This window comes from Sagittula sp. S175 (assembly GCF_049800975.1).
GTDB lineage: Bacteria > Pseudomonadota > Alphaproteobacteria > Rhodobacterales > Rhodobacteraceae > Sagittula.
The window spans coordinates 1-54,794 of the sequence record NZ_JBNAGB010000013.1 but is presented as its reverse complement, the minus strand read 5'-3'; the positions used below and the strand labels follow the sequence as shown (position 1 = coordinate 54,794).

Genomic DNA, 54,794 nt, shown 5'->3' with positions numbered 1-54,794 from the left:
GGCATACTTGTCCTCGAACCCCTCGAATTTCGACGTCTCGATCGAGCGCGCCTCGGAGCCGACCTTGATCTGGGCGACGGTGGTCGGGGTCTCCATCCAGAGGTCGACCATGTTCACCAGCGCGTCGCGCCCGATGACAAAGAGATAGCGACCGGAGGCGGAAATGCGCGAGATGTGCACGGCATAGCCGGTGTCGATCACCGCGTGGATTTCATAGGTCTTGCCGTCGATCAGCGCGACCTGACCGCTGTCGCGCAGCGTCACCGACATCAGGTTGTCGATGTCGATATCGTTCATCTTCTGCGTCGGACGGTCGGCGGGGGCGACGATCAGCTTCCAGCTCTCGCGCATCTTGTCCATGCCGAATTCCGGCGGGGCGGGCGGTTCGAGCAGCAGGTAGCGGGCCATCAGGTCCACTTCGTCCTCGGACAGCTCGCCCGAGGTGCCCCAGTTCGGCATGCCCGCAGGCGAGCCATAGGTGATGAAGGCCTGAAGCGCCTCGTACCCACGGTCGCGGGTGATGTCGGTGGTCAGCGGCTTGCCTGTCGCGCCCTTGCGCAGCACACCGTGGCAGCCGGCACAGCGCTGGAAGTAGATCTCCGTGCCGTGCTGGAATTCCTCCTGCGTCATGACCGGGTCGCCGTCCTTGCGGCCCGGGATCTCGACCTGGATGTCGGCGAGGGTGGTCATCGAAGGCTGGTACTGGCCGCCCGGCGTGGTGCCGTGATCGGCGGCGGGCGTGTCTTCGGCCAGCGCGGCCCCGGCAGCCAGCGAGAGGGCCATGGCCGCGCTCGTCAGCAGGGCGCGCCGCAAGGGGATGAATCGGGAAATCATCGAACTGTCTCCGTTCCGAAGGTGAGGCAGGGCTTGTTTCGCCTTTCGCGAGAGCGCGGTCCTTGACTTCGGTTAAGGAAAGATCACCGCGCGGACTGCATTTTCAGCGGCAAGAGCCATGAAAACAGGCATTTGGGATGCGGTTTCTTCTTCTCGGGCTGATCCTGGCCCTGAGTCTGTGCAATCTTCCCGTGTGGGCCGAAGGGCCGGACGCGGCGGATGCCCGCGCGCTGCTGCACCTTGACGGGGCGGTGACGGTGGACCGCACCGACGAGGGGGTGCCGGGCTGGACCGTGTCGCAGGACGGCGTGGTGGTGGGCTATCTGGGATCGACATGGGAGGTGGCGCAGTCGGTCGGCTACTCGGGCCGCCCGCTGGAGGTCTGGCTGGGCCTGACGCCGGAGGCCCGGATCGCGGGCGCGCGGCTGGTGCGCCATTCCGAGCCGGTGCTGACGCTGGGGATCTCGGATCAGGACATCGCCGCCTATGTGGCCGGGTTCGAGGGCTACGACCTGCGCGCGCCCGTCCCCGACGGCAGCGCCCTGCCGCAGGTCATCAGCCGCGCCACCGTGTCCACCGGCGTGATCCGTGACGGGGTGCTGCGCACCGCGCGGGCGCTGGCGGCGGGGCGCGGCTTGTTCGACCTTGGCGGCGGGGTGGACCGGCTGACGTGGCAGCCTGCCGACTGGGGCGCGCTGATCGTCATCGGCGCGCTGGCCGAGCGGCGCGTCTCCATGACCGAGGCGGCTGAGGCGCTGCGCGGGGCCAAGGTGCCGGTCGAGCCGGGCGAGGGGGATTTCCTGCACCTCTGGGTTGGCCTCATCGACCCGCCGACCGTCGGGCAGAACCTGCTGGGCCAGCAGGGCTACACGGCGGCGGTCGGGTCCCTCGGGCGTGGGGAATCGGTGCTGATGATCGCCTCGCGCGGGGTGCAGTCGCATCGCGGGACCGACTGGCGGCGCTCGGGCGTCTTTGACCGGGTGACGGTGGTGCAGGGGCAAACGCGCTGGACCCCTGACGAGGCATCCTATACCCGCATCGACCGCCTGCGCATCGACGGCGCGCCGGAGGTGAAGGAGGTGAGCCTTTTTCGCCTGCCCGCCGACCTCGATCCCCTGATGCCGATGCAGGTCGAGGTCACGGCGACGCGCCCCGGTGCGCCGGAGATGGTGATCGCCGCGCCCTATACCCTGCCCGATGCCTTCCGCACCGCGCCGCCGCCGGAGCCTGAGCCGCTGTGGCGGTCGGCCTGGCGCGACGACCGGCTGGCCGTTGGCGTGACCGCGACGCTGCTGGCGGTGCTGGCGCTGGTCTTTCTCGGGCAGGAGGCCCTGACGCATCGCCCGGTGCTGTGGCGGCGGGTCCGGCTGGTTTACCTGTCGGTGACGCTGGTGGTGCTGGGCGGGGGCCTTGGCGGACAACTCAGCGTGGTGCAGGTGGTGGCCTTCCTGCATTCCCTGCTGAACGGCTTTCATTGGGAGACCTTCCTCGTCGAGCCGGTGATCTTCCTGCTCTGGGGCTTCGTCGCGCTGGGTCTGCTGTTCTGGGGGCGGGGCGTGTACTGCGGCTGGCTCTGCCCGTTCGGAGCGCTTCAGGAACTGCTGAACGCCGCTGCGGTGCGGCTGGGGGTGAAGCAGATCGCGGTGCCGCAGGCGCTGCATGAACGGCTGTGGATCATCAAGTACACGCTGTTCGTCGCCATCGTCGCGCTGTCCTTCTACTCCATGACCAACGCGCTGATCCTCGCCGAAGCCGAGCCGTTCAAGACGGCGATCACCCTGCGATTCCTGCGGGCATGGCCGTTCGTGCTGTTTGTCGTGGCCTTGCTGCTGGCGGGGCTGTTCATCGAGCGGTTCTTCTGCCGCTACCTCTGCCCGCTTGGCGCGGGGCTGGCGATCCCGGCAAAGCTGAAGATCTTCGACTGGCTGCACCGCCGTCCGCAATGCGGGCGCGAGTGTCGCCTTTGTCATACGAAATGCACGGTCGGCGCCATCGACGGCGTCGGCCGGATCAACCCGAACGAATGTGTTCTGTGCCTGCGCTGTCAGGTCATCATGAACGATTGTGCCACCTGCCCGGTGCTGAAGCGGCGGGCGCGCACGGATGGAGGTCTGTGATGTTCGAACCTGCAAAGCGGTTGGTGTCCGCCGGATACCGGGTGTTCTTTTTCCTCGCAGGGGCCTGGGCGGTGATCGCCATGACCCTGTGGGAGGTCTGGCTGGCCGGGCTGGGCGTCGAGCCCTACGCCATGGCCCCGTCGGAGTGGCACGCCCACGAGTTGATCTTTGGCTATGGGTCGGCGGCGCTGGCGGGCTTCCTGCTGACCGCAGCACCGAACTGGACCAAGGCGCGGGATGCCTCGGCGCTGTTCTTTGCCGTGGTGTCGGGGCTGTGGCTGGCGGGGCGGCTGGCGCTGTGGCTGTCGGGGTCGTTGCCGCTGTGGCTGGTGGCCGTGGTCGACCTGTCGGTGCTGCCCGTCGTGGCGGGCAAGGTGCTGGGGATGCTGCTGAGCCGTCCCAAGCCGCCGCAAATGCTGATCCTCGCGGCGATTGCCTTGGTCTGGTTGGCGGACCTGGTCATGCACCTCGACTGGATGGGCGTGCTGCCCGGCGGTGCGTGGACGGGGGCGCGTGCCGGGCTGCTGGCGCTGGCGGCGCTGATCGTGATCATCGGCGGGCGGGTGACGCCTGCGTTCACGCGCAACGCCATGATCCGCGCCGGGCGCGAGGAGCGCCTGCCGCTCAACCCGATGAAGCTCGCGGCGGCGGGAATCGCACCGGCGCTGCTGGTCCCGGTGGCCCTGTTGGCGGGGTTCGACAGCGTGGCGGCGGGGGCGGCGCTCGTGGCGGGGCTGGTGGCCCTGGTCCGGGTGGCGCTGTGGCGCGGCGGCTGGACCCTTGGGCAGCCGATCCTCTGGATCTTGCATCTGGGTTACGCGCTGACGGCGCTGGGGCTTGTCCTGTGGGGGCTGGCAGGGTTCGGCATCGGGCAGGAACTGGCCGCGCTGCACCTGCTGGCCATCGGCGGGGTCGGCGGCATGACGCTGGCCGTCATGAGCCGCGCGGCGCTGGGGCATTCGGGGCGCGCGCTGGTCGCGCCGCGGGCCGTGGCGCTGGCCTATGGGCTGGTGCCCGTGGCGGCGGGGCTGCGGATGGTCGGGGCGCTGGTGCCGGGCCTGTATCTCCCTGCCGTGCTGGCGGCGGGGGCGGTCTGGGTGCTGGCCTTCGCGCTGTATACCGGGGTGCTGATGCCGGTGTTCTGGGGGCCGAAGGTCACGGAGGCCGAGGCATGAAACGGCGTCGGTTCCTGGCCCTCAGCGTGGCCGCGCTGGCCTGTCCGGCAGAGGCCGCGCCGCAGACATGGCGGGGCAGGGCGCTTGGGGCCGAGGTGTCCCTGACGGTACAGGGGCTGGACGCGGGGCAGGGGCCGCGCCTGTGGCGGCGGGTCGCGCGGGAGATCGAGCTGGTGGAGCAGGCCGTGTCGCTCTTCCGCGCGTCCGAGCTGGTGCGGCTGAACACGAGCGGCGTTCTGGTGAACCCCGGCACGGTGCTGCGCGCCCTCTTGGACCTGTCAGACAGGGTGCATCACGTGACCGAAGGGGCCTTTGACCCCACGGTGCAGGCGCTCTGGGAGGGGCGGTCGGAGACCGGCTGGCACCGCATCGACCGGACCGGCATCCACCTGCCGCCCGGCATGGCGCTGACCTTCAACGGGGTGGCGCAGGGCTTTGCTGCGGACCGTCTGGCCGCCCTGATGCGGGCCGAAGGATTGACGGATGTGCTGATCGACGCGGGCGAGGTGCTGGCGCTCGGGCCGCATCCCGTCACCGTGGCCGCCGCCGATGGCGCCCCGCTGAAACGGCTGACCCTGCGCGACCGGGCGCTGGCGACGTCTTCGCCCATGGCCACGCGGCTGACGGACGGTCGCCCACATATCCTGCATCCGACGCGCCCCGCGCGGCACGGCACGGTCAGCGTCAGCGCCCCCTCGGCGGCGCTGGCGGATGCGCTGTCGACCGCCTTCTGCCTGATGACCGAAGGCGAGATCGCGCGCGCCTTGCAGGAATTTCCCGAGGCCTGCGTCGAAACCCTCGCGTGATTGACTTTCGTTAAGGAAGACTCACCGCCCGCGCCGCACCGTCCCCCCAGTGCAAAGAGAGAGGGAAGGATCGGCGCAATGCGCGAAGTCATGACGAAGAGCATGGCCCGCAATATCTTCTATGGCGGGTCATTGTTCTTCATCCTCATATTCATCGGGCTGACCGCCCAATCGCACCGTTACATCACCACGTCGTCCACCGATGTCGCCGCGCTGTCCGACAGCGTCGTGCACGGGAAACGCCTGTGGGAGGAAAACGGCTGCATCAACTGCCACACGATCCTGGGCGAAGGCGCGTATTTCGCCCCGGAACTGGCCAATGTCATGACCCGCTGGGGCGTCCAGGACGATCCCGATGGGGCCTTCGACATGCTCAAGGGCTGGATGGACTCGATGCCCACGGGGATCGAGGGCCGCCGCCAGATGCCGAACTTCGGCCTGTCGGACGAGGAATACCGGGCATTGTCGGACTTCCTGCTGTGGACGGATTCGATCCGCGCGCAGGACTGGCCGCCGAACGATGCCGGTTGAGGAGACACGCAGATGAAATATCAAACGCAAAAGATCGCGCTGGCCTACTTCGTCGTGGCCATGGCGCTGTTCGCCGTGCAGGTCACGGTCGGGCTGTTGATGGGCTGGGTCTACGTGGACGGGAATTTCCTGTCCGGATTGTTGCCCTTCAACATCCTGCGGATGCTGCATTCCAACAGCCTGATCGTCTGGCTGCTGCTGGGCTTCTTTGGCGCGGCTTACTATCTGGTGCCGGAGGAGTCCGAGCGCGAGATCCATTCGCCGACGCTGGCCTATTTGCAGCTGGCGATTTTTGTCCTCGGGACGCTGGGGGTCGTGCTGACCTACACGTTCAACCTGTTCGAGGGCAACTGGCTGCTCGGCAAGGAGGGGCGCGAGTTCCTTGAACAGCCGAAGTGGGTGAAGGCGGGCATCGTCGTCGCGGCGCTGATCTTCCTCTTCAACATCTCGATGACGGTGCTGAAGGGCCGCAAGACGGCGATCACCAATATCCTGCTGTTGGGGCTGTGGGGTCTGGCGCTGCTGTTCCTCTTTGCCTTCGTGAACCCGGCGAACCTGGCGCTGGACAAGATGTACTGGTGGTACGTCGTGCACCTGTGGGTGGAAGGGACATGGGAGCTGGTGATGGCCTCCATCCTCGCCTTCCTGATGCTGAAACTGACGGGCGTGGACCGGGAAGTCGTTGAGAAGTGGCTGTACGTCATCGCCGCGCTCGCCCTGTTCTCGGGCATCCTCGGGACCGGGCACCACTACTACTGGATCGGCACGCCGGGATACTGGCAGTGGATCGGGTCGGTGTTCTCCAGCCTCGAAGTCATCCCGTTCTTTGCCATGATGGCCTTCGCCTTTGTCATGGTGTGGAAGGGGCGGCGGGATCACCCGAACAAGGCGGCGCTGCTGTGGTCGCTGGGGTGCGCCACGCTGGCCTTCTTTGGCGCGGGGGTCTGGGGCTTCCTGCACACGCTGCACGGGGTGAACTACTACACCCACGGCACGCAGATCACCGCCGCGCATGGGCACCTCGCGTTCTACGGCGCATACGTGGCGCTGAACCTCGCGATCATCACCTATGCGATGCCCTCCCTGCTGGGCCGGGACGTGTTCAACCAGGTGCTGAACATGGCGAGCTTCTGGCTGATGTCGGGCGGCGTGGTCTTCATGACCTTCACGCTGACCTTTGCCGGGACCGTGCAGACGCACCTGCAACGGGTGAACGGCGAGGCCTACATGGACGTGCAGGACCAGCTGTGGATCTTCTATGTCATGCGGTTCGGCGCGGGGGTCGCGGTGGTGCTGGGCGCGGTGCTGTTCATCTACGCGGTGCTGGTGCCCCGGCGTGAGGTCATCGAACCCGGCGTCATGGGCCCGGCGGAGTGACGGCCATGAACGCATATGCACAGATGGGGGCGGCTGACGCCCCCAACGCCGCCCCGTACTACCTGCCCCAAGGGGATGAGGTTTCGGTGTTCGAGGCGGCGGCGGCAAACGACCTGCCGCTGCTGCTGAAAGGGCCGACCGGCTGCGGCAAGACGCGGTTCGTGGCGCATATGGCGGCGCGGCTGGGAAGGCCCCTCTATACCGTCGCCTGCCATGACGACCTGAGCGCGGCGGACCTGATCGGGCGGTACCTGCTGAAAGGCGGAGAGACCGTCTGGGTCGATGGGCCTTTGACAAGGGCGGTGCGTGAGGGCGCGATCTGTTACCTCGACGAGGTTGTGGAGGCGCGCAAGGACGTCACCGTCGTGCTGCACCCCTTGACCGACGACCGCCGCATCCTGCCGATCGACCGCACCGGCGAGGAGCTGGAGGCCGCCCCCGGCTTCATGCTGGTGGCCTCCTACAACCCCGGCTACCAGAACATCCTGAAAACGCTCAAACCCTCGACTCGGCAGCGGTTCCTGTCGGTGGAATTCGCCTTCCCGCGACCAGAGCATGAAATCCCCGTGGTGGTCGCCGAATCCGGCCTGTCGGAGGAGCGCGTCAAACCGCTGGTGCGGCTGGCCAACAAGCTGCGCGACCTCAAGGGGCAGGATCTGGAGGAAGGGGTGTCCACCCGCCTCGTGATCTATGCCGCCTCGCTGATCGCCGGGGGAATGCCCGTCGAGCGCGCCATCAATGCCGCGATGATCGAGCCGCTCACCGATGAGCGGGACGTGAAACTCGGGCTCCGCGACCTTGTCACCGCCATCTTCGGGTGAGGCAAAGCGATGACACGGGTCGAAATCGAGCCATGGGAACCCGAAGAAACCGTCGGGAAGCTGTGGCACGCCTATGCCAGCCGCCTGGATGCACCAAGCATCCACGATGGAGCCCGCGTCGACCTTTCCGAGGTCGGCGGGCGGCTGGCGATCCTTTTCCGCGCGCTGGGGGGTGACCCGGCGGTGGAGGTGAAGCCGGTGGCAGAGGAGACCTCGCGCCATCGGCTGTCGCTGAAGCGGATGCTGGGCACATGGGCCGAGGCTGCGCCGAGGGCGTCCTTTGACGGGGCGGCCCTGCGGTTGCCTGCCTCCTTGGCGGTCTTCCCGGCGCGCGAGGCGAATGCCGCGCTTTACGTCTGGCTCGCGGCGGTGGCGTCGCAGGCCGAGTCCGGGGATTTGCCCGACGATCCCTTGCAGGCGGACGTGCTGTCACTGCATCGGTCGTTGCGGATGGTCGCGCGGGCGCTGGAGGAGGCTCCGGGGTTCCGGGGGCTGTACCGTGATCTCTGCGCGGCCTTGTTGGCGCTGCGGCAGACGCCTGCCTTGCCCGCCGTCGAAGAGGCGGTGGAGGATGTCATTCAATGGATGTTGGGCGGCGACAGGGTCGAGTCGGAGGTCTTGCGGGCGGTGGAGACCGGCGATGTCTCGGGCCTGAAAGCGCCCCGCCGTTATCGGCCTTTCCGGCCCGTGGCGCTGTGGCCCGAGGTGCGGGCGCTGGCCCTGTCCGAAGGCTCGGCGGTGGAAAACCGCGAGACCGAAGGCGAGGCGGAGGTCACCGAGGATGGCCCCGCCCGCCGGGCGCGTCGGCGCAAGACCGACCAGGTGGAGCGCAAGGACAGCTTCATCCTGCACAAGTTCGAGGCGATCCTCAGTTTCGCCGAGTTCGTCAACCTCAACCGCCGGATCGAGGAGGATGACAATGACGACGCCAAGAAGGCCGCCGACGACCAGGAGGAAATCGGGCTTGGCCAGATCTCCAAGGCGCCGGCGACCAAGCTGAAACTGCATCTTGACTTGGCCCCCGAGGACGTGGACCGCGAGGCGATCTCGGCGGAACACACCTATCCGGAGTGGGATGTCAGGACCGGGGCTTACCTGCCGTCTCATGCCCGCGTGCTGGCCTCGCGCCTGCCCGAGGGCGAGGCGGCGTTCCAGCATGACCCGCGTGCGAAGCGGCGTATACAGGCGGTGAAACGCCAGTTCGAGGCGCTGCGTCCGGGCCGCATGTGGATGGCGGGGCATCCCGATGGCGACGAGCTGGACATGGAGCGCGCGGTGCGCGCGACGGTGGACCTGCGCGCCACGGGGCAGGGCTCGGACCGCGTCTGGATGCAGGCGCGACCGCAGCAGAGGAACCTCGCGGTGTCGCTGTTGCTGGATGTGTCGCGGTCGACCGAGGCGGCGATTCCCGGCCACGGCCATGACGGGCGGTCGGTGATCGACGTGGAGCGCGAGGCGCTGGCAGCGATGGCCTGGGGCTTGGAGGCCTGCGGCGACGATTTCGCGATCCACGCGTTTTCGTCCCTCAAACGCAACCGGGTTTACGTGCAGGAGGCGAAGGCGTTCGGCGAGCCCATGACGCGGGCGGTGGAGGCGCGGATCGCGGCGTTGAAACCGGGGTTCTACACGAGGCTCGGGGCGGCGATGCGGCATGTTTCCGTGGACCTGTCGAAGCAGGCCAAGAAGCGGCGGCTGTTGTTGGTCATCACCGATGGCAAGCCCAACGACCTCGACCATTACGAGGGCCGCCACGGCATCGAGGACAGCCGCAAGGCCGTGCTGGAGGCGCGGCGGGCGGGTCATGCGGTGTTCGGCATCACGGTGGACCGGCAGGCCAAGGCTTGGTTCCCGAGGATCTTTGGCCAAGGCGGCTTTGCCGTGGTCCCGAATGCCGACCGACTGACGCAGGCCCTGCCGGAGATCTACCGGCAGTTGGTGGCGGGATGACACAGGCGCTGCGCAACCAGCTGCCGGGCGAGCTGATGATGTGGGTGCTGATCCTGTCGGAACTGGCGGTGTTCGGCGCGGGGTTGCTGGTGCTGCGCGCCGTCTGGCTGACCGATCCCGACGGCTTTCACGCGGCGCAGGGCCAGCTGAACGCGGCGGGTGCTGCGGTGAATACCGTGGTGCTGGTGACCTCGGGCTGGATGGCGGCGCTGGCCGTGCGGGCGGAACGGCCCCGGGGGTTGCTGGCGGGGGCGGCGTCGTTGGGGCTGGTGTTCCTTGGGATCAAGGGGGCGGAGTATGCGGCCAAGGCCGAGGCGGGGATCAGTTTCGAGACCCACCCGTTTTTCCTGTTCTACTACCTGCTGACGGGTTTTCACGTCGCGCATGTGGTGGCCGGGGTGGTGATCCTGGCCTTGGTGGCGGTGCGCCCCGCGCCTGCGAGCGTCGAGGCGGGGGCGCAGTTCTGGCACATGGTGGACCTCGTCTGGGTGCTGCTGTTCCCGGTGGTGTACCTGCTATGAGCGTAACGCGGGCATGGATGGCGCTGGTGGCGCTGTCGCTGGCGAGCACGGCGATGGCGACGCTGGGGCAGGGGGGCTGGCTGGTGGTCGTCGTGCTGGGGCTGGCGTGGATGAAGGCGCGGGTGGTGCTGGACGTCTACCTTGGCTTGCAGGAGGTGCCGGGGTGGCGGCGGGGGTTTTCGTGGGGCCTTTGCGCGTTCATGGTGGCGCTGATCGGGTTGAGCGTATTGGGCTGAGAGATGGGTTGGATCGAGTTCGCCGTTGCCATGGTGGTCTTCATGGCCTCGCACCGCATTCCGGCGATGCTGGGGGTGAAGGACGCGCTGGTCGCGCGGCTAGGGACGCGTGGATACATGGCGGTGTTCAGCCTGCTGTCGCTGGGGTTGCTGTGGTGGGTGATCGCGGCGGCGGGGCGCGCGCCTTATGTCGAGTTGTGGGAACAGACGCGGGCGGCGCGTTGGGGGGTGAACGTGGTCATGCCTTTCGCCGGGCTGCTGACGGTGCTGGGCGTGGGGGCGGTGAACCCGTTTGCCTTCGAGGGGCGCGCGGAGGGTTATGACCCCGAGCAGCCCGGCATCGCGGGGGTGACGCGGCAGCCGCTGCTTTGGGCGCTGCTTCTTTGGTCGGGCGCGCATCTGTGGGCCAATGGCGATGTCGCGCATGTGCTGCTGTTCGGGGTCTTTGCGGTGTTCTCGCTGGCGGGGATGGCGATTGTCGAACGGCGGCGGCGGCGCGTGATGGGCGCGGCGGAGTGGCAGCGGCTGACGCGGCATACCTCGTCGGTGCCTTTCGTCGCGCTGATCGGTGGGCGCGGGCGATTTGGACCGCTGCCATGGGCGCGGATCGTGGGGGCGCTGGTGGCCTGGGCGGTGCTGTGGCACCTGCATGCGCCGGTGATCGGGGTCACGCCGCTGCCCTGAGGCGTAGCGCCGCCTCCGGCGCGTCCCCCTATCTCGCCCAGGCGTTGGCCGGATCGTCCTCGGCGTAGTCGCGCAGCGCTTCGAGATCGTCGATGGTGGCGTTGTTCTGCCGGATCGTGACGCCGTGATCCTTCAGCTTGGCAAAAGCACGAGAGAGGCTTTCGGGTTTCATCCCCAGACGTCCGGCGATCAGCACCTTGTCATAGGGCAGGGTGACGGTGCAGCCGCCCGCGCCGCAATCGGCCAGTTCACAGAGGAATTCCGCCACGCGCTGCGCGCCGGTGCGGGCCTTCAGCCCCTCGACCTGCGCCACCAGTGAATGCAGGTGGGTGAAGGTCGCGGACAGGATCGCCGTGGCAAGGCCGGGCGTATGTTCGATCTGCCGCAACATGCGTGCCGCTTCGATGCGGATGAGGCGGCAGGGGGTCACGGATTCCGCTGATACCGGATAGAGGTCCGAGCGGAAGGCCACCGCCTCGCCAAAGCTGCGGCCACGGGTGAAGACCCCCACCACGGCCTCGGCCCCGGAGGGCGCGATTCGGTAGAGTTTCACCCAGCCTTCCACCACGATGAAGATCGAGCGCGCCTGCTCCCCTTGAAGGAAAATCGTCGCGTTGCGGTCGAACTCCTGCGCATGGGAGCCATCCAGCAGGTTGGTCCGGATGTCTTCGGACAAGCCGGACAACAGCAGCGATTGCCCCGCGATGCGTCGGTCTTCGGGTGTCATGACTTCCCCCTTTTTTCAAGGCCTTCTAAACGGTTACCCTGACAGGGGTCGCCGTTGACCGAAGGCTCAGGATCATGTCCGCATACCGCATTTTTGCGCATGCTCCTTGTCATGGGTCAAGTCGCGGTACGGATTTCGGCATTAATGAGGTGTCGGAAAAACATCTTCGAACCGGAGGGCGCGATGAAGGATGACAGGCAGGCCGGATGCGACTGCGGGTGCGGCGGATCGAATGCGCTTTCTCTGGAGGAGGCGCGTTCGATGATCGAGTCTTTGCCGCTGCAGCAGGGTTCCGGCGAACACGTGCCGCTCAGCAAGGCGCATGGCCGGGTTCTGGCCGTCCCGTTGCGCGCGGCGCAATCGGTGCCCGCCTTCGACAACGCTGCGATGGATGGCTATGCGCTCTGGCTTGACTCCTGTGTGGGGGAAGGCCCGTGGCGGCTGTCTCTGTCCGGACGGATCGCGGCAGGGGATCTGCCTGCTGCCCCTCAGACCGGAGCGGTTCGCATCTTTACCGGCGCGCCCTTGCCACAGGGGGCCGATGCCGTGGTGATGCAGGAGCATGTCCGGCACACAGCCGGCTGGATCGAATTCTCCCGGCGTCCCGAAGCCGGAGAGAATATCCGGCGCAAAGGCGAAGAGATCGAGGCCGGCGAGACCGTCCTGCCCGCCGGGTCGCGCCTGACCTCGCGCGCTCTGGCGGTGGCCGCTTCGGTCGGTCAAGGCTCCGTTGAGGTGACCGCAAAGGTGCGGGTCGCCGTGGTCACGTCCGGCAACGAGGTGCGCCCGGCGGGGACGGTGCTTTCATCGGGGCAGGTGTCCGACGTGAATGGCCCGCTGCTGGCCGCGCTGTTGCTGCGTCCCGATGTCGAGCTGGTGTCGCATGTGCATGTGAAGGACACGCTGGCCGCGCATGTCGATGCCTTGTCAGAGGCCGCGGGGCGCGCCGATCTTGTCATAACGACGGGCGGGCTTTCGGTTGGTGAAGAGGACCACATGCGCCACGCCATTGCCGCGCTTGGTGGCGAGATCATGATTCCTGCGGTGAACCTGAAACCCGGCAAGCCGGTGTCCCTCGGCAGCTTTGGTGGCGCGTTCTGGCTGGGCCTGCCGGGCAATCCGATGGCCGCCTTCGTGACCTATACGCTGCTTGGCCTGCCCCTTCTCGACCGGCTGACAGGCGGGCAGGCGGCCCCCATGAAGCGGATACCCCTGTCGGGTCGCCTGACGCATTCCGCCGGGCGGACCGAGGCGCGTCCGGCATCGCTTGACCCTGACACGGGGCATGTCATGTTCGGCGGTCCGGTGCAGTCCGCGCGCATGTCGCCGCTTGTCGGTGCCGAGGGGCTGGCCCTGATCCCCGGCGATGTCGCTGCGTTGGACGAGGGCGATCTGGTCGACTACCTGCCGTTTTCCGATGGAGTGTGACATGAGCCGTCTGGGATATATCCTGTCGCTGCAACGGGGCAGCACGGACCCTTTGCTGAGTGGACTGGCGGTGCGGCTGGTGGCCGAGGGGCGCATCGTCGCGGGGATCGTCCAGAGCCGCGCCCCCGCCGGCAAGGATCACCCGTGCGACATGGACCTCGCCGTATTGCCGCAAGGCCCCGAGATCGCCATCGCGCAGAAGCTCGGTGCGCAGTCGCGGGGGTGCAGGCTCGATCCCTCCTCGCTGGAAGAGGCCGCCGCCTGGGTGCGGCGCGCGCTGGATCAGGGCGCCGACGCGCTTATCGTCAACAAGTTCGGCGCGCAGGAATGCCAGGGGCGTGGGCTGTGCGACGCCTTCGCCCTGGCGATGGAGCGCGGGATTCCCGTGCTGACGGCGGTGAACCAGTTGAACCACGAGGGGTTTTTGCAGTTTGCGGGCGGGCTGGCGACGCAGTTGCCCGCCGACGAGGCGGTGCTGCACGACTGGCTCACGGCGCGCGTTTCCGCGTAAGCGTCAGAGCGTCCGCACGGCGACCTTGCCCGTGGCGGGGACGTCCAGTTCGAAATGCCGCCGTTGCATGACATCGGTGACGGCGCGGGGGCGGAAACAGACCCAGTTGTCGTGGCCGGGGCGGCGGACGCTTTCGTAGCGGATGCCGTTCAGGCCAAGGGCGGGGCCGTCGTCGCGGACCCTCTGGCCCAGGGCCTGCGGCGTGGGGTAGCTGCCATCGTCGGGGTCGTGATGCTGCGGGCAGCGGCCATGGATGTCGAGATACGCGCCCTCCAGCCGGGCGGTGTATTCGCGGAAGGTCTGCGTCAGGCGCGGGCGTTCGGTCAGCGACAGTTCCTTGCGCAGCCCGTTGGCGACCTCCAGCACGGCGGTCATCAGCGCGGTGGACGCGTACCACGCACCCAGCGTGGCGGAGGAAAACCGCAAGCCGCCCGGCGAGCCATGCAGGAAGGCCGCCATGATGACAGAGGCATTCGGGCGCCCGAACACCCAGTCTTCACGCGGAAGCTGCGTCAGGCGCGGTCCGGCGAGGCGATCGTTGGTCCAGCCTTCGAGGTCCATCACGGCCTGAAGATCCTCGGCGCTGGTCACGTCGTCAAAGGCCCCGATGGGCGGATATTGCGAGGGGATCAGGCGGATGGTCTCGGTCGGGGCAGGGGTGCGCGGTTCGGTCGAGAGGTCGGCAAGGTCGGTCACAGGAAGACCACGTCGTCCTCGGTCACGGGGGTAAAGCTGCCCTCTGCCGCGCCATGGCCGATATGTCCGCCGCGCCAGCCGTCGAGGGTGCGGCGCACGGTCATCATGCCGTCCTGCGCGCCCTCGGTGATGAAGGTCAGCGGGCTGGCCCCCCGGAACACGGTGCCGCGATGCGGTCCGGTGAGCCAGGCCAGCGCCTGCGCGGGGTCGTTGAACAGGATGCTCAGCGCCTTGTGTATGCCAAGGATCGCCGAGATGCGCAGGAGCGTGTCATGCGGCAGGGTCAGCGCTTCGCCCGCGCGGGCCTTTTTCATCCAGGCGTGGTAGGTGGAGCGCGGCGGCTCGCCCAGAACGGCGATGCGCTGCGCCTCGGTCAGGCCCCAAAGGTCCGCGATGGCGCGAAAGCTGCGCAGGCCGGGACCGCTGAGCCGGGTGCGTTCGGCGCCATCGGGATGTGCAACGAAGGGGCTGTCGAGGCGGGCGGGTATCACGGGTGGACTCCGGTTTGTCTTGATCCGAATATAATGTCCAGATCTGGACAAGTCAAGGTCTGCCCCCGCGCCGCCGGTTCCGGCCGCCACGCCCCTGCGCGTGAACGGATCAGGCCGCCACGCCACCCGCGCCGTTTCAGGCCGCCACTCCTTTACGCCGGATGGCGCAGCCGATCAGCCCCGCCAGAACGCCCACCACCAGCGCGGTGCCGTATTCCAGCGGCGTGATCGCCACATGGGTCGAATGCGAGCCGCCCAACAGCAAGGGCGACAGAACGCCCACGAGGCCACCCAGCCCCGCACCCACCAGCGGGTTGCGCGAGGTCATGCCCAGCCCCACGCCGAGGATGCCCGGCAGGCCGAGAACCGCCGCGCCGATGGTGCCGAGAAGGTCGAGAATGCCCAGCATGGTGGTCTCCTTCAGTCTGTCTGCGTGGCGAGGAAGGACTTGATCCCGGCCACGTCGATGTCGCCCTTGTGTTCCTTGGCCGCGAGTTTCTGCACGACGTGGTCGTATTCCTCGAGGTAGCCGGGGGCGAGGTCATGGGCGATGCCCTGATGGCAGTCGATGCAGGTCATGCCCTCGTCGATGGCCTTCTGGTGGTTTTGCGCCGCGCGGCTTTCCTGAATGGTGAAGTCCATGTATTCGAAGGCGTGGCAGTTCCGGCACTCGCGCGAGTCGCTGGCCTTCATCTTGGTCCAGACCGCAGAGGCCATCTCCAGCCGCCGTTCCTCGTATTTCTCGGGGGTCGAGATGGTCCCGCGCAGCTCGTGGTAGACGTCTTTGACGGCCATGATCTTGGCCTTCATCTTGTACTGCCATTCGTGCGGAACGTGGCAATCGGAACAGATCGCGCGCACGCCGGAATGGTTGTTGTAATGCACCGTTTCGCGGTACTCGCCGAGGTTCGTCTCCATCGTGTGACAGGAGGTGCAGAATTCCTCGGTGTTGGTCAGTTCCAGCGACCAGTGGAAGCCACCCCAGAACAGGATCCCGGCAAGGAAGCCCGCGATCAGCAGGAAGCCCGTCGACATGACGGCGGCGGGGGTCCAGAAGGCCTCCCAGATGCGGCGCAGAAGGCCGGGTTTCTTGGTATCGGACATGGGGGCCTCCGTCAGTTCGAGGACGGCTTGAAGGTGTTGCCGATCAGCGCGGGGGCGTCGGCCTGCGGCACGTGGCACTGGTTGCAGAACCAGCGGGTGCCCGCGACGGTGTCGAGCTGCGTGCCGTTGCGGTCGAGGTAATGCGTCATCGACAGGGTCGGCGCGCCGCGATCGCCCGCGGTGGTCCAGTCGTGGCAGGTCAGGCACTGGTTGGTGCGCAGGTCGATCTGGTACTGGTCCGAGGAATGCGGGATGATCGGCGGCTGCTGGCGGTAATTGCGCGGCGCGCGGCCTTCGTCCTGATGGTAGACGTCGTCGATGGCATTGGTCTCGTCGATGGCGGCGTTGCGCAGCGCGCTGACGCTGCCCGATTGCTGCGCGCCCACGTAGCCTGCAAAGGTAAGGGTTGCGGCAAGGGCGGAGGCAACCGCAAGGACGTGAAGTTTCATGTTCGCTCTCCGTTTCTGGTCAGGCGATTTTGTGGGCGGGTGTCCGGGTGTCCGGGTCGGCGTCCGTCACGCGGTCGTCGAACCTGTGGGTGAAGGTGAAGACATCGACGGAACAGACGTCGATGCAGCGCCCGCAATTGGTGCAATCGGGGGCGAGGATGAGGGGCGTGTCACCGTCCTTGCCGCGCAGGGCCGGGGTGATGACATGGTTTTCAGGGCAGACGGCGAAGCAGTCCATGCAGTCGTCGCAGGCGGCGCGGTTCGGCGCGCTGACGCGGAGCAGGGCCGTGGTGCCGAGCAGTCCGTAGAAGGCGCCGACGGGGCAGAGGTGGCCGCACCAGCCGCGCCTTGAGACAAACAGGTCGAAGAGGAAGACCGCGATCACGACGCCCCATGCCGCGCCCATGCCGAAGACGAGGCCGCGATGGACCATGGTGACCGGGTTGACCACCTCCCAGGCGATGGTGCCGGTGAGGGCCGAGGTGACGAGGACGGTGGCCAGCAGCCACAGGCGGGTGTGGCGCTTGGGCTGCCAGCCCTTCGGGATGTCGAATGTCGCGTGCAGCCAGTGGGCCGCGTCCGTCACCGGGTTGATCGGGCAGACCCAGGAGCAATACATGCGCCCCCCGATGAGGGCATAGGCGGCAAGGACGATCAGCGCGCCGATGAGGGCGGTCAGTTCCGGCCAGTGGCCCGCGACGATGCCCTGGGCCGCGACGAAGGGATCGGTGAGCGGCAGGATGTTCACCGTTCTGGACCCGGCGAGGGTGCCGTCCACGATGCGCCAGCCGAACCACGGGCCGACAAGGAAGAGCATCAGGAAGGCGGTTTGCGAGGCGCGCCGCGCGATGAGCCACTTGTGCGCGCCGAGCCAGCCCTTGACGGCGATGGCCTCCTGTCCGGTGGGGAGTTTGGTCTTGGCGCTCATTGGCCTGCCCCCGGAAGTTGGAAGGCGGGTTTGAAGGCGTCGTCCGTGTAGCCACCGGGGGCGGCGAGGTTGTCCGTTCCCGGTCCCGGCAGGCGGTCGGGCAGGTCCATGAGGCCATCGACCAGCGGGCCGTCGTTGCGCTCCTGTTCCTCCCAGCCCTTGCGGTAGTGGTCGGCGCTGGTGGCGCGGGCGAGGCGCGTCGGCAGGACCTTGATGGCCGCTTCGGGCAGGACGCAGGACTTTTCGCAGACGCCGCAGCCGGTGCAGCGGTCGGCGTGCACGGTGGGCGCGAATATGGCGTGATGGCCGGAGCGGTCGTTGTGCGACAGTTCCAGCGTGATCGCCTCGTCGATGACGGGGCAGACGCGGTAGCAGACGTCGCACCTGAGGCCGAGGAAGTTCAGGCAGTTCTCCTGATCCACCAGAACAGCGGTGCCCATCTTTGCGTCGTCGATGTTGGTCAGACCCTTGTCCAGCGCGCCTGTCGGGCAGGCGGCGACGCAGGGGATGTCCTCGCACATCTCGCAAGGCACGGTGCGGGCGGTGAAGAAGGGAGTGCCGGTGGCGGGGCCGTCCATGCCCAGTTCGGCGAGGGACAGCGTGTCATAGGGACAATCGCGCACGCACAGCCCGCAGCGGATGCAGGCCGAGAGGAAGTCGTCCTCGGGGAGGGCGCCGGGTGGGCGCAGTGCTTCCGCCGGGAGCGCCTTGGCGTCCGAGGTGATGTAGGCGAGGCCCAGCCCCGCCACCGCGCAGCCGCCAGCCATGCGGGCGGTGTCCGTGAGGAACCTCCGGCGGGCAGGCGACATGGGGGAGGGGCTGGACATTTTTCTAGGCTCCAAAAGGGGGTTACGCGCGCTCGACCTTGCAGGCGCATTTCTTGAAGTCGGTTTCCTTGGACAGCGGGCAGGTGGCGTCGAGCGTCAGCTTGTTGATGAGCTGGCCCTCGTCGAACCACGGCACAAAGACCAGCCCGCGCGGCGGCTTGTTGCGGCCACGGGTTTCGACGCGGCTCAGCATCTCGCCCCGGCGGGTCGAGATCATGATCTCCTGCCCACGCCGCAACCCGCGTTCCGACGCGTCCTCGGGGTGCATGAAGACCACGGCGCTTGGGAAGGCCTTGTGCAGTTCCGGCACGCGGCGGGTCATCGAGCCGGAATGCCAGTGTTCCAGCACGCGGCCTGTGCAGAGCCAGAGGTCATAGGTTTTGTCCGGCACCTCGGCGGCGTCTTCGAAGGGGGCAAAGATGATGTTGGCGCGGCCATCGGGGCGGCCGTAGAACTGCACATCGGCCCCGGCCTCGACGTAAGGATCATAGCCCTCGCGGAAGCGGTAGAGCGTCTCCTTGCCGTCCACCACGGGCCAGCGGAGGCCGCGTGCCTGATGGTACATGTCGAAATCCGCGAGGTCGTGGCCATGGCCGCGACCGAAGCTGGCGTATTCCTCGAACAGACCCTTCTGGACGTAGAAGCCGAAGTCCTTCGATTCCTGGTTCTCGAAGCCTTCGGCCGTCTCGGACACCGGGTAGGCGTTGACCTTGCCGTTCTCGAACAGCACCTCGAACAGCGTCTTGCCGCGCAGCTCGGGTTTCTGGGACAGCAGTTCCTCGCCCCAGGCTTCCTCGACCGTGAAGCGCTTGGAGAATTCCATCAACTGCCAGAGGTCGGAGCGCGCCTCGCCCGGCGCATTCACCTGCTGGCGCCAGAACTGGGTGCGGCGCTCGGCGTTGCCGTAGGCGCCTTCCTTCTCGACCCACATGGCGGTGGGCAGGATCAGGTCGGCGGCCATGGCGGTGACGGTCGGATAGGGGTCCGACACGGCGATGAAGTTCTCCGGGTTGCGGTAGCCGGGGAAGCCCTCCTCGTTCATGTTGGGCGCGGCCTGCATGTTGTTGTTGCACTGCACCCAGTAGGCGTTCAGCACGCCGTCCTTCAGCATGCGGTTCTGCAACACGGCGTGGAAGCCGGGCTTGGGCGGGATGGTGCCTGCGGGGATGTTCCAGGCGGTCTCGCAGATCTCGCGGTGCTTGTCGTTCATCACCACCATGTCGGCGGGCAGGCGGTGGGCGAAGGTGCCGACCTCGCGCGCGGTGCCGCAGGCGGAGGGCTGGCCGGTCAGCGAGAAAGGCGAGTTGCCCGGCTCGGAAATCTTGCCTACCAGCAGGTGCACGTTGTACATCAGCCCGTTCACCCAGGAGCCGCGCGTGTGCTGGTTGAAGCCCATGGTCCAGAGCGACATCACCTTGCGGTTCGGATCGGCGTATTGCTGCGCCAGACGTTCCAGCTGCGCAACCGGCACGCCGGAGATTTCGGACGCCTTTTCAACGGTGTACTCGGCCACCGAGGCCGCGTATTCCTCGAAGGTCATGTCCGACATGTCGCCCTTGTCGGGGTTGGCGGCGGCCTGTTGCAGCGGGTGTTCCGGGCGCAGGCCATAGCCGATGTCGGTGGTGGCCTTCTTGAAGTTCACGTGCTTGTTGACGAAGTCCCAGTTCACCGCGTCGTTCTGGATGATGTAATTCGCGATGTAGTTCAGGATCGCGAGGTCCGACTGCGGGCGGAACACCATGCCGTTGTCGGCCAGTTCAAAGGACCGGTGTTCGTAGGTCGACAGGACGTGCACCTCGGCCCCCGGCTTGGTCAGGCGGGTGTCCGTCAGGCGCGACCACAGGATCGGGTGCATCTCCGCCATGTTCGACCCCCACAGCACAAACGTATCCGCGTGCTCGAGGTCATCGTAACAGCCCATCGGCTCGTCGATGCCGAAGGCGCGCATGAAGCCCACCACGGCAGACGCCATGCAATGCCGCGCGTTGGGGTCGATGTTGTTCGACCGGAAGCCTGCCTTCATCAGCTTGGCGGCGGCGTAGCCTTCCCAGACGGTCCACTGACCCGAGCCGAACATGCCCACCGAGGTTGGGCCCTTCTTGGCCAGCGCCTCTTTCCACTTCTGCGCCATGGTGTCGAAGGCCTCGTCCCACGAGACCGGCTCGAACTGGCCGTTCTTGTCGTAGACGCCGTTGGTCTTGCGCAGCAGAGGTGTGGTCAGGCGGTCCTGGCCATACATGATCTTCGACAGGAAGTAGCCCTTGATGCAGTTCAGCCCGCGGTTCACCGGCGCGTCGGGGTCGCCCTGCGTGGCGACGACGCGGCCGTCCTTGGTGCCGACCAGCACGGAACAGCCGGTGCCGCAAAAGCGGCAGGGGGCCTTGTCCCAACGGATGCCGGCATTGCCCGCCTGCTGGGCGGCGGCATCCACGGGCAGGGTCAGGCCCGCGGCGGCGGCGGTCGATGCGGCGGCGGTGGCCTTCAGGAAGGCGCGGCGGGATTCTGAAACGGTCATGCTGTGAACTCCGGCTGGGGTGCGGACAGGTCTTCGAAATGGTGGTAGGTGAGGGAGAGCGAGATCACGCCCGGGATCTGGTGCAGCCCCATTATGGTTTCCGAGGCGCGGGCGGTCTCGGTGTCCTCGACCGTGACGACGAGGCGGCCATCCTCCGTCGCCGCGTGGATTTCCACGCCGGGGGTGGCGGTCATGGTGGCGCGCGCGTCGGTCAGCGCGGGCTGTGCCACATGTACGAGGCATCCGCAGATATTCATGCTTGGGTCTCCTTCACGGCAGGATCGACGCGGTCGAAGCGCACCGCCTGCGCCGGGCAAGTGAATGCGCATTCGCCGCATCCGGAGCATTGACTTTGGTCAAGGGTCGGAACGGATCGTCCGCCGGTCATCAGGCGAAAACGGATCGCGCGGAGTTCGCAGGCGTCCTCGCAGGCGCGGCAGGTGATGCCCTGAAAGGACAGGCAGCTGGTCTGGATGACCGCGCGCCACGGCCAGTCGGGCAGACGTTCGGGCAGCAGCGCGCCGCTGGGGCAGGCCACGGTGCAGTCACCGCAGAAGGTGCAGGCCCCGCGCGCGAAATCGACGGTGGGCAGCGCGCCATCGGTCTGGATCAGTATGGCTTCGGGGCAGGCCCGCACGCAGTCGCCGCAGCGGGTGCAGAGCTCGGCAAAGTCCGGCTGGGCCCCCGGCGGGACCAACTCCGGGGCGTCCGCCTGACGAAAGCGGCCGCTCAGGAAATGGCGTCTTTGTCCTTGCGATGTCATGTCGGCCCAGGTTGGTTTTGGCGGTCACGGGAATCGCCGCATGGTGGCGAACGCGGCGTGCGCTCAGCCCTAAAGCTGCGGTGGCTTTGCAGCTTTGATCTGGGTCAAAGTGGCAAGACATTGTATTTGTTGTATATTTAATGATTAGAATATAAGCGGCACTGGTCCATGTCAGCGCAGCGCAAAGATCAGGGTCATGCCAAGGCCCGTGGCAACGATGAAGGTCTTGAGGTGGTCCTGCCGGGTGATGCGGCGGGACAGGCGGCCCCCGACATATCCGCCGAGGGAACAGGCCAGCGCCACGACGAGGGCTTCCTTCCATGCGATCAGGCCGACGCTCGTATAGATCACCACGGATACGCCGGAGAGGATGACGGAGACGAGGTTTTTCAGCCCGTTCATCTCTGCGAGGTTGGTCAGGCCGATCAGGGAGAAGGAGGCCAGAAGCAGGATTCCGACGCCGCCGTTGAAGTATCCGCCATAGGCGGTGACGAGGGTCAGGATCGCTGTGGTTGCCGTCAGGCCAAAAGACTGGCCAAAAGACTGGCCAAAAGACTGGCCAAAAGACTGGCCAGAGGATCGGTCCGCCTTGCGACCCTTGGCAGAAAGGCGGCGCAGGCGCGGTCCAAGCGCGAAGGCGAGCGTCGCAAAGCCAAGCAGCCACGGCACGATGCGGTTGAAGGTCTCGTTCGGCGTGAGCAGCAGGAGGCAGGCGCCAACGATGCTCCCGAGGATGGAGGCGGCGAAGATCACCGGCAGGGGCAGGCTGCGCGTGGCGCGGATGTCGTCGCGGAACGCATAGGCGCTTGCGACGTAGCCGGGCAGTGCCGCGAGGGTGGCAGAGGCATTGGCCATGATCGGCGGCACTCCGGCAAAGACCAGCGCCGGAAAGCTGAGAAAGGTGCCGCCGCCCGCGACGGCATTCAGGGCACCGGCGGCAAAGCCCGCGAGGATCAAGAGCAGATAGGTGGCCATACCGGGTCCTTTCCGTGGATATGCGGACCGTCCATTGCGCATCTCCGGATTGGTCTGCAAATTGGTCTGGAAAAGGGGATGCTACGGACATGAGGAAAGACGCGGCCCTCGCAGAGCTTCGCCGGATCATCGACGACCCGTCCGCCGATGTGGACAGTCGCCTGCCAACCGAACGCGCGCTGGCGGAGCGGATCGGATGCAGCCGCGAGACGCTGCGGACGGCGCTCGATGTGCTGGAGGCCGAGGGGAAGATCTGGCGGCAGGTGGGCAAGGGCACGTTTCGCGGACGACCGCCGCAGGGCACCGTGCGGCGCGAGACGATCCTGCTGGAAGGGGCGACTCCGGAGGACTTGATCGAGGCGCGTCTCGCCATCGAACCCGCCATCGCGGCACAGGCCGCCCGCCACGCCCGACCGGAGGACATTCCTCATCTCGATCGCCTGATCCGTGCCGGGCGCAACAGCGCATCGCGCGAGGAGGCCGAGCGGCATGATGCGGCGTTTCACGGCGCGATTGCCGAACTGTCGGGCAATCCGATCCTGTCGGGCCTGCTGGGTTTCCTGTCAAACGCGCGGCGGCGCAGCGCGTGGCAGCGCGAATGGGAGCGGACCTATCGCCGCCTCGGCGTGAGCGAGTTCACCGGGCTGCATTCGGACCAGCACAAGGCCGTGCGCGACGCCATCGCCGCCCGCGACCCCGAGGCCGCCGCAGCCGCCATGGCCCGCCATCTGGACACCATCGCCAGAGCGATGCGCAGGCAGGACGGCTAAGCGCGCCGACGCGGGCCGCGTTTACCCGTGCTGCCGCACGCTGAGGCCGCCGTCGATGGTCAGGCAGGTGGCCGTCATGAAGGGGCATTCGTCCGACACCATGAAGACCGCCGCATTGGCGATTTCCTCCGGGCTGGCGAAACGCCCGTCCGGGTGCGCTGCCGTCAGGTCTGTGGCGGTTTGGGTCACGCCCGCGCCGTCAAGATCAAGCAGGTAGAGCGCCGCCCCCTCGCGGGCGCAGGCCTCTGCGATGGCGCGGCCGATGCCCTGCGCCGCGCCGGTGATGGCATTGGTGCGCCCCTTGAGCCTGTCGGTCATCGCGTCTCGTCCCTCACCATTCCGCCACGGAGCCGTCGGCGTGCTGTCAGAGCGGATTGCGCCAGCGGTGGCCGGTGTCGGCGGCGCGGATCACTGCCGCCGCGTCGATCTGAACGCCAAGGCCCGGCCCCTGCGGGATTGCCACGCTACCGTCCTTGTAACCGAAAACCGAGCGGTCCACGAGATCGTCGACGATCTGCATTGCCTCGGCGCCGTTCATCTTCAGCGCGGTGAACCCGCGTGCGACGGCATCGGTGGCGTTCTGCGCCACGTCCGCGGGGCGGTCGCCGCCGATCCAGGAATAGACCTTGATGCCATCGCGCACCGGGCCGCCAAGCAGCTGGTGCACGGGCAGACCGTGGGCCTTGCCCTCTATGTCCCACAGCGCCTGATCTATCCCCGCGAGCGCACTCATCAGGATCGGCCCGCCCCGGTAGAAACCGCCACGATACAGCGCCTGCCAGTGGTCCTCGATCCGCATCGGATTCCGTCCCACGAGGTAATCGGCCATCTCGTGCACGCAGGTTTCGACCGTGTGGGCTTTGCCCTCGATCACGGGTTCGCTCCAGCCGATGATGCCCTCGTCGGTCTCTGTCTTGAGAAAAGGCCGGCGCGGCGGCACGATGAATGTCTTGAGGGCGGTGATCTTCATGCGGGGGCTCCCGACGCGAGAATGCGCTGCACGGCGCGCGAGGCCGCAGCCATGACGGCGGCATTGGTGTTGCCCGACACGATGTTGGGCATGAGCGAGGCGTCGATGAGGCGCAGGCCCCGGGTACCGTGGCCCGGATCGGCCCCCATCACGTCGCGGTCGAGGCAGACCGTCGGGACGCAGAACATCTGGATCGTCGGGCGGGCATTGTCGCCACGCGGATCGAGGAAGGCGCAGGTCTCTACCCCGGTCGTTGTCACCGGGCCGGACTTGAACAGCAGGTATTGCGCCCCCGCCATCAGCATCTTCAGGCCCTTGTCCTGTCCGTAATGGCCATAGGCACCGTTGGTCGTGGCGACCACGGGGCATTCGCAGTGATCCTGCAGGTTCTCACCGACGCCGGGCAGGGCAATGCGGGTCTCGATGCCATGCGGCGCAAGCGCGTCTTCGGCCCCGATGCCGGATCAGCCTGGCGGTCTGGGAGGCACCGGCCGCAAGCAGCGCCTCGCGCGCCTGTGCCGTTTCGGCCTTGCCATTGCGGTGGTAGGCGACGCCAGTGGCGTGGCTCCCGTCGAACAGCACAGGATCGGCCAGCGCGCCGGTCATGACCGTCAGGTTCGCGGCTTGAGATAGGCGTCATCCGCCGAGCAGCGGCGGCGTGTCTTCCAATCCGGCGTGTGCTGCATCAGGCCGACGCCGTGCAGGTGTCCCTCGTTGAAGTCATGGGTGTAGGGCACGCCCATGTCCTGCAGGGTTTTCATGTAGGCGCGCGTCATTTCGCTGGTGTGACCCAGATGCGAAACCTTCAGCGGGCCGGAGGTGCCATGCGATGGGCCACCGAGGCTATCGTTGTCTTCCTGCGCGGTGTAATGCGGCAGCAGGTCGTCCCAGCCCCAACCGGGATCGCTGTCATCCGTTCCCCGAAGCGCCGTGTTCCAGTCGGTGTAGCCGGCGCGCTGGCCGCGCATGTAGACCATGGCGTTAACCGCGCTGCCACCGCCAAGCACCTTGCCCTGCGGCACGATGGGGCCGCGCCCGTCCAGCTGCGGCTGCGGCTCTGTCTGGTGCATGGCGAGGTAGGTGTCACAGGCGAGGACCTTCATGTAGCCCGCCGGGAAATGCATGATCGGATTGGTGCGCGCGCCGCCGCGTTCGGGCAGCAGAACCTCTGCGCCCGCATCCGCCAGGCCGGCCGCAGCGACCAGCCCGGCAGAGCCGCCGCCGACGAAGATGTCGACAACAGCCTTGAATGACGTCGTACCGTTCCAGCTCTGCGGCGATTTCGGCGGTCATGTCACCGCCGAATACCACCACGTCCCCGACGCGACCCCGGGAACGCACGGCGCGCGCCGCGCCAAGCTTTGCGCCGAATTCATAGGGGTCGCCAATGGCATAGGCCGAGACGAGGTCCTGCTGGTCCGGTTCGTCCGCTTCGGACAGGCAGGTGTTGTAGCAGACCACCGGGTTGCCTGCGTCATGCGCGCGGCGGATGGAGCGGAACGAGCCGTCGGCGGAAACCGCCGAGACGATGATCGCTTCGACGCCCGCGGACATCAGCGAGTCGATGAAGGAGCTTTCCTGGCTTACGTCGTCCTGCGCGTTGGTCTCGATGCTCTCGAGGTCGCGCTCGGCGTCGGTTGCGGCGTCCTGGATGCCCTGCGCATCCATCTAGAAGGGCCGGCGCCTTCAGGGTGTTCTGCGCGGCCAGCGGGCTTGCCGCCAGCGTCGCCGCAGTCAGTGATGTCCCGGTCTTCCCTCCGAGAGTTCTAACGCGGCTCGGGATCATGTTATCTATGATTTGAATAAATAATATTTAATTGGCTGAATTATCGTATACACTTCCAGGGTGCTCGGATAACCAACCGGGAATGATGACCACAAAAGGGGAGCGCGCCGCCGTGCCAGCCGGGACAAAGACAGCCGACACCACCCAGATGACGCTATCGGCGGACGCGGGGCGTCAGGGGCGCAAGGTGATGTCGACCTGTCTGCGGGCCTTCGTGAACGCGGTGGTGTCGGGCGAGGTGCCCGAAGGGTCAACCCTGCCCAGCGAGGCCGACCTGATGGCGCGCTTCGGGGTCAGCCGCACGACGCTGCGCGAGACGATGCAGCACATGGTGGCGCAGGGGTTGATCCGGTCGCGCCCGCGCGCGGGCACCACGGTGATGCCGCGCGAACAGTGGAACATGCTGGACCCGGTGGTGCTCGATTCCGCGCTGGCGCACGCGGATGATTTCGCTTTTTACAACGCGCTGATCGAGGCGCGCGAGGTTCTGGAACCTGCGGCCGCTGCCGCCGCGGCCGCCAGTGCGGACAACCGCGCCCTGATCGAGATCACCCGCAGTTTCGAAGCCATGCGCCTGTCCGGTGGCCGCGACGAGGAGGCCTTCAGTCAGGCCGACCTCGCGTTTCACACCGCGATCATCGAGGCCAGCGGCAACTGGGTCTTTGCGCAGTTCGGCATCGCCATCCGCGCTGCGCTGCTGGCCAGCTTCCGCAAGACGAACCGCGCCAGTCCGTCTTTCGAGGATGCGCTGGCCATGCACGAACACGTGCTCGAAGCCATCCGCATGCGCCAGCCGGAGGAGGCGCGGCGGGCCATGCAGGCGTTGCTGAGGCACGCGCGTCACGACATGGAAGGCGTCCACCCCGAGCGCTGAGGCTCAGATCACCACGTCGGGCGCGTGCAGGCCGGGCACGGCAAGCTCCACGATGTGGCACAGCCCGTCGCCCGACCTGTCCCCAGACCCCGGCGTATCAAGGCCGATGGCGGCAGAGGTGACAAGCAGGCGGTCGGCCTCGGGGCCGATGAAGGCCGGGCAGGTGGGTTGGCTGACAGGCAGGTCGATGCGCGCGCCTTCGCGCCCGTCGGGGGTATAGCGCACCACTGCGCTGCCGCCCCAGATGGCAATGAGCAGACACCCTTCGCTGTCCACCACGGCGCCATCCGGGCCACCATCAAAGCTGTCGCGCCAGACCTCCGGTGCGCCCGTGGGCAGGCCGGTCGTGGCATCCAGCGCCACGCGGAACACGGTGTTGCGTGCCGTATCGGCAAAATAGCCGATGTCGCCCCCGGGCGAGAAGCAGATCGCATTCGGAATGGTGATCTCGGGAAAGAGCGGCGTGAGGACGCCCGCGCGGTAGTGGTAGATCGTCCCGGCGCCGGGTTGTGCCTCCCAGCCCATCGTTCCCAGCCACATCGCACCACAGGGGTGTACGCGGGCGTCGTTGCTGCGGGTCTGCGGATTGTCCGCTTCGATGGCGGCGAGGGGTGTCAGGGCGCCGGTCGCGGTGTCGCGCAGCGCCAGCCCGTCCTCGGTAAAAAGCACCTGCCGGGTCGCGTCCACGCGGGCGAGGGCGGACGCCGCGCGGGAAAGGCCGTGTACCCGTGTGCTGGCGTCCGCAAAGCGGTGTTCCAACAGCTTGCGCCCGGTGATGTCGAACCACCAGGCCGTGTCGGTGTGGCGGTCGTAGGTCGGGCCTTCGCCAAGGTCGCAGGCAGGGTGGGACAGCGATGAGATCATGCGCCGAATTCCGCATCATAGGCGGCAACCGTGCGGATGGCGCGCTCTGTCACCTGGGCCACCGTGAAACCGGGCTTGTACAGGCTCGATCCCATGCCGAAGGCGGTGACACCGGCGGCGCGATAGTCGGCAAAGCTCGTCTCGTCGACGCCCCCCACGGCGCCGATCACCGTTTCCTTCGGCAGCACGGCGCGGATCGCGGCGATGCCCTTGGCACCAATGACGGAGGCGGGAAAGAACTTCAGGGCAGAGGCGCCATGGCGCAGGGCTGTGAAGGCCTCGGACGGGGTCAGCACGCCCGGCATGGTCACGAGGTCCAGCGCGGCCGCCTGATCCAGCACCTGCGGATCGACGTTCGGGCTGACCTGCAGGCGTCCGCCGACATCGGCAAGGCGGCGCGTGTCTTCGGCTGTCAGGACAGTGCCCGCACCGATCAGCACGCCGTCCGGTGCCATGCGCGCCGCGCGCCCGATGGAGACGAAGGGATCGGGGGAGTTCAGCGGGATCTCGATGGCTTCGAACCCCGCGTCGATCAGGGCGGCGACGATCGGCTCGACCTCCTCCTGCGTGATGCCACGCAGGATCGCGACAAGGTTGCGGGAGAGGGTGGGCCAAGGGCGCATGGGCATGTCAGAATCTCCAGATGTCTTGGGCGGCGCGGATCAGCCCGCGCGATGTGACCTCGTCGCTGTCGCGCAGGGTCACGGCGAAACCGGCGGCTTCGAGGGCGATGGTATAGCTTTGGGCCATGACGCCGCCCGCCACAAGCGTCGCCACGCCGGAACCAAACTGCGCACGGGCCGCAGCAACTTCTGCGCCGATCAGCAGCCCGGACAGCCGGGCGCGAGCCGAGGCGGGTACGGCCTCGCCCAGAACGGCAGAGGCGCGCAGTCCGAAGAACCGATGCCAGACGGCTGCGGGCGCCTCGAGCGCCTCCCGGACGGCGGTGGCAAAGCTCTCGGCATCCCAGCCCTCGTCCAGCATGCGCGCCAGCAGGCTGTGATTGGCCATGACCTCATAGATTTCGCCGGTCATGTAGGTGGTAAAGCTGCGCAGGCCGTTCCCGGCGCAAAGCGCCCATTTCGAGTGGGTGCCGGGCAGACAGACCAGCGTTTCGCTGTCCCTTGCGAGGCCCATGAGCTGGGTTTCTTCGCCGCGCATGACGTCAGGCGCGGGGGTCAGGGTGGACATGCCGGGGAGGATGCGGATGTCGCGGCCAGATATGTCGAGCCGGATCGCCGCGCCGGCCAGGGCGGCAAAGGCGGCGGGGGCGCGCAGGTAACCGGCCTCGGCCCAGCCGCCCGCCGCGCCCGCCATGCCGCAGATCAGCACGGGCGTCTCCGGCGACAGGTTCAGCGGGGCCATGACCTCGGCCAAGCGCGTCCGGGAACTGGTCGGCGGCGAGGTACTTCATCCCGCGCGGGTCGGTCACCGGGGCGGAAAGGCTGCCATCCTCTCGCCAGAGCCAGAGTTTCAGCTTGCTGGTGCCCCAATCGGCCAGGACAGCGCGCGCGGCGGAATGATCCTGCAAGTCGTACCTCCCTTGAAGGGTGAGGACTGCTTAGCGCAGGTCGTTTTGTATTTATAGTATTTAATTTACGGTTCGTAGTATCTTTGTGACGGCACGGCCCGGACGGCTTTCGAACGGGTCACAGCGACCAGATCCGCGTCGCGTTCCCCGAGGCCAAGGCGCGGGCCTCGTCGGCGGAGGCTTCGGACAGAAGCGCGCGGGTGACGGCGACCCATTGGTCGAGCGAGGAATTCAGCGTGCACACCGGGCTGTCAGATCCCCAGACCACGCGCGACCATCCGAAACAGCCGATCACGTGCTCGATATAGGGGCGCAGGGTGTCGAGCGTCCAGTCCGGCGCGGCATAGGCCGTGACGCCGGAAATCTTGGCGTTGAGGTTCGGTCTCTCTGCCAGCGCGGCAATCTCTCGCGCCCATGTGTCAAAACCGCCCCCGGCAATGTCGGGCACCCCGCAATGGTCGAGCACAAAGGTGGTGTCCGGGCAGGCGTCCACCAGCGCGCGCGCCAGCGGCAATTGCCGCGCAAGCATACAGATGTCGAAAGGCAGACCTGCAGGGCCGAGCTTGCGGATATTGGCGCGGAACCTGTCGGACAGGCTGACATCGTCGGGCACCACATGCAGCACGCGGCGGAAACCCTTGACCGTGGCGCGGTCGAGCGTGTCGAGCAGGGCGTCGAATCCATCCTCCTCGGGGCGGGCAGCGGCGATGGCCCCACGGATCAGGCTGCCCTCGCGCGCCATCAACCCGGCGATCATGTCGGTTTCGGCGAACCTGTCCGCAGGCGCACAATCCACCTCCATGTGCAGCGTGCCTGCGATGCCCACGCGGCGGGCGGTGGTCTCGTAGTCCTCGTACGTCCAGTCGCGGTCCAGCGGTGCCGCGTCCTTCAGCCACGGATAGCTGATCTGTCCCCGGTCGATGAGATGCAGATGGGTGTCGATCAGTGCTGTCATTTTGTCCTCCTCCGCCTGTGCGTCCCCTCCGGGCGCGATTTCTTCCCGACGTCAGCTTGACTCATGGGTGAAAGTCAACTTTAGATATGAAAGTTGCTTCCGAATATGAAACTTGTTCGGTCCGGCGCCCGAAGGTGGCGCGGCGGGTCGGAGCGTTTGGGGCGACGGATCATAACGGGAGGAAGACCATGACATTGACTACAAGAGGGGTTTCGCTGCTCGCCTTGGCCGTCGGGCTGGCCACGGGCGCAACCGCAGCCGAGTTCGACGGCGTCACGATCGACGCAAAGCTGATCGGCGGCCAGCAATACGAGGCACTTTACGCGCGCATCCCGGAATGGGAGGCGATGACCGGCGCAAAGGTCAACGTGATCTCGAAGAAGAACCACTTCGAGCTCGACAAGGAATTCAAGTCGGACATCGCGGCGGGAACGACGGGATGGTGCGTCGGCTCGAACCACTCCTCTTTCGCCTCGCAGTATCCGTCGCTGTATACCGATCTGTCAGCGCTGCTCCCGCAGGAGACCGTCGACGGCTTCGTGCAGGCCAACATCAAGGCGGCGACGCTGGACGGCAAGCTGGTGATGCTGCCGCGCGCCCAGTTCGATGTCTCGGCGCTGTATTACCAGAAGGATCTCTACGAGAACGCCGACACCCAGGCGGCCTTCGAGAAGGAATACGGCTATCCTCTCGCGGTGCCGGAAACATGGGACCAGGTAAAGGACCAGGCGGTCTTCTTCACCGACGCGCCGAATTTCTACGGCACGCAATACGCGGGCAAGGACGAGGCCATCGTGGGCCGCTTCTACGAGATGGTCGTGGCGAATGGCGGCAAGCTGTTCAACGACGACTTCTCTCCGGCGTTCAATTCGGACGCGGGCAAGGAGTCGCTGCAATGGTTCGTGGACCTCTACGAGGCGGGCGCGGTTCCGGCGGGCACGACGAACTACCTCTGGGATGACCTTGGCAACGGCTTTGCCTCCGGCACCATCGCGCTGAACCTCGACTGGCCGGGCTGGGCGGGTTTCTTCAACGATGCCTCGGCGTCGAAGGCCTCGGGCAACGTGGGCGTCGCGCCCGCGCCCAAGGGATCGGCGGGCGTGCGCACCGGCTGGTCGGGCTTCCACGGCTTCTCCGTCACGGAGGATTGCGCCAACAAGGAAGCCGCCGCATCGCTGGTCGACTTCCTGACCAACGAGGACAGCCAGAAGCTGGAGAGCAGCGCCGGGCCGCTGCCGTCGCGCACCGCCGTGTGGGACTATGTCTCCGAGCAGGCGGCGAGCGATCCCTACCGCGCCGAGGTGCTGGCCGCCTTCAAGGAAACCGCCGCGACCGCCTTTGCCGTTCCGCCGACGGAATACTGGATCGAGGCGACCAACCTGATCTATCCGGAGCTTCAGGCCGCGATCCTCGGTGACAAATCCGTGGACGAGGCGCTGGCCGCCGCGTCCGAGGCCGTGGACGATCTGATGCAGGAAGAAGGCGTCTACTGACGCCGGACGCGGGGGCGGACTCACTCGCCCCCGCGCAACCGACCCGGAACATCCCATGAAACGCCTGAAACTGCCCGAGTGGCTGGTGCTTCTGCTGCCGGCCATCATCATCCTTGCGGCCGTGGTGATGGTGCCGCTGCTGCTGTCGCTCTATTCCAGCTTCACGCCCTACAAGCTGACGCGGCCCGAAACGCTCTACAAGTGGATCGGCACCTTCAACTACGAGAAGGCCATCGGCGACGCGAAGTTCTGGGCCGCCTTTGGCCGGACCGTGCTGCTGCTGACGGTGGCGCTGAACCTCGAGATGCTCTTCGGCCTCGGGCTGGCGCTGATGGTGTCGAAGGTCACGCGCGGCCAGCGGGCGCTGCGCACCATGATGATGTTCCCGATGATGTTCTCGCCCATCCTGGTCGGTTTCCAGTTCAAGTTCATCTTCAACGACAACGTGGGCCTGGTGAACAACGCGCTGCAATCGCTGGGGATCACCGACGTGGCGATCCCGTGGCTGGTGGACGGCAACCTCGCGATGTTCTCGATCATCTTTGCCGAGGTCTGGACCGCCACCTCAGTCTTTGCGATCCTGATCCTTGCCGGGCTTTACGCCATCCCGCAGGACCCGCTGGAGGCGGCAAAGGTGGACGGCTGCACGCCGTGGCAATCCTTCCGCTTCGTGACGCTGCCCTTCCTGATGCCCTTCATCTACATCGCCATGGCGATCCGGTCGCTGGACGTGGCGCGGGCCTATGACATCGTGCAGATCATGACCAAGGGCGGCCCGGCACGGCGGACCGAACTGCTGTGGACGCTCATCGGGCGCACCGGCTACGTCGATGCCCGCATGGGATACGCCAACGCGATGGGCTATATCTCGATCTTCCTCGCCATCTTCTTCACCGTCTATTTCTTCCGCAAGCTCACCGCCGCGCGCGCCGAGCTTGGCATGGAGGCCTGAGCCATGGCGAGCAATGCAAACCACCGCGCCCGCCGCCGCACGCTGAAACTGCTGCACCTGACGGGGCTGTTCCTTGCCATGATGGTGCTCTGCGTTCCGGGGCTCTGGGTCGTGCTGAACTCCTTCCGCCCCACGGTCGAGATCATGGCCAAGCCGCCGGTCTGGATTCCGAACGAGCTGAACCTCGACCACTACCGCGCCATGTTCGGCGGGATCGGCGAGGGCGGCGTGCCTGTGCTGACCTATTTCCGCAACTCGCTGGTGATCTCCGTCACCTCGACGGTGATCGCGCTGCTGGTGGGGATGGCGGGGGGCTATGCCTTTGCCCGCTACCGCTTCAAGGGCAAGGCTTGGATCTTCGTCGGGCTGATGTGCACGCGGGCCGTGCCGGGAGTGGCGCTGTCCCTGCCGCTGTTCATCCTGTTCGGGCGGCTCGGCATCATCGACACGCATTTCGGCGTGATCCTCGCCTATGTCGCGATGAACGTGCCCTTTACCATCTGGCTGATCGACGGCTTCTTCCGGCAAATCCCGCCCTCGCTGGCAGAGGCGGCGCAGATCGACGGCTGCACCCGCTGGCAGGCCTTCTGGCAGGTGGAATTCCCGGTGGCCAAGGCGGGCATCGCCTCGGCGGGGATCTTCGCCTTCCTCACCTCGTGGAACGAATACGCGCTGGCCTCGCAGCTGACCCGCTCGGTCACGTCGAAAACCATGCCGGTGGGCCTGCTCGACTTTCAGGCAGAGTTCACCCTCAACTGGGGCGGCATGTGCGCGCTGGCGGTGCTGATGATCATCCCCGCGCTCATCCTGACCTTCCTCGTACAGAAACACCTCATTGCCGGCCTGACCTTCGGCGGCGTGAAAGGATAAGACATGGCGCAGGTACATCTCTCCGGCGTGGTGAAACGCTATGGGTCGCTTGAGGTCGTGCATGCCATCGACCTCGACATCGAAGAAGGCGAGTTCGTCGTTCTGGTCGGGCCGTCAGGCTGCGGCAAATCGACGACGCTGCGGATGATCGCGGGGCTGGAGGACATCTCTGGCGGCGACATCCGCATCGGCGACCGGGTGGTGAACGACCTCCCCCCGCGCGAACGCAACATCTCGATGGTGTTCCAGAACTACGCGCTTTACCCGCATATGACCGTGCGCGAGAATCTCGGCTTCTCGCTGAAGATCGCCAAGCGCCCGCAGGCAGAGATCGACCGCGCGGTGGACGAGGCGGCGGCGATCCTCTCGCTGGTGCCGCTGATGGACCGCAAGCCCGGCGCGCTGTCGGGTGGCCAGCGCCAACGCGTCGCCATGGGCCGCGCCATCGTGCGCCACCCGGACGTCTTCCTGTTCGACGAACCGCTCTCGAACCTCGACGCCAAGCTGCGCACGCAGATGCGGGTGGAGATCAAGAAGCTGCACCAGAAGGTCCGCTCGACCATCGTCTACGTCACCCACGACCAGGTGGAGGCGATGACGCTGGCGGACCGCATCGTCATCATGCGCGACGGCCACATCGAGCAGATCGGCGCGCCGCTCGACGTGTTCGAGAACCCGGTGAACACCTTCGTCGCGACCTTCATCGGCTCGCCGCCGATGAACCTGCTGGACGGCACGGCGCAGGGTGGCGACGCGGTGCTGCGCGACGGCACGCGGGTGCCGGTGCCGCCGGGCTATCGCGCCGCCTACGGTCAGGCGGTGCAACTGGGCATCCGCGCCGACAACATCATGCCGGTGGGCCACTCCCTGCCGCCGACCGCCCACATGGCGCAGATCGACATGGATGTGACCCTGACGGAACCACTGGGCACCGAGACCTTGCTGTTTGCCGAACTCGCCGGGACCGAGGTGCAGGCCAAGATGCTGAACCCGCGCCCCGTCCGGGCGGGCGAGCGGATGACCTTCCAGATCATGCTGGACAAGTGCCACCTGTTCGACGCGGGTTCCGGCATGGCGTTGAGGGGCTGAGGCATGGCCAGGATCACCCAGGCCCGCGCCTTCATGGTGGACCTTCAGCCAAAGGTCCGGCGCACCGATGCCATCCAGTCGTTCAAGTCGCAGGAGACGATCTTTGTCGTCGTCACGGATGCCGACGGGGCGACGGGGATGGGGTATTCCTACACCATCGGCGATGGCGGGCCGTCGGTTCTGGCGCTGCTCAGGTACACGCTGCTGCCGCGCCTGATGGGGCAGGAGGCGGAGCGGATCGAGGCTGTCTGGCGTGACCTTTTGTTCTGGACCCACGCCACGGCGGTCGGGCCGATCATGTCACTGGCGCTGGCGGCGGTGGACACGGCGCTCTGGGACATGCGCGGGCGCAAGGCGAGCCTGCCGCTCTGGCAGTTGGCGGGCGGGGCAAAGGCGCAGGTGCCGATGTACACGACCGAGGGCGGCTGGCTGCACATCGCGCCGGAGGCGCTGGTGGAGGATGCCCTCGCCGCACGCGAACAGGGGTTCCGGGGGTCCAAGGTCAAGATCGGCAAGCCCACCGTCTCGGGCGACGCCGCGCGGCTTGGTGCGGTGCGCCGCGCGCTTGGTGACGATTACGAGATCATGACCGATGCCAACCAGTCGATGACCTCAGCCGAGGCGCTGCGGCGCGTCCCGATGCTGGAGGCGCTGAACATCGGTTGGTTCGAGGAGCCTCTGCCCTCTGACGACATCGCGGGCCATGCCCGGCTGCAGGCCGGGTCGCGCGTGCCGGTCGCGGTGGGCGAAAGCCTGTATTCCCCCGGCCAGTTCGCCGATTACATCGCCGCAGGGGCCTGCGGCATCGTGCAGGCGGACGTGGCACGGGTCGGCGGCATCACGCCCTGGCTGAAGGTCGCGCACATGGCCGAGGCGCATAACCTGGTGATCTGCCCGCATTTCCTGATGGAACTGCATGTCAGCCTCGTCTGCGCCGTCCCCAACGCGCCCTGGCTGGAATACATCCCGCAACTGGACGACGTGGCGGCCCCCATGGCGCGCGAGGGCGGCATGGCGCTGGCCCCGGAGGCTCCCGGTCTGGGGATCGACTGGGATCACGCGCGGCTGGCGGCGCTGACCGTCGCGGGCAGCGATTTCACGGTGGAGGTATAGATGCAAAGACCCGTCCAAAGACATGGCCAACTCATCGGCATCGGCGCGGAGGCCATCGCGGACTACACCCGCCTGCACGCCGCCGTCTGGCCGCAGGTGCTGGAGCGGATCACCGCCTGCAACATCCGCAACTACTCGATCTTCCTGAAAGAACCCGAGAACCTGCTCTTCGCCTGTTTCGAATACGTGGGCGAGGATTTCGCCGCCGACATGGCGGCGATGGCCGCCGACCCGGTGACACAGGAGTGGTGGGCGGTCTGTATGCCGCTGCAACGCCCGCTGGACACCCGCGCCGAGGGCGAGTGGTGGGCCGGGATGCAGGAGGTGTTCCACCATGACTGACCTGCGCCAGACCATCGACCTGCCCGACACGCTGACACCCGTGGTGATCTTCGGCGCGGGCTCCATCGTGACCGATGCGCACCTGCCCAGCTATCGCCACCTCGGGATTCCCGTGGCGGGGATCTTCGACCCCGACGCGGCAAAGGCGGGCACGGTTGCCGCCGAGTGGAACACGCCGGCCCTGGCCTCTGTTCAGGAGGCTGCGGAGCAGGGCGCCGTGATCTATGACCTCGCCGTGCCCCCCGCCGCCATTCCCGCCCTGCTGGAGGCGCTGCCCGATGGCGCGCTGTGTATCATCCAGAAACCTCTGGGGTCGGACCTCAGCGAGGCCGATGCGATCATCCGCATCCTGCGCCGGAAAAACATCCGCGCGGCGGTGAACTTCCAGCTGCGCTTCGCCCCCATGAGCCTCGCCCTGAAGGACGCTGTGGCGCAGGGCCTGCTGGGCGAGATCGTCGATTTCGACGCCTGGCTGGCGCTGGATACGCCCTGGCACCTCTGGGCCTTCCTGAAAGACCTGCCGCGGGTGGAGATCCTGCTGCACTCCATCCACTACCTCGACTTCGTGCGCGACCTGATGGGCAACCCGCAGGGTATCCATGCCCGCACCATGGGCCACCCGTCCTCCACGGTGTCCAACACCCGGACTTCCTTGCTGCTGGACTACGGCGACCGCGCCCGCTGTGCGCTGTCGATCAACCACGATCACGCCTTTGGCCGCAAGTTCCAGGCCTGCGAGTTCCGCATCTGCGGCACCCGGGGCGCGGCCTACATGAAACTGGGCGTGAACCTCGACTACCCGAAGGGCGAGCCGGACGAGCTGTGGCTCAACACCGATGGCGACTGGCGGCAGGTGCCCCTCCAGGGCAACTGGTTCATCTCCGCCTTCCACGGGCGCTTTGCCCAGGTGCAACGCTTTGCCGCCGGGCTGGATGCGCGGCTGGACGGCGATGCCGAGGATGCCTGGCACACCATGGCGCTGGTCGAGGCGGCCTATGAAAGCGCCGCCCTCCCGATGCATTCAATAAAGGACGCACCCGATGCTTGAGCAGGTGAAATACTACGAGGATTACGAGATCGGCGAGGGCCGCGACACCGTGGGCCGCACGATCACCGAGACGGATTTCGTCGTCCATGCCGGGCATTCCGGCGACTTCTTCCCGCATCACCTCGACGCGGAGTTCTGCAAGACGCTGCCCTTTGGCCAGCGGATCGCCCATGGCACCATGGTCTTCACCATCGGCGTCGGGCTGACCGCGACGATCATCAACCCGGTGGCCTTTTCCTACGGCTACGACCGGATGCGCTTCATCAAGCCGGTGTTCATCGGGGACACCATCCGAAGCCGCGTCGAGATCATCGGCAAGGAGGTTATGGAGAAACGCCCCGGCTACGGGCGCGTCACCGAACGCCTGACCGTGAGCAAGAGCACCGGCGAGACGGCGCTGGTCGCCGATCACATCTACATGGTGGAGATGCGCGGATGACCGGGCCGTTCCTGTTGTTGCACGACGCCGACAACGTGCTTGTGGCCCGGCAAAACGCGGCCGAAGGGCTGGTCGTCGCGCTGGAAGGCGGGGACGTGACGCTGGCGCGCCCGATCCCGCTGGCGCACAAGATCGCCCGCCATGCCATCGCGGAGGGCGCGAAGATCCTGAAATACGGCATGCCCATCGGCGTGGCGACGCAGGCCATTGCGGCGGGCGCGCATGTGCATGTGCACAACATCCGCTCCGACTACACGCCGACGCATGTCCTCCAGGATGCCGACGGGATCAGTGCGGGGGTGGGTCAATGAGCCTCTCTGGCTATCTGCGTGCCGACGGGCGCAAGGGCATCCGCAACACCGTGGTCGTCGCCTACCTCGTGGAATGCGCGCATTTCGTGGCGTCGAAGATCGTCGCGGGCTTCCCCGACGAAGACGTGCAGCTGATCGGCTTCCCCGGCTGCTTCCCCAACGAATACGCGGCGCAGATGATGGAACGCCTCTGCACCCATCCGAACGTCGGCGCGGCGCTCTTCGTCTCTCTCGGCTGCGAGAGTTTCGACAAGGTGCGCGCCTCGGGGGCGGTGGCGGCCTCGGGCCGACCCGTGAAGACGCTGGTGATCCAGAAGGCGGGCGGCACGCGCTCGACCGTGGACATGGGCCGCGACTGGGTGCGGGGCGCCCTGTCGGACCTCGGCGCGCAGACCCGCGTGCCGATGGACGTGTCCGAACTGATCGTCGGCACGGTCTGCGGCGGGTCGGACGGCACCTCCGGCATCTCCGGCAACCCGGCGGCGGGGCGGGCCTTCGACCTGCTGGTGGCAGACGGCGCGGCCTGCATCTTTGAAGAAACCGGCGAGCTGATCGGCTGCGAGGAGATCATGGCGGAGCGCGCCGTGACCCCGGAACTTGGGCAACTGCTGCGCGAAAGCGTGCAAAAGGCGGAGCGCTATTACGCGACGCTGGGCTACGGCTCCTTCGCGGCGGGCAACGCCGCCGGGGGCCTCTCGACCATCGAGGAGAAGAGCCTCGGCGCCTACGTGAAATCCGGCGACTCGCCGATCAGCGGGCTGATAAAACCGGGCGACATCCCACCGCGCGGCGGGCTTTACCTGATGGACGTGGTGCCGGATGGCGAGGTGCGCTTCGGCTTCCCCAATATCTCCGACAACGCGGAAATTGTCGAAATGATCGCCAGCGGCGCGCATCTGACGCTGTTCGTCACCGGGCGCGGCTCGGTCGTGGGCTCGGCCATCTCGCCGGTCATCAAGATCTGCGCCAACCCCGAAACCTACCGCGCGCTCGCGGACGACATGGACGTGAACGCCGGGGACATCATCGAGGGCACGCGCAGCATCGACGCCGTGGGCCGCGAGATCCGCGATCTGGTGCTGGCCGTCGCGGGCGGCGCTCAGACCAGATCCGAGGGGCTGGGCCACCGCGAATTCATCCTGACCTACAAGAGCTTCGCGCCCATCGGTCCGGCCTGTCTGCCGGCCGCCTGAGACGCGATAAAGGAGAACAACGTGAAAAGACTGGACGGCAAGACCTGCGTCGTGACGGCGGCAGGGCAGGGGATCGGGCGCGCCACCGCCGAGCGGCTGGCAGCCGAGGGTGGTCGCGTCATCGCCACGGACATCAACGAGGCCGCGCTGGCGGAACTGGGACAGGTGGACGGCATCGAGGCGCGCAGGCTCGACGTGCTGGACGGCAACGCCATCACCGCCTTCGCGGCGCAGGTCGGGCCGGTCGACGTGCTCTTCAACTGCGCCGGGGTGGTGCACAACGGCACGATCCTCGAGTCGACCGAGGACGAGTGGGACTTTGCATTCGACCTGAACGCCAAGGCGCAATACCGCATGATCCGCGCCTTCCTGCCGGGGATGCTGGCGCAGCAGAAGGGCTCGATCATCAACATGTCCTCCGTGGCGGGGCCGATCACCGGGCCGGTCAACCGTTTCGTCTATTCCGCGTCGAAGGCCGCTGTGGCGGGCATGACGCTGGCCATCGCCAACGACTACGTGACGCAGGGCATCCGCTGCAACGCCATCGCGCCGGGGACGGTGGACAGCCCCTCGCTGCACGAGCGCCTGCGGGCGACGGGCGACTACGACGGCGCGCTGAAGACCTTCATCGGGCGGCAGCCCATGGGCCGCATCGGCAAGCCCGAAGAGGTCGCGGCGCTGGTCGCCTACCTTGCGGCGGACGAGAGCGGCTTCACCACCGGGCAGGTGCATGTGATCGACGGCGGCTGGACCGCGTGACTTTGGGAGAGAGACAATGAAATTCGCAAGATATGGCGCGCGTGGCGCCGAGAAACCGGCTTTGGTCGAAGACGATGGCACGCTGCGCGACCTGTCGGCGCATGTCGTTGACATCGCGGGCGACGTGCTGACCCGGCTGGACGCGCTGAAGGGGATCGACCCCAAGACGCTGCCAAAGGTCGAGGGCAACCCGCGCCTCGGTCCTTGCGTGGGCCGCACGGGCAAGTTCATCTGCATCGGCCTGAACTACGCCGACCACGCCGCCGAAAGCGGGCTGGAGGTGCCGCCGGAACCGGTGATCTTTGCCAAGTACACCTCCGCCATCTGTGGCCCGAACGACCCGATCCTGATCCCGCGCGGCTCGGAAAAGACCGACTGGGAGGTCGAGCTGGGCTTCGTCATCGGCAAGAAGGCAAAGTATGTCTCCGAGGCAGAGGCGATGCACCATGTCGCGGGCTTCTGCCTCATCAACGACGTGTCGGAACGCGCCTACCAGATCGAGCGGCAGGGCCAGTGGTCCAAGGGCAAGTCCTCCGACAACTTCGGCCCCACCGGGCCCTGGCTGGTGACGCCGGACGAGGTGGGCGATTTCGACAATCTCCACATGTGGCTGGATGTGAACGGCAAGCGGATGCAGGACGGCTCGTCGGCGACGATGGTCTACCGCGTGCCCTTCCTGCTGTCCTACCTGTCGCAGTTCTTCACGCTGGAGCCGGGCGACATCATCTCGACCGGGACGCCGCCGGGGGTGGGGCTTGGCATGACCCCGCCGACCTATCTCAAGGCGGGCGATGTGGTGACGCTGGGGATCGAGAAACTGGGCGAACAGCGGCAGGTCTGCGAAAACGACGCCTGAGCGCCGGGTCCGATACCGAGAATTCGAAAGGGGCCAGCCAATGTTGGGTTGGCCCCTTTCCGTATCACCAGCCGGTGTCCAGCAGATCGTTGGCGTCGCCCAGTTCCGGCGCGGCCCGGCCAGAGGCAGGGCGGGTGCCGTCGATGCGGATCGGCAGTTTCGTCGTGTCCATCGCCACGTCCCCGCGTTCGACGCGCTGTACCATGTCGAGCGTGCGCAGGATGCCGCTGTCGACCAGCCCCTCCCAATCCATCACCGGCGCGGCCCAGATGTCGGCCTCGATGAAGCCGGCCATCCATTGCGCCGTGGGCGCGGTCTTCAGGCGCTCCGCGAGCCCGGCCTTGATCGCGTCGCGCTCGGCAAAGGCATCGCGCCCCGCAAGCTCGGCGTCCAGTCCGGTGATCCGCGCCAGCAGGTCGAGCTTGCCCATGGCAATGGCGACATGCCCGTCCTGCGTGGCATAGACGCCGTAAGGCGCGGCAAGGTAGGCATGGGCCGGGTTGTTGGCGGACCGCACCGGCGTGCGATGGCCGTCGTTGAGCCATGTGGTCAGCAGTTCGAATTGCAGGTCGGCCAGCACCTCGATCAGCGAGGTTTCGACCCGCCCGCCGATCCCCTTCACCGCGCGACGATACAGCAGCGCCAGCACGCCCTGCGTCAGCGAGGCCCCCGCCAGCACGTCGGCAATCGGCAGGCCCATCGCCACCGGCCCGTCATCGCGCCCGCCCGAGAGCCACATCACCCCCGACCGTGCCTGCGCCAGCAGATCCTGCCCCGGCAGATCGACCCAGGGCCCGTCAGAACCGTAGCCCGTCACCGTGCCGTAGACGACGCCCGGATTGACCGCCTTCACCGCCTCGTAGCCGAAGCCCAGCCGCTCCATCACGCCGGGGCGGAAGTTCTGCAACACCACGTCAGCGTCACGGACCAGCGTCCAGAGCTTCTCTCGGTCCGCTTCGGATTTCAGGTCCACCGCGACGGACCGCTTGTTGCGGTTTATGGCGTGGAAGATGGTGCTTTCGCCGCCGATCTTCGTGTCGGTCAGGTAAAGGTAGCGCGAGAGGTCGCCCATCCCGGCGCGCTCCACCTTCACGACCTGCGCGCCCATGTCGGCCAGTTTCAGCGCGCAATAGGGACCGGCAAGGAACTGCGAGAAGTCGAGCACCTTCAGGCCGTCGAGGGGGAGCATGGTCGTGTCACTCATTCCGGGAAACTTTCGCTGAAACGTGTCTGCAAGGCGTCGAGGGCTGCGTCATGGGTCGTGCGGCCCGTGATGGCGTCGAGGACGATGTGCGAGCCGTCTTCCTGAAAGCCCATGTAGCCCTTGTGGCGCGGCCGCAGCCAGGCGGCCTCGTGGGTCATCCGGGTCTGGCGGTAGGCATTGCCGACGCGGGCATTCACCGTCTCCGATCCCCATGCAAAGGCATTGCCGGGCTGGCCGTTGTTGGCGCAATACAGGCCGTCCTGCACCTCTGCCGAGGCGCACCAGAGCGCGAACTCCTGGCAGATCGCCGGGTGTTTCGACAGGGCCGAGACGGCCAGCCCGGTGCCTCCGAGCGCCGAGCCAAGCGGACCGGACCGGCCAGCCACGGGAATGTCATGGAATGCAATTCGGTTCGGGCGATAGCCCTCCGTCGCATAGGGCGCATAAAGATAGGTGAAGGGGATCAGGGTCGCGTCGCCTTCCGCCAAAGCGTCGAGCGCGGCGATCGGGTCCATCCCGGCGCAAGCCGGGTCGACCAGTGCCGCAAGCGCCGTCATCGCCTCCAGCGTGCGTGTCGCTGCGGCGCGGTCCAGGGCGGCGTCGCGGGTCACGGGGAAGGGCGCGCCGAGGTTCGCCATCAGCGTGAAAAAGGACATGAGCACATGCGGCGGGCGCAGCGGCCAGAGCACACGGCCCGCGCGCGCCTCCGCCATCACCTCGGCCAGCGTCGCGGCAGGCGCAGCGCGCAGATCGGGGCGGATTGCCTGCACCTGCGTCGCGGCATCCACCGGCAGCGCCCATTGCTGGCCGTCGTAGAGGTAGCTGTGAAAGCTCTTGCCGACGGTCTCCGCCTCCAGCCGCGCCAGCGCGGGCGAGGGCGGATAGGGCAGCAGGCAGCCATCGGTCACCACTTCGCCCACGTGCGGGTGGTCGATGATCATCAGGTCGTACTGCCGCGCCAGTTCCTCGACCGGTGTGCTTTCGAACCCCTGCAGGGACCGCGCGTCCCATGTGATCGACACCTGCAGATGACGCTCGGCAAAGGCCGCGCTGGCCGCGACAAGCGGGTCGTAACCGCGCGGATCAGACCAGGTCATGCCCCGCAACACGATGGATTCTGTCATGACTCCTCCTCTTTGCCACAAGATAAGCGCAAACACTTCACAAGTAAAAGATGGTTTTATATTTAATAAGAAGCCGCGCCCGACCCAGGTTGTCACCCACCAAGGCTCCACCGTATAAACGTCGAACCAACCAATGCAGGAAAGCCGCACGTCCCATGAGCCAGCCCACGCCGGAGCAGACCGAAGACGAGAAGTACCGCGCCCCGGCGCTGTCCAAGGGTCTGGACATTCTCGAACTTCTTGCCTCCGAGGCGGAGGGGCTGTCGCAGGTGGACATCGCCAAGCAGCTGGGCCGCACCACGTCCGAGATCTTTCGGATGCTCATGGTGCTGCGGCAGCGCGGCTACGTCGATCTGCATGACGAGGACGAGCGCTATCACCTGACCACCAAGATGTTCGAGGTGGCGCACCGGCACCCGCCAATCCGGCGCCTGACCTCCATCGCGGGCGACGCGATGCAGCGCATGGCCAACCGGGTGAACCAGTCGATGCACCTCGGGATCATCCATTCCGGGCGTCTGCTGGTGATCGCGCAGGTGGATTGCCCGGACAACAACATCACCTCGGTGCGGCTTGGCGCGCATATCCCGCTGTACGACACGGCCTCGGGGCGGGTTCTGGCGGCGTGGATGTCACCGGAGGCGCTGGCCGCCCTGCTGGCGGAGGCCGGAAGCGAACCCGCCGACAAGCATCGCGCCTTTGTCGAGGATCTCGACGATGTGCGCGCCCGCGGCTATTGCGAGTCGCCCTCGCTGACCATTGCCGGGGTGACGAACATCTCCGCGCCGGTCTTCGATTTCTCCGGCAAGGCGATTGCGGCCATCACGGTGCCTTTCATCCACCGTCTGACCGGAACCAACATTGCGACGCTGGACGAGTGCCGCGCGCAACTCATGGCCTTGACCACGGACATCTCGCGCCGCCTGGGCGCGGGGGCGAGCGGCCCGCCGCCGACGGCCTGATCGACTCGGACCGGCAGGGGCCGTTTCCCGACAATTTGTGGCGCTTGCGCCAGTCTCTGCGTGTTCGGGGTCATCCGGCCCGGCGACCGTCAATCGGATTCGACACGCCGACCGTGGCTGCAATCGAAAACGCGGATCGCGGTGCGATTAAATATCATGCAGACGTGCATGTTTTTCCGCGCGCAGGGCGTCGCAGCGTGAAAACTTGTCGATGATAGTTGTCATCGACAATTGTTTTGAACAACCATTGGACACCAAGCGTCGCAATACACGCGCTGAAGACCCGAGAGCGAGTTTCCCAATGAGTAGCCCACCCAAAGATTGTTTTGACGAAATCCGGATCGACTGTCTCAGCTATGCGATCAGCTACTACATCCGCGTCCTGAACCTCTGGGTGTCGCGCGATCTGGAAAAGAAGCTTGAAGGCACGCCGGTGGTTGGCGGCACGGGCAAGATCTCGACGCTGTTCATCGTCGAACATCAGCCCGGCATCACCGCGTCGGAAATCCGCCAGTTCGCCGGAAAGGACGCCCCGGCCATGACCCGTCTGACCGAGAAGCTGATCGCCGATGGCCTGCTGGACCGCCGTGCCGACCCGGAGACGAAGCGCCGCCAGCAGCTGTTCATCACCGAAGCCGGACGCGCCGTGCTGGACGACGTCCGCGCCGTCATCGGGCGCGAGGCAGCGGAGGCGTTCTGGATGCTCACCCCCGAGGAACACGCGCAGACCGTTGCGCTTCTAAGAAAGATTTCAGCGGCTTACGTCGAAAGGCACCAGGGTCTGGACTGGAAACGAGGAAAGTAATGTCCCGAAAAATCATGGTATTGACCGGCGGGTCCCGAGGGATCGGCCTGGCCGTGGCGTGCGAAGCGGCAAGGCGCGGATGGTTCGTCTCGCTTGGACTGCGGGACGCCACGACGCTGCCCGAAGGCCTGTCGCCCGATGACGCCGAGGCCGTGGGCTACGATGCGGAGGCCGCGACGGAGGCCGCTTGGATCGACGGTGTGATGGCACGCCACGGGCGGATCGATGCGGTGGTCGCCTGCGCAGGCCTCCTTGACCACGACAGCATCGTCACCTCGGACGACGTTCGGGTGAAACGGCTGTTCGAGGTGAACGCCCATGCGCCGCGCCGCCTTGCCGCCGCCGCGTGGCAGCCGCTGATCGCCAGCGGGGCAGGGCGGGTCATCGTCATGGCGTCGCTTTCCGGCAAGCGGGTGAAATCCAGCCGCTCGGGCCTTTATGCCTTCTCCAAGTTCGCCGCCGTGGGTCTGGCCCATGCCCTGCGCCACGAGGGCTGGGACCACGGCATCCGCGCCACGGCGATCTGCCCCGGCATCGTCGCCACCGACATGGGGTTGTCCGCGGCCAACGGCGCGCTTGCCCCGCAAGAGATGACGCAACCCGGGGACCTTGCCGCGCTGACGCTCGACACCATCGAAACGCCCGGCACCCTGAGCCAAGCGGAAATCACGCTCAACTGCCAACTTGACGGAATATTCTGATGCCCGGACCTCGCGTTACCCCTGTTCATGGGGATGAACACCTGCCCGCCAAAGTCGACGTGGTCGTCATCGGCGGCGGCATCGTCGGGGCCTCGACGGCACTGGAACTGACCGAGAAGGGCCTGAAGGTCGCCTTGTGCGAAAAGGGCGGGATCGGGCAGGAGCAAAGCTCGCGCAACTGGGGATGGGTGCGAATCTCGCGCCGGGACCCGCGTGAAATCCCCCTGATGGCCGAGGCCCTGCGCCTCTGGCCGGGGCTGAACCAGCGTCTGGGGCGCGACGTGGGCTACAAGCAGGCCGGGATCCTGTTCGCCTGCCGCAGCGACGCGCAGATGGCGCGGTACGAGAAGTGGACCGAACACCTCAAGCCCTACCAGCTGGAGTGCCGGATGGTCTCGGGCGCGGATTTCGCGGCGGTCATGCCGGGCTGCGAGGAGCCGGTCAAAGGCGGGCTGTTCACCCGGGCCGATGGCCGCGCCGAGCCGCAGCTGGCCGCCCCCGCCATCGCCGAAGCGGCCCGCGACAAGGGCGCGGTGATCCTGACGGAATGCGCGGTGCGGGGCGTCGAAACTTCGGCCGGGGCGATCAGCGGGGTGGTGACGGAACGCGGTCCCATCGCCTGTGACGCCGTGGTGCTGGCGGGCGGTGCCTGGTCGCGGTTGTTTTCGGGCAACATGGATATCGACTTTCCGCAGCTGAAGGTGATGAACACCGTCGTGCGTACCGATCCGATCGAGGGCGGGCCGGAGGCGGCCTACTGGACCGACGGTTTCTCGTTCCGCAAGCGGCAGGATGGGGGATACACGCTGGCCTCGGGGTCGGTGAACACGGTGGACATCGTGCCCGACAGCTTTCGCCTTGCGCTGAAATACCTGCCCGCCCTGCAACACCAGTGGCGCGACCTGCGCCTGCGTTTCGGCCCGCGCTTCGCGCAGGAGGCGTCTTATGCCCGCAAGTGGCGCAACGACGAGGCGACGCCCTTCGAATACACCCGCGTGCTCGATCCGAAGCCGCACGCGAAATATGTGCGAAAGACGCTGAAGGCCGCAGCCGAGTCCTTTCCGATCTTTGCCAAGGCCAGGCCGCGCCAAAGCTGGGCGGGCTACATCGACGTGACCCCCGACGCGGTGCCGGTCATGTCGGCGGTGGACAAGCTGCCGGGGTTCTTCATGGCGACGGGCTTCTCGGGGCATGGCTTTGGCATCGGCCCGGCGGCGGGCAAGCTCATGTCCGAGATCGTGACCGGGCGGCCAACCTGCGTCGATCCGCATCACTTCCGCTTTTCACGCTTCACCGACGGCACGCGGCTGAAGCCCGACGACGGGTTCTGACGGGACCGGCCCGGAGGGGAGGAGCCGGGCCGTTTCGGAGGAGACAAAGACAGCGGGGTCGACAGAAGCCCCGGACCACAAGACCGAGACCTGACCTTCACCTTTCAAACAGGGAACGACACATGACCACTCACGGAAACGACTTCACGCAGCCCTCCCGCCGCGGATTTCTTGGAATGACATTGCTGGGCGCCGCAGGCCTTGGCATGGCCGGACTGCCCGGCATGGGCCGCGCCTCGACCGCCACCGGGCAGGTGATCGTCGGCATCAGCCAGGAGCCGACCGTCTTCAACCCGCACATGCTGCATATCGAGGTCGACGAGGGCGTCCACTGGGCGCTGTTCGACCCGCTCTTTGCGGTCGAGCCGGATGGCACCTTCTCGCCGCGTCTCGTGACCGAGGTGCCGACGGTCGAAAACGGCGGCATCTCCGAGGACGGGACGGAGTGGAAGGTCACCCTGAAGGAGGGCGTCACCTGGCACGATGGCACGCCGCTGACCGCCGAGGACGTCAAGTTCACGCTGGAGCTGCAAAAAGACGACAATTTCCGCGCGGCACGCCGCACCGGGCATGAGCTGATCGAGGAGATCACGGTGATCTCGGACACCGAACTGTCGTGGAAGATGTCCTCGCCCTTCGCGCCCTACATGGCGATCCTGAGCTGGACGATGATCGTGCCGAAGCACGCCTTTGACGGGCAGGACCCCAACGAGGCGCCGTTCAACCAGTCGCCCATCGGCACCGGCCCGTTCAAGTGGGACAGCCGCGCGCCCGGCGACAACATCCAGCTGGTGGCCAATGCCGACTACCACGGCGACAAGGCCCAGATCGAACGGGTGGTGGTGAAATACGTGCCAGACCTGACGGTGCTCTATACCCAGTTCAAGACCGGCGAGATCGACGTCATCGCCATCCAGGGCATCGCGCCCGATCATTACGCCGAGGCCTCGAACCTGCCCGGCAAGACCGTCGAACTGGTGCCCGTCGGCACGGTGGAAACCCTGTCGCTGAACCTTGGAAACCCGGTGCTGGCGGACAAGGCGGTGCGCGAGGCGCTGTACCTCGGCGTGGACAAGCAGACGGTGATCGAGGCGCTGTATTACGGCCTGCCGACGCCCACCGAGACCTACATGCCGCAGCAGAGCTTCTACTACAACGACGCGCTGCCGGGGCATACCTACGACCCCGAGGCGGGCAAGGCCTTGCTGGACGAAGCTGGCTGGACCGTGGGGTCGGATGGCATCCGCGAGAAGGACGGCCAGCGCCTGACCTTCGTGTGTTCCACCACCGCAGGCAACCACACGCGCGAGCAGTTGCAGCAGTTCCTGCAACAAAGCTGGAAGGACATGGGGATCGAGATGACCATCTCGAACCTGCCGCCCGCCGTGATGTGGGCCGACCACTGGATGCAGTCGCAGTTCGACATGGCGGTGGCGGGGATCATCTTCCTGACGGGGCCGGACCCGGACACCCGCGACTACTTCCACACCGGCGCGATCAATGCGCAGGGCGGGGCAGGGCAGAACACCTTCCAGTACAGCAACCCGCGTATCGACGAACTGCTGACCGAGGGTGCCATCACCGTGTCGCCCGAGGCGCGCAAGCCGATCTACGCGGAAATCCAGACGCTCGTGCGCGAAGAGCTGCCCTTCCTGCCGCTTTTCCAGCGCAACGAGATCCGCGGCCATGACGCGGCAATGACCGGTTACGAGCCCAACATCAACGTGCGCATCACCTTCTGGAACATGCAGGACTGGGCCTGGGCGTAAGCCCGCCGCCCAGCCGTGAAACCTGCCACCCGGCGCGTGTATCGCGCGCCGGGACCGGCTCCCCCATTCCCTATCGGAGGCCGCTTCATGCTGCGTTTCCTCGCCAACCGGGTCCTGCAAGGGGCCGTGCTGATCCTGATCGTGTCGATGATCGGCTTCTTCGTCATCAACCTCGCGCCGGGCGGACCGCTGTCGCAATACGCCATGACGCCGGGCATGAGCCAGGCCGACCTTGACCGCATCGCGGCGCAGATGGGCCTCGACCGGCCCTTGCCGGTGCAGTACCTCGACTGGCTGGGCAACATGCTGATCGGGGACTGGGGCACCAGCTACCGCGACCTGTCGCCGGTGACGGACGTGATCTGGCGGCACATGTGGGCGACGCTGCTGCTGATGGGCACGTCGACGGCGATTTCCGTCTGTCTTGGCACCCTGATCGGCGTGCTGGGCGCGCTGAAGCGCTATTCGATCTTCGACTACATGGCCACGGTGGGCGCGATGATCGCCCTGTCGATCCCGACCTTCTGGTTCGGCCTCGTGGCGATCTTCTTCTTCTCGCTCGAACTGGGCTGGCTGCCTGCGGGCAGCATGTACACCGTCGGTGACCAGAGCCTGTCCGACTACCTCATCCACCTCATCATGCCCTCGCTTGTGCTGGCGCTGGTGAACGTCGCGATCTGGAGCCGCTACATGCGCGCCGCGACGCTGGACGTGATGGATCAGGACTACGTGCGCACCGCCCGCGCCAAGGGCCTGCCGCGTGCCCGGATCGTGTCGGCCCATATCGTGCGCAACGCGCTGATCCCGATGATTACGCTGGCCGGTCTGCAACTGCCGACCATCATCGGCGGCGCGCTGGTGACCGAGACGGTGTTCACCTGGCCCGGTCTCGGGCGGCTGTTCATCGATAGCCTCGGCTACAACGACTACCCGGTCATCATGGGCCTGCTGATGTTCTCGGCCATCCTGACGGTGATCGGCAACTTCCTCGCGGATGTGGGGGTGGCGCTGGCCGATCCGCGCATCCGCCTTGGCTGACCGGAAAGGACCCCGACATGACCGCCATTCCCGATCCCTCCGTCCGCCGGTTTGCGCCTCTGGACATGCTCACCGACCCCCGAATGAGGAAGTTCATGCGCCACCGCCTTGCCATGGTCGGCCTGTTCATGATCCTCGCGCTGACGGCGCTGTGCTTCCTTGGCCCGTATTTCCTGCCCCATGACGAGCTGTACATCGACCTGCGCGCGCGGTTCTCGCCGCCGCTGACCCCGGAGCATCCGCTGGGCACCGATCCGCTGGGCCGCGACATCGCCGCGCGGCTGTTCTCGGCCGGGCAGATCTCGCTCACCGTCGGCTTTACCGCGATGGTGCTGTCGACGCTGATCGGCACGGTGATCGGCCTCGTGGCGGGATACTTCGGCGGCTGGACGCGGACCGGGCTGATGCGCGTCGTCGATGCCTTCCTGTCCTTTCCGTCGATCTTCCTGATGCTGACGCTGGCCGCCTTCCTGCAACCCTCGCCCACGATGATTACCCTCATCATCGCTGTCACCAGCTGGATGGAGGTCGCCCGCATCGTCGAGGCCGAGGTGCGTGGTCAGGCCTCGCGCGATTTCACCGCCGCCGCCCGCATGATCGGGGCGCCGCACTGGTGGATCATGCTGCGGGAGATCCTGCCCAACGTCATGGGGCCGATCATCGTCGCCGCCACCCTGACCGTGGCCCGCGCCATCCTGCTGGAGGCCTATATCTCCTTCCTCGGGTACGGCATCCAGCCGCCGCTGCCCAGCTGGGGCAACATGCTGAACAACGCGCAGCAGTACCTCGACAGCGCGCCCTGGCTGGCCATCGTGCCGGGTGTCGCGATCACCCTCGCGGTGACCTCCTTCAACTTCATCGGAGACGGGCTGCGCGATGCGCTGGACGCCCGGTCCGTCAAATGAGCGAGGTTCTCGGCATGACCCGACCCGCCGACACCAAGACCCCTGTCCTGTCCGTGCGCGACCTGAAGGTCCGCTTCCGGGGCGGCGGGGGCGAGATCCCCGTGGTGCATGGCATCGACTTCGACATTCACGGCGGCGAGACGCTGGCGCTGGTGGGCGAGAGCGGCTCGGGGAAGTCGGTGACCTCCTTCGCCCTGATGCGCCTGCTGCCCGACGCGCGGCATTGCACGATCGAGGGGCGCGTGACGGTCGGCGGAGTCAACCTGCTGGAGCTGTCGGAGAAGAAGATGGCCGCCGTTCGCGGGCCGAAGATCGCGATGATCTTCCAGGAGCCGCTGACCTCGCTGAACCCGGTCCACCGCGTCGGCGACCAGATCGCCGAAGCCATCCGCTATCACCGCAGGATGAGCCGCGCCGAGATCCGCGCCCGGGTGCTGGAACTGCTGACCCTCGTCGGCATTCCCGATCCCGAACGCCGCATGAGCGCCTATCCCGGCGAGATGTCGGGCGGGATGCGGCAGCGCGTGGTAATCGCCATGGCGCTGGCGCTGGAACCGGACCTGCTGATCGCCGACGAGCCGACCACGGCGCTGGACGTGACGGTGCAGGCACAGATCCTCGAACTGCTGCGCGAGATCCAGGGGCGCACGGGAATGGCGATGCTGTTCATCACCCATGACTTCGGCGTCGTGGCCGAGATCGCGGATCGCGTCATGGTCATGTACTCGGGCCGGATCGTCGAGGAAGGTACGCTGGACGACGTGCTGACGCGCCCCCGGATGCCCTACACGCGGGGTCTGCTGGGATCGGTGCCACGGTTGGAGGACGCGGGGCTGAGGACAGGCGCGCTTGGCACCATTGAGGGCTTTGTGCCGACGCCGGGCACCCTGCCCGACGGGTGCAGCTTTCATCCGCGTTGTCCCCATGCGCAGGCCGGGCTGTGCGATGTGGCGATGCCGGAGCTGCTGCCGCACGGCAATGTCCGCCACCCGGTGCGCTGCGCGCGCGCCGATGAGCCTGCCCTGAAACATCCCGCCGCGATGACACACGCCCCCGCGAAACCCGCGAAGGAGGACCTTTCGGCATGAGCACCCTGATCGAAGCCGTCGACCTGACGCAGCACTACCCCGTCCGGCAGGGCCTGTTGGGCCGTCAGACCGCCGCGGTGAAGGCCGTGGACGGCGTGACCCTGAAGATCGCGCGCGGCGAGGTGTTGGGCCTTGTGGGCGAAAGCGGCTCTGGCAAGTCGACGCTGGGCCGTACCCTGATGATGATGGAGAGACCGACCTCGGGTTCGGTGCTCTACGAAGGGTCCGACCTCGCGGGGCGGTCTCATGCCGCGCTGCATCCCTATCGGCGCAGGATGCAGATGGTGTTCCAGGATCCGTTCTCGTCGCTCAACCCACGCATGACCGTCGAGGACAGCCTGACGATGCCGCTGAGGTTTCACCAGCCGGAGCTGGATGCCGCGCAACGCCGCGCCGTCGCCGCCGAGACGCTGGAACGTGTGGGCCTGCCGCGCAGCATGATCACCCGCTACCCGCACGAGTTCTCTGGCGGGCAGCGCCAACGCATCGGTATCGCCCGGGCATTGATCGTGAAGCCTGACTTCATGGTGGCGGATGAACCGGTGTCGGCGCTGGACGTGTCGGTGCAGGCGCAGGTGCTGAACCTGTTTTCCGACATTCGCGATACGCTGGGGCTGACGCTGTTGTTCGTCACGCATGACCTTGCCGTCGTGGGCCATATCGCGGACCGGGTGGCGGTGATGTACCTCGGTCAGATCATGGAGATCGCGCCGACCCGGGCGCTGTTCACCGCGCCAAGACACCCCTACACCGAGACGCTTCTGTCCGCCGCGCCGCAGCCCACCGCTGGGCCACGCCGCAAGCGCATCGAGATGAAGGGCGAACCGCCCAGCCCGCTCTCGCCGCCCTCGGGCTGCGTGTTCCGCACGCGCTGCGCCCATGCGGTTTCGGCCTGCGCCCTGGCGCGGCCCGAGTTGCGCCAGTGGGGACCGGGCCACCTGAGCGCCTGTATCCGCGACGACCTCTCCCTTGTACCGGCGGTAACGGACCGCGCGGACAGCACGCGAAAGCAGATGGCATGACAAAGTTCTCTCCCTTCGACACGACGCTCTGGCACGCCACCGCAGCGCCCGCCCCCGAGACCTGCCCGCTGGAGGGCACGGTGCGCACCGACGTCTGCGTGGTGGGCGGTGGATACACCGGCATGACCACGGCCATCGAACTGCGCCGCCGGGGCCACGAGGTCGTGCTGCTCGAGGCGCAGGAGGCGGGGTTTGGCGGTTCCGGGCGCAATGCCGGGCATTGCACGCCGACCTTCTCCTACTATTCGCTGGACGAGTTGCGCCGCCTGCTCGGGGCGGAGCGTGCGGGGCGGCTCATCGCGCGCCAGACGGCCGGGGCCGACATGGCCGCCGCCTTTATCCGCGATTACCAGATCCCCTGTGAGTGGAAGCAGAACGGTTATTTCCAGGGCGCGCTGACCCCGTCGCGCATGGACCGCCTGCGCAAGAAGGCCGAGAGTTATGCGGCGGTTGGCTGTCCCTCCGGGGTGGTGGACGCTGCGGAGGCCGCGCGCCTGACCGGGTCCACGCGATTCCACGGCGGCTGGCTGCTGACATCCGGTGGCCACCTCAACCCGCTGAGTTACGCGCGCGGTCTCGCCCGGGCGGTCCTTCAGGAGGGCGCGCAGCTCTTCACCCGCTCCAGGGTCGCCAGGGTCGAACGGCAGGGCGATCGCTGGCACGTCCGCACCGACGGCGGCACAGTGGTTGCCGACAAGGTCATCATGGCGACCGGCGCCTACACCGACGGCGGCTGGAAGGGGCTGGACAAGACCTTCCGCATCAAGAAGGTCATCCTCGCCGCCACCTCTCCGCTGCCCGAGGAGGTGCGCGCACAGGTGTTGCCCTTTGACGGGACGATGCACGACGGGCGCGGCGACATCTTTGTCTACAAGTACAACCGCGAAGGCCGCATCGTGGCGTCGATGTTCCCGATGGGCAGGCGGGGGCGGGACCTTGGCTACACGCGGCAGATGCTGATGGACCGTCTGCGCTGGCTGCATCCGCAGGTGCCGGAACAGACACAGTGGGACTACTACTGGATGGGGGAGCTGGACATGCAGCGCCACACCATCCCGCGACTTTATGCGCTGGGGCCGGGGGCGCTGGCCTGTACGGGTCTTTCGGGGCGGGGGGTGCCGACCGGCACGATGCTGGGCGGCGTGCTTGCCGACTGGGCCGAGGGGACGCCCGACGCGGACCTCGCCCTGCCGGTCGAGCGGCTGAAATCCGCGCCGCCCTACATGTCCTTTGCGCCGGCCATGATGCTGCGCTGGTACGGGATACAGGACAACTTTGCCGCCTGGCGCGACGGAGTCGACCTGCCGCCCCATGCGTGACTGGACGCCTCTCTGCGGCGGCGAGACTGGTCTCGCGGAGGGGCGAGGCGGGTGGGGACGTCCGGACAGCCGGAACAGGTGGATCGGTCGCCTGTGAGCCGGGTTGAGGGGGGTCGATGCGGGCGGGAGGGCGCCGCTGGCCCGTGCGCCAGGACGCGGCCCGTTCGGCTGGACCACTGACCGGGTTAGATGAGCGGTGCTCATGAGTGCCGGTGAATTTTCCGGCATTGAGCGCCGGGCCAGCGGACTATCTATACCCTTCGAAGACCCGCGATGCGGGCCTGACGACAAAGGAGACCCGTCATGATCAAGATCACCCGCTCCGGCACCAACCCCTCGATGCCCGGTCCCGCCGACTGGTTCACCGGCACCGTGCGTGTCGACCCGATGTTTCAGGCCGAGGCGCCCGGTCGCGTCTCGGGTTCGCATGTCACCTTTGAACCCGGTGCGCGCACCGCGTGGCACACGCATCCGGCAGGGCAGACCATCGTCGTGACCTTTGGCCGGGGGCGCGTGCAGGAAGACGGCGGCGAGGTGCAGGAGATCCGGCAGGGCGACGTGGTGTGGTTCCCCGCCGGGGTGAAGCACTGGCACGGCGCGTCCCCCGACACGGCGATGAGCCATTACGCCATACAGGAATCGGTGGACGGCAGCGCCGTGACCTGGCTGGAGAAGGTTTCGGACGAGGATTACGGCGCGTGAGCGTCGTGGTCCCGGCCTGACAGGAGGCCCGCCATGACGCCCCGGATCATCTGCCACATGGTCACCACCCTCGACGGTCGGCTGCTGGCCGACCGTCGAGGGTGGTGACTGGCGAGCGCGTGATGGCGCTGTACGAGGAGACTGCC

General features: G+C 66.9%; 59 protein-coding genes and 2 pseudogenes (1 of these 61 running past the window's edge). 37 read left to right on the top strand and 24 right to left on the bottom strand.

From position 1 onward, the window contains the following. A protein-coding gene (locus tag ACP16H_RS16460; RefSeq protein WP_425073340.1) for a cytochrome D1 domain-containing protein crosses the window boundary here: on the bottom strand, positions 1–834 show its 5' portion. It extends 927 nt beyond the left edge of the window; only the first 834 of its 1,761 coding nucleotides appear in the window; the start codon lies at positions 832–834; its stop codon lies beyond the left edge, outside the window. A 137-nt stretch (positions 835–971) separates the two neighbouring features. Between ACP16H_RS16460 and ACP16H_RS16455 the strand changes: the two genes are divergently transcribed. From ACP16H_RS16455 to ACP16H_RS16410, 10 genes are all read left to right on the top strand, one after another. Further along, positions 972–2,951, top strand: a complete 1,980-nt coding sequence (locus ACP16H_RS16455) for a 4Fe-4S binding protein (RefSeq protein WP_425073339.1) — start codon at positions 972–974, stop codon at positions 2,949–2,951. Beyond that, entirely contained in the window at positions 2,951–4,126 is a 1,176-nt protein-coding gene (locus ACP16H_RS16450) for an NnrS family protein (RefSeq protein ID WP_425073338.1), read from the top strand. The genes ACP16H_RS16455 and ACP16H_RS16450 overlap by 1 nt, the downstream gene beginning before the upstream one ends. Next, the gene (locus ACP16H_RS16445; RefSeq protein ID WP_425073337.1) at positions 4,123–4,932 is read left to right on the top strand and encodes an FAD:protein FMN transferase; all 810 of its coding nucleotides are present in this window, start codon (positions 4,123–4,125) and stop codon (positions 4,930–4,932) included. The genes ACP16H_RS16450 and ACP16H_RS16445 overlap by 4 nt, the downstream gene beginning before the upstream one ends. A 78-nt stretch (positions 4,933–5,010) precedes the next feature. After that, on the top strand, positions 5,011–5,463 hold the full coding sequence (locus ACP16H_RS16440; protein WP_425073336.1) for a c-type cytochrome: 453 nt from the start codon (positions 5,011–5,013) through the stop codon (positions 5,461–5,463). Positions 5,464–5,475: 12 nt separating this feature from the next. Continuing rightward, positions 5,476–6,840, top strand: a complete 1,365-nt coding sequence (locus tag ACP16H_RS16435) for a cbb3-type cytochrome c oxidase subunit I (protein WP_425073335.1) — start codon at positions 5,476–5,478, stop codon at positions 6,838–6,840. A gap of 5 nt (positions 6,841–6,845) precedes the next feature. Continuing rightward, positions 6,846–7,661, top strand: coding sequence for a CbbQ/NirQ/NorQ/GpvN family protein (locus tag ACP16H_RS16430; RefSeq protein WP_425073334.1), 816 nt, complete (start codon positions 6,846–6,848; stop codon positions 7,659–7,661). Between the two features lie 9 nt (positions 7,662–7,670). Further along, complete coding sequence (locus ACP16H_RS16425) at positions 7,671–9,608, top strand: nitric oxide reductase activation protein NorD (RefSeq protein WP_425073333.1); 1,938 nt, start codon at positions 7,671–7,673, stop codon at positions 9,606–9,608. After that, positions 9,605–10,129, top strand: a complete 525-nt coding sequence (locus tag ACP16H_RS16420) for a cytochrome c oxidase subunit 3 (protein ID WP_425073332.1) — start codon at positions 9,605–9,607, stop codon at positions 10,127–10,129. The genes ACP16H_RS16425 and ACP16H_RS16420 overlap by 4 nt, the downstream gene beginning before the upstream one ends. After that, positions 10,126–10,365, top strand: coding sequence for a cytochrome C oxidase subunit IV family protein (locus ACP16H_RS16415; protein ID WP_425073331.1), 240 nt, complete (start codon positions 10,126–10,128; stop codon positions 10,363–10,365). The genes ACP16H_RS16420 and ACP16H_RS16415 overlap by 4 nt, the downstream gene beginning before the upstream one ends. 3 nt (positions 10,366–10,368) lie before the next feature. Further along, on the top strand, positions 10,369–11,049 hold the full coding sequence (locus ACP16H_RS16410; RefSeq protein WP_425073330.1) for an NnrU family protein: 681 nt from the start codon (positions 10,369–10,371) through the stop codon (positions 11,047–11,049). Between the two features lie 28 nt (positions 11,050–11,077). On the opposite strand, the gene ACP16H_RS16405 is transcribed toward ACP16H_RS16410, so the two are convergent. After that, a complete protein-coding gene (locus ACP16H_RS16405) occupies positions 11,078–11,776 on the bottom strand; it encodes a Crp/Fnr family transcriptional regulator (RefSeq protein WP_425073329.1) in 699 nt (232 codons plus the stop codon). A gap of 99 nt (positions 11,777–11,875) precedes the next feature. Between ACP16H_RS16405 and ACP16H_RS16400 the strand changes: the two genes are divergently transcribed. Together ACP16H_RS16400 and ACP16H_RS16395 are read left to right on the top strand one after the other, a co-directional pair. Next, positions 11,876–13,204, top strand: coding sequence for a molybdopterin molybdotransferase MoeA (locus tag ACP16H_RS16400; RefSeq protein WP_425073328.1), 1,329 nt, complete (start codon positions 11,876–11,878; stop codon positions 13,202–13,204). A gap of 1 nt (position 13,205) precedes the next feature. Continuing rightward, positions 13,206–13,715: a DUF2478 domain-containing protein gene (locus ACP16H_RS16395; protein ID WP_425073327.1), complete on the top strand. Its 510-nt coding sequence runs from the start codon at positions 13,206–13,208 to the stop codon at positions 13,713–13,715. 3 nt (positions 13,716–13,718) lie between these two features. Here the strand turns inward: ACP16H_RS16395 and ACP16H_RS16390 are convergent, their stop codons facing one another. The 11 genes from ACP16H_RS16390 to ACP16H_RS16340 form a co-directional block, all read right to left on the bottom strand. Further along, positions 13,719–14,411, bottom strand: a complete 693-nt coding sequence (locus ACP16H_RS16390; protein WP_425073326.1) for an RES family NAD+ phosphorylase — start codon at positions 14,409–14,411, stop codon at positions 13,719–13,721. Further along, entirely contained in the window at positions 14,408–14,902 is a 495-nt protein-coding gene (locus tag ACP16H_RS16385; RefSeq protein WP_425073325.1) for an antitoxin Xre/MbcA/ParS toxin-binding domain-containing protein, read from the bottom strand. Before ACP16H_RS16385 ends, ACP16H_RS16390 begins: the two co-directional genes overlap by 4 nt. A gap of 136 nt (positions 14,903–15,038) precedes the next feature. After that, the gene (locus ACP16H_RS16380; RefSeq protein WP_425073324.1) at positions 15,039–15,311 is read right to left on the bottom strand and encodes a hypothetical protein; all 273 of its coding nucleotides are present in this window, start codon (positions 15,309–15,311) and stop codon (positions 15,039–15,041) included. A gap of 11 nt (positions 15,312–15,322) precedes the next feature. Continuing rightward, positions 15,323–16,006 (bottom strand): NapC/NirT family cytochrome c, encoded by a 684-nt coding sequence (locus ACP16H_RS16375; protein WP_425073323.1) that lies wholly within the window; start codon positions 16,004–16,006, stop codon positions 15,323–15,325. A gap of 11 nt (positions 16,007–16,017) precedes the next feature. Continuing rightward, on the bottom strand, positions 16,018–16,455 hold the full coding sequence (locus ACP16H_RS16370; protein ID WP_425073322.1) for a nitrate reductase cytochrome c-type subunit: 438 nt from the start codon (positions 16,453–16,455) through the stop codon (positions 16,018–16,020). 19 nt (positions 16,456–16,474) lie between these two features. Continuing rightward, complete coding sequence (gene napH / locus ACP16H_RS16365; RefSeq protein ID WP_425073321.1) at positions 16,475–17,383, bottom strand: quinol dehydrogenase ferredoxin subunit NapH; 909 nt, start codon at positions 17,381–17,383, stop codon at positions 16,475–16,477. After that, positions 17,380–18,210: a ferredoxin-type protein NapG gene (gene napG, locus ACP16H_RS16360; RefSeq protein ID WP_425073320.1), complete on the bottom strand. Its 831-nt coding sequence runs from the start codon at positions 18,208–18,210 to the stop codon at positions 17,380–17,382. The genes napH and napG overlap by 4 nt, the downstream gene beginning before the upstream one ends. 22 nt (positions 18,211–18,232) lie before the next feature. Further along, positions 18,233–20,725, bottom strand: a complete 2,493-nt coding sequence (napA, locus tag ACP16H_RS16355; protein ID WP_425073319.1) for a nitrate reductase catalytic subunit NapA — start codon at positions 20,723–20,725, stop codon at positions 18,233–18,235. Further along, positions 20,722–20,982, bottom strand: coding sequence for a chaperone NapD (locus ACP16H_RS16350; RefSeq protein WP_425073318.1), 261 nt, complete (start codon positions 20,980–20,982; stop codon positions 20,722–20,724). The genes napA and ACP16H_RS16350 overlap by 4 nt, the downstream gene beginning before the upstream one ends. Next, positions 20,979–21,488, bottom strand: coding sequence for a ferredoxin-type protein NapF (gene napF / locus ACP16H_RS16345; RefSeq protein WP_425073317.1), 510 nt, complete (start codon positions 21,486–21,488; stop codon positions 20,979–20,981). The genes ACP16H_RS16350 and napF overlap by 4 nt, the downstream gene beginning before the upstream one ends. Before the next feature lie 171 nt (positions 21,489–21,659). Continuing rightward, a complete protein-coding gene (locus tag ACP16H_RS16340; protein ID WP_425073316.1) occupies positions 21,660–22,463 on the bottom strand; it encodes a sulfite exporter TauE/SafE family protein in 804 nt (267 codons plus the stop codon). An 89-nt stretch (positions 22,464–22,552) separates the two neighbouring features. On the opposite strand from ACP16H_RS16340, the gene ACP16H_RS16335 reads away from it, so the two are divergent. After that, complete coding sequence (locus ACP16H_RS16335) at positions 22,553–23,233, top strand: FadR/GntR family transcriptional regulator (RefSeq protein ID WP_425073315.1); 681 nt, start codon at positions 22,553–22,555, stop codon at positions 23,231–23,233. A gap of 21 nt (positions 23,234–23,254) precedes the next feature. Here the strand turns inward: ACP16H_RS16335 and ACP16H_RS16330 are convergent, their stop codons facing one another. From ACP16H_RS16330 to ACP16H_RS16310, 5 genes and pseudogenes are all read right to left on the bottom strand, one after another. Next, positions 23,255–23,551 (bottom strand): SDR family oxidoreductase, encoded by a 297-nt coding sequence (locus ACP16H_RS16330; protein WP_425073314.1) that lies wholly within the window; start codon positions 23,549–23,551, stop codon positions 23,255–23,257. Positions 23,552–23,752: 201 nt separating this feature from the next. Continuing rightward, positions 23,753–24,203: pseudogene (locus tag ACP16H_RS16325) on the bottom strand (galactonate dehydratase); the annotation flags it as partial. After that, positions 24,200–24,565, bottom strand: a complete 366-nt coding sequence (locus ACP16H_RS16320; protein WP_425073313.1) for a GMC oxidoreductase — start codon at positions 24,563–24,565, stop codon at positions 24,200–24,202. The pseudogene ACP16H_RS16325 and the gene ACP16H_RS16320, both read right to left, overlap by 4 nt. Before the next feature lie 28 nt (positions 24,566–24,593). After that, positions 24,594–25,390: pseudogene (locus ACP16H_RS16315) on the bottom strand (GMC family oxidoreductase). After that, positions 25,287–25,871 (bottom strand): substrate-binding domain-containing protein, encoded by a 585-nt coding sequence (locus ACP16H_RS16310; RefSeq protein ID WP_425073312.1) that lies wholly within the window; start codon positions 25,869–25,871, stop codon positions 25,287–25,289. Before ACP16H_RS16310 ends, ACP16H_RS16315 begins: the two are co-directional and overlap by 104 nt. Before the next feature lie 200 nt (positions 25,872–26,071). On the opposite strand from ACP16H_RS16310, the gene ACP16H_RS16305 reads away from it, so the two are divergent. Continuing rightward, positions 26,072–26,863, top strand: coding sequence for a FadR/GntR family transcriptional regulator (locus tag ACP16H_RS16305; protein WP_425073311.1), 792 nt, complete (start codon positions 26,072–26,074; stop codon positions 26,861–26,863). Positions 26,864–26,866: 3 nt separating this feature from the next. On the opposite strand, the gene ACP16H_RS16300 is transcribed toward ACP16H_RS16305, so the two are convergent. The 4 genes from ACP16H_RS16300 to ACP16H_RS16285 all read right to left on the bottom strand — a co-directional run bounded on the left by ACP16H_RS16300 (position 26,867) and on the right by ACP16H_RS16285 (position 30,213). Further along, complete coding sequence (locus tag ACP16H_RS16300; protein WP_425073310.1) at positions 26,867–27,727, bottom strand: SMP-30/gluconolactonase/LRE family protein; 861 nt, start codon at positions 27,725–27,727, stop codon at positions 26,867–26,869. Then, positions 27,724–28,356 carry a 2-dehydro-3-deoxy-6-phosphogalactonate aldolase gene (locus tag ACP16H_RS16295; protein WP_425073309.1) on the bottom strand — a complete coding sequence of 211 codons (633 nt, stop codon included), beginning with the start codon at positions 28,354–28,356 and terminating at the stop codon, positions 27,724–27,726. Before ACP16H_RS16295 ends, ACP16H_RS16300 begins: the two co-directional genes overlap by 4 nt. A gap of 1 nt (position 28,357) precedes the next feature. After that, positions 28,358–29,092, bottom strand: coding sequence for a 2-dehydro-3-deoxygalactonokinase (locus tag ACP16H_RS16290; RefSeq protein ID WP_425073308.1), 735 nt, complete (start codon positions 29,090–29,092; stop codon positions 28,358–28,360). A 284-nt stretch (positions 29,093–29,376) separates the two neighbouring features. Next, positions 29,377–30,213 (bottom strand): amidohydrolase family protein, encoded by an 837-nt coding sequence (locus tag ACP16H_RS16285; RefSeq protein ID WP_425073307.1) that lies wholly within the window; start codon positions 30,211–30,213, stop codon positions 29,377–29,379. Between the two features lie 188 nt (positions 30,214–30,401). Between ACP16H_RS16285 and ACP16H_RS16280 the strand changes: the two genes are divergently transcribed. From ACP16H_RS16280 to ACP16H_RS16225, 12 genes are read left to right on the top strand one after another with little or no spacing between them, the layout of a single operon-like run. Beyond that, the gene (locus ACP16H_RS16280; RefSeq protein ID WP_425073306.1) at positions 30,402–31,706 is read left to right on the top strand and encodes an ABC transporter substrate-binding protein; all 1,305 of its coding nucleotides are present in this window, start codon (positions 30,402–30,404) and stop codon (positions 31,704–31,706) included. Positions 31,707–31,761: 55 nt separating this feature from the next. Then, a complete protein-coding gene (locus ACP16H_RS16275; protein ID WP_425073305.1) occupies positions 31,762–32,658 on the top strand; it encodes a carbohydrate ABC transporter permease in 897 nt (298 codons plus the stop codon). A gap of 3 nt (positions 32,659–32,661) precedes the next feature. Beyond that, positions 32,662–33,528 carry a carbohydrate ABC transporter permease gene (locus tag ACP16H_RS16270; RefSeq protein WP_425073304.1) on the top strand — a complete coding sequence of 289 codons (867 nt, stop codon included), beginning with the start codon at positions 32,662–32,664 and terminating at the stop codon, positions 33,526–33,528. A gap of 3 nt (positions 33,529–33,531) precedes the next feature. Continuing rightward, the gene (locus ACP16H_RS16265; protein WP_425073303.1) at positions 33,532–34,617 is read left to right on the top strand and encodes an ABC transporter ATP-binding protein; all 1,086 of its coding nucleotides are present in this window, start codon (positions 33,532–33,534) and stop codon (positions 34,615–34,617) included. A gap of 3 nt (positions 34,618–34,620) precedes the next feature. Then, positions 34,621–35,730, top strand: coding sequence for a mandelate racemase/muconate lactonizing enzyme family protein (locus ACP16H_RS16260; RefSeq protein ID WP_425073302.1), 1,110 nt, complete (start codon positions 34,621–34,623; stop codon positions 35,728–35,730). Beyond that, positions 35,731–36,072, top strand: a complete 342-nt coding sequence (locus ACP16H_RS16255; protein ID WP_425073301.1) for an L-rhamnose mutarotase — start codon at positions 35,731–35,733, stop codon at positions 36,070–36,072. Beyond that, the gene (locus ACP16H_RS16250) at positions 36,065–37,120 is read left to right on the top strand and encodes a Gfo/Idh/MocA family protein (RefSeq protein ID WP_425073300.1); all 1,056 of its coding nucleotides are present in this window, start codon (positions 36,065–36,067) and stop codon (positions 37,118–37,120) included. The genes ACP16H_RS16255 and ACP16H_RS16250 overlap by 8 nt, the downstream gene beginning before the upstream one ends. Next, positions 37,113–37,559 carry a MaoC family dehydratase gene (locus tag ACP16H_RS16245; protein ID WP_425073299.1) on the top strand — a complete coding sequence of 149 codons (447 nt, stop codon included), beginning with the start codon at positions 37,113–37,115 and terminating at the stop codon, positions 37,557–37,559. The genes ACP16H_RS16250 and ACP16H_RS16245 overlap by 8 nt, the downstream gene beginning before the upstream one ends. Next, positions 37,556–37,870: a UxaA family hydrolase gene (locus ACP16H_RS16240; RefSeq protein ID WP_425073298.1), complete on the top strand. Its 315-nt coding sequence runs from the start codon at positions 37,556–37,558 to the stop codon at positions 37,868–37,870. Before ACP16H_RS16245 ends, ACP16H_RS16240 begins: the two co-directional genes overlap by 4 nt. Then, positions 37,867–39,063, top strand: coding sequence for a UxaA family hydrolase (locus ACP16H_RS16235; protein ID WP_425073297.1), 1,197 nt, complete (start codon positions 37,867–37,869; stop codon positions 39,061–39,063). Before ACP16H_RS16240 ends, ACP16H_RS16235 begins: the two co-directional genes overlap by 4 nt. A 21-nt stretch (positions 39,064–39,084) precedes the next feature. After that, entirely contained in the window at positions 39,085–39,822 is a 738-nt protein-coding gene (locus ACP16H_RS16230) for an SDR family oxidoreductase (RefSeq protein WP_425073296.1), read from the top strand. A gap of 16 nt (positions 39,823–39,838) precedes the next feature. Further along, positions 39,839–40,678 carry a fumarylacetoacetate hydrolase family protein gene (locus tag ACP16H_RS16225; protein WP_425073295.1) on the top strand — a complete coding sequence of 280 codons (840 nt, stop codon included), beginning with the start codon at positions 39,839–39,841 and terminating at the stop codon, positions 40,676–40,678. Between the two features lie 64 nt (positions 40,679–40,742). On the opposite strand, the gene ACP16H_RS16220 is transcribed toward ACP16H_RS16225, so the two are convergent. Then, positions 40,743–41,882 (bottom strand): CaiB/BaiF CoA transferase family protein, encoded by a 1,140-nt coding sequence (locus tag ACP16H_RS16220; protein ID WP_425073294.1) that lies wholly within the window; start codon positions 41,880–41,882, stop codon positions 40,743–40,745. Continuing rightward, the gene (locus tag ACP16H_RS16215) at positions 41,879–43,006 is read right to left on the bottom strand and encodes a carbohydrate ABC transporter substrate-binding protein (RefSeq protein WP_425073293.1); all 1,128 of its coding nucleotides are present in this window, start codon (positions 43,004–43,006) and stop codon (positions 41,879–41,881) included. Before ACP16H_RS16215 ends, ACP16H_RS16220 begins: the two co-directional genes overlap by 4 nt. 155 nt (positions 43,007–43,161) lie before the next feature. On the opposite strand from ACP16H_RS16215, the gene ACP16H_RS16210 reads away from it, so the two are divergent. The 11 genes from ACP16H_RS16210 (at position 43,162) to ACP16H_RS16160 (ending at position 54,648) form a co-directional block, all read left to right on the top strand. Next, positions 43,162–43,968, top strand: a complete 807-nt coding sequence (locus ACP16H_RS16210; protein ID WP_425073292.1) for an IclR family transcriptional regulator — start codon at positions 43,162–43,164, stop codon at positions 43,966–43,968. Positions 43,969–44,269: 301 nt separating this feature from the next. Continuing rightward, positions 44,270–44,773, top strand: coding sequence for a MarR family winged helix-turn-helix transcriptional regulator (locus ACP16H_RS16205; protein ID WP_425073291.1), 504 nt, complete (start codon positions 44,270–44,272; stop codon positions 44,771–44,773). Continuing rightward, positions 44,773–45,474 carry an SDR family NAD(P)-dependent oxidoreductase gene (locus ACP16H_RS16200; RefSeq protein WP_425073290.1) on the top strand — a complete coding sequence of 234 codons (702 nt, stop codon included), beginning with the start codon at positions 44,773–44,775 and terminating at the stop codon, positions 45,472–45,474. Before ACP16H_RS16205 ends, ACP16H_RS16200 begins: the two co-directional genes overlap by 1 nt. Next, positions 45,474–46,805 (top strand): NAD(P)/FAD-dependent oxidoreductase, encoded by a 1,332-nt coding sequence (locus tag ACP16H_RS16195; RefSeq protein WP_425073289.1) that lies wholly within the window; start codon positions 45,474–45,476, stop codon positions 46,803–46,805. Before ACP16H_RS16200 ends, ACP16H_RS16195 begins: the two co-directional genes overlap by 1 nt. A 176-nt stretch (positions 46,806–46,981) precedes the next feature. Further along, positions 46,982–48,574: a peptide ABC transporter substrate-binding protein gene (locus ACP16H_RS16190; RefSeq protein ID WP_425073288.1), complete on the top strand. Its 1,593-nt coding sequence runs from the start codon at positions 46,982–46,984 to the stop codon at positions 48,572–48,574. Positions 48,575–48,661: 87 nt separating this feature from the next. Beyond that, positions 48,662–49,612, top strand: coding sequence for an ABC transporter permease (locus ACP16H_RS16185; RefSeq protein WP_425073287.1), 951 nt, complete (start codon positions 48,662–48,664; stop codon positions 49,610–49,612). A 17-nt stretch (positions 49,613–49,629) separates the two neighbouring features. After that, the gene (locus ACP16H_RS16180; protein WP_425073286.1) at positions 49,630–50,517 is read left to right on the top strand and encodes an ABC transporter permease; all 888 of its coding nucleotides are present in this window, start codon (positions 49,630–49,632) and stop codon (positions 50,515–50,517) included. A gap of 14 nt (positions 50,518–50,531) precedes the next feature. Then, a complete protein-coding gene (locus ACP16H_RS16175) occupies positions 50,532–51,605 on the top strand; it encodes an ABC transporter ATP-binding protein (RefSeq protein ID WP_425073285.1) in 1,074 nt (357 codons plus the stop codon). Continuing rightward, on the top strand, positions 51,602–52,627 hold the full coding sequence (locus tag ACP16H_RS16170; protein ID WP_425073284.1) for an ABC transporter ATP-binding protein: 1,026 nt from the start codon (positions 51,602–51,604) through the stop codon (positions 52,625–52,627). Before ACP16H_RS16175 ends, ACP16H_RS16170 begins: the two co-directional genes overlap by 4 nt. Next, complete coding sequence (locus tag ACP16H_RS16165) at positions 52,624–53,946, top strand: NAD(P)/FAD-dependent oxidoreductase (RefSeq protein ID WP_425073283.1); 1,323 nt, start codon at positions 52,624–52,626, stop codon at positions 53,944–53,946. Before ACP16H_RS16170 ends, ACP16H_RS16165 begins: the two co-directional genes overlap by 4 nt. Positions 53,947–54,252: 306 nt before the next feature. Then, positions 54,253–54,648 carry a (R)-mandelonitrile lyase gene (locus tag ACP16H_RS16160; RefSeq protein ID WP_425073412.1) on the top strand — a complete coding sequence of 132 codons (396 nt, stop codon included), beginning with the start codon at positions 54,253–54,255 and terminating at the stop codon, positions 54,646–54,648. Positions 54,649–54,794 lie beyond the last annotated feature (146 nt).

Coding starts and splice junctions, on each gene's coding strand:
- ACP16H_RS16420 (WP_425073332.1), top strand. CDS start 9,605: ATGACACAGGCGCTGCGCAACCAGCTGCCGGGCGAGCTGATGATGTGG.
- ACP16H_RS16220 (WP_425073294.1), bottom strand. CDS start 41,882: ATGAGTGACACGACCATGCTCCCCCTCGACGGCCTGAAGGTGCTCGAC.
- ACP16H_RS16195 (WP_425073289.1), top strand. CDS start 45,474: ATGCCCGGACCTCGCGTTACCCCTGTTCATGGGGATGAACACCTGCCC.
- ACP16H_RS16215 (WP_425073293.1), bottom strand. CDS start 43,006: ATGACAGAATCCATCGTGTTGCGGGGCATGACCTGGTCTGATCCGCGC.
- ACP16H_RS16310 (WP_425073312.1), bottom strand. CDS start 25,871: ATGGATGCGCAGGGCATCCAGGACGCCGCAACCGACGCCGAGCGCGAC.
- ACP16H_RS16435 (WP_425073335.1), top strand. CDS start 5,476: ATGAAATATCAAACGCAAAAGATCGCGCTGGCCTACTTCGTCGTGGCC.
- ACP16H_RS16260 (WP_425073302.1), top strand. CDS start 34,621: ATGGCCAGGATCACCCAGGCCCGCGCCTTCATGGTGGACCTTCAGCCA.
- ACP16H_RS16200 (WP_425073290.1), top strand. CDS start 44,773: ATGTCCCGAAAAATCATGGTATTGACCGGCGGGTCCCGAGGGATCGGC.
- ACP16H_RS16455 (WP_425073339.1), top strand. CDS start 972: ATGCGGTTTCTTCTTCTCGGGCTGATCCTGGCCCTGAGTCTGTGCAAT.
- ACP16H_RS16340 (WP_425073316.1), bottom strand. CDS start 22,463: ATGGCCACCTATCTGCTCTTGATCCTCGCGGGCTTTGCCGCCGGTGCC.
- ACP16H_RS16330 (WP_425073314.1), bottom strand. CDS start 23,551: ATGACCGACAGGCTCAAGGGGCGCACCAATGCCATCACCGGCGCGGCG.
- napF (WP_425073317.1), bottom strand. CDS start 21,488: ATGACATCGCAAGGACAAAGACGCCATTTCCTGAGCGGCCGCTTTCGT.
- ACP16H_RS16445 (WP_425073337.1), top strand. CDS start 4,123: ATGAAACGGCGTCGGTTCCTGGCCCTCAGCGTGGCCGCGCTGGCCTGT.
- ACP16H_RS16350 (WP_425073318.1), bottom strand. CDS start 20,982: ATGAATATCTGCGGATGCCTCGTACATGTGGCACAGCCCGCGCTGACC.
- ACP16H_RS16225 (WP_425073295.1), top strand. CDS start 39,839: ATGAAATTCGCAAGATATGGCGCGCGTGGCGCCGAGAAACCGGCTTTG.
- ACP16H_RS16395 (WP_425073327.1), top strand. CDS start 13,206: ATGAGCCGTCTGGGATATATCCTGTCGCTGCAACGGGGCAGCACGGAC.
- ACP16H_RS16400 (WP_425073328.1), top strand. CDS start 11,876: ATGCTCCTTGTCATGGGTCAAGTCGCGGTACGGATTTCGGCATTAATG.
- ACP16H_RS16430 (WP_425073334.1), top strand. CDS start 6,846: ATGAACGCATATGCACAGATGGGGGCGGCTGACGCCCCCAACGCCGCC.
- ACP16H_RS16235 (WP_425073297.1), top strand. CDS start 37,867: ATGAGCCTCTCTGGCTATCTGCGTGCCGACGGGCGCAAGGGCATCCGC.
- ACP16H_RS16185 (WP_425073287.1), top strand. CDS start 48,662: ATGCTGCGTTTCCTCGCCAACCGGGTCCTGCAAGGGGCCGTGCTGATC.
- ACP16H_RS16190 (WP_425073288.1), top strand. CDS start 46,982: ATGACATTGCTGGGCGCCGCAGGCCTTGGCATGGCCGGACTGCCCGGC.
- ACP16H_RS16285 (WP_425073307.1), bottom strand. CDS start 30,213: ATGACAGCACTGATCGACACCCATCTGCATCTCATCGACCGGGGACAG.
- ACP16H_RS16275 (WP_425073305.1), top strand. CDS start 31,762: ATGAAACGCCTGAAACTGCCCGAGTGGCTGGTGCTTCTGCTGCCGGCC.
- napH (WP_425073321.1), bottom strand. CDS start 17,383: ATGAGCGCCAAGACCAAACTCCCCACCGGACAGGAGGCCATCGCCGTC.
- ACP16H_RS16250 (WP_425073300.1), top strand. CDS start 36,065: ATGACTGACCTGCGCCAGACCATCGACCTGCCCGACACGCTGACACCC.
- ACP16H_RS16450 (WP_425073338.1), top strand. CDS start 2,951: ATGTTCGAACCTGCAAAGCGGTTGGTGTCCGCCGGATACCGGGTGTTC.
- ACP16H_RS16410 (WP_425073330.1), top strand. CDS start 10,369: ATGGGTTGGATCGAGTTCGCCGTTGCCATGGTGGTCTTCATGGCCTCG.
- ACP16H_RS16440 (WP_425073336.1), top strand. CDS start 5,011: ATGCGCGAAGTCATGACGAAGAGCATGGCCCGCAATATCTTCTATGGC.
- ACP16H_RS16415 (WP_425073331.1), top strand. CDS start 10,126: ATGAGCGTAACGCGGGCATGGATGGCGCTGGTGGCGCTGTCGCTGGCG.
- ACP16H_RS16270 (WP_425073304.1), top strand. CDS start 32,662: ATGGCGAGCAATGCAAACCACCGCGCCCGCCGCCGCACGCTGAAACTG.
- ACP16H_RS16280 (WP_425073306.1), top strand. CDS start 30,402: ATGACATTGACTACAAGAGGGGTTTCGCTGCTCGCCTTGGCCGTCGGG.
- napA (WP_425073319.1), bottom strand. CDS start 20,725: ATGACCGTTTCAGAATCCCGCCGCGCCTTCCTGAAGGCCACCGCCGCC.
- ACP16H_RS16245 (WP_425073299.1), top strand. CDS start 37,113: ATGCTTGAGCAGGTGAAATACTACGAGGATTACGAGATCGGCGAGGGC.
- ACP16H_RS16425 (WP_425073333.1), top strand. CDS start 7,671: ATGACACGGGTCGAAATCGAGCCATGGGAACCCGAAGAAACCGTCGGG.
- ACP16H_RS16240 (WP_425073298.1), top strand. CDS start 37,556: ATGACCGGGCCGTTCCTGTTGTTGCACGACGCCGACAACGTGCTTGTG.
- ACP16H_RS16295 (WP_425073309.1), bottom strand. CDS start 28,356: ATGCCCATGCGCCCTTGGCCCACCCTCTCCCGCAACCTTGTCGCGATC.
- ACP16H_RS16175 (WP_425073285.1), top strand. CDS start 50,532: ATGACCCGACCCGCCGACACCAAGACCCCTGTCCTGTCCGTGCGCGAC.
- ACP16H_RS16290 (WP_425073308.1), bottom strand. CDS start 29,092: ATGGCCCCGCTGAACCTGTCGCCGGAGACGCCCGTGCTGATCTGCGGC.
- ACP16H_RS16205 (WP_425073291.1), top strand. CDS start 44,270: ATGAGTAGCCCACCCAAAGATTGTTTTGACGAAATCCGGATCGACTGT.
- ACP16H_RS16170 (WP_425073284.1), top strand. CDS start 51,602: ATGAGCACCCTGATCGAAGCCGTCGACCTGACGCAGCACTACCCCGTC.
- ACP16H_RS16405 (WP_425073329.1), bottom strand. CDS start 11,776: ATGACACCCGAAGACCGACGCATCGCGGGGCAATCGCTGCTGTTGTCC.
- ACP16H_RS16305 (WP_425073311.1), top strand. CDS start 26,072: ATGATGACCACAAAAGGGGAGCGCGCCGCCGTGCCAGCCGGGACAAAG.
- ACP16H_RS16210 (WP_425073292.1), top strand. CDS start 43,162: ATGAGCCAGCCCACGCCGGAGCAGACCGAAGACGAGAAGTACCGCGCC.
- ACP16H_RS16375 (WP_425073323.1), bottom strand. CDS start 16,006: ATGTCCGATACCAAGAAACCCGGCCTTCTGCGCCGCATCTGGGAGGCC.
- ACP16H_RS16180 (WP_425073286.1), top strand. CDS start 49,630: ATGACCGCCATTCCCGATCCCTCCGTCCGCCGGTTTGCGCCTCTGGAC.
- ACP16H_RS16300 (WP_425073310.1), bottom strand. CDS start 27,727: ATGATCTCATCGCTGTCCCACCCTGCCTGCGACCTTGGCGAAGGCCCG.
- ACP16H_RS16265 (WP_425073303.1), top strand. CDS start 33,532: ATGGCGCAGGTACATCTCTCCGGCGTGGTGAAACGCTATGGGTCGCTT.
- ACP16H_RS16380 (WP_425073324.1), bottom strand. CDS start 15,311: ATGCTGGGCATTCTCGACCTTCTCGGCACCATCGGCGCGGCGGTTCTC.
- ACP16H_RS16255 (WP_425073301.1), top strand. CDS start 35,731: ATGCAAAGACCCGTCCAAAGACATGGCCAACTCATCGGCATCGGCGCG.
- ACP16H_RS16335 (WP_425073315.1), top strand. CDS start 22,553: ATGAGGAAAGACGCGGCCCTCGCAGAGCTTCGCCGGATCATCGACGAC.
- ACP16H_RS16370 (WP_425073322.1), bottom strand. CDS start 16,455: ATGAAACTTCACGTCCTTGCGGTTGCCTCCGCCCTTGCCGCAACCCTT.
- ACP16H_RS16165 (WP_425073283.1), top strand. CDS start 52,624: ATGACAAAGTTCTCTCCCTTCGACACGACGCTCTGGCACGCCACCGCA.
- napG (WP_425073320.1), bottom strand. CDS start 18,210: ATGTCCAGCCCCTCCCCCATGTCGCCTGCCCGCCGGAGGTTCCTCACG.